49 protein-coding genes (1 of these 49 running past the window's edge) are annotated in these 57671 nt (G+C 39.8%); 18 read left to right on the forward strand and 31 right to left on the reverse strand.

Annotation, left to right across the window (positions count from 1 at the left end):
• The 4 genes from GARC_RS00830 to GARC_RS00845 all read left to right on the forward strand — a co-directional run.
• A partial coding sequence (locus GARC_RS00830) for a DUF922 domain-containing Zn-dependent protease (protein WP_052151443.1) occupies positions 1-499 on the forward strand: 499 nt, incomplete at its 5' end.
• Between the two features lie 106 nt (positions 500-605).
• Positions 606-1037, forward strand: a complete 432-nt coding sequence (locus GARC_RS00835) for an acetyltransferase (RefSeq protein ID WP_007615708.1) — start codon at positions 606-608, stop codon at positions 1035-1037.
• 99 nt (positions 1038-1136) lie between these two features.
• Complete coding sequence (locus tag GARC_RS00840; RefSeq protein WP_007615710.1) at positions 1137-1667, forward strand: P-loop NTPase family protein; 531 nt, start codon at positions 1137-1139, stop codon at positions 1665-1667.
• A 111-nt stretch (positions 1668-1778) separates the two neighbouring features.
• Entirely contained in the window at positions 1779-2096 is a 318-nt protein-coding gene (locus tag GARC_RS00845; RefSeq protein WP_007615712.1) for an antibiotic biosynthesis monooxygenase family protein, read from the forward strand.
• A 271-nt stretch (positions 2097-2367) separates the two neighbouring features.
• Here GARC_RS00845 and GARC_RS00850 read toward each other — a convergent pair whose 3' ends face one another.
• Together GARC_RS00850 and GARC_RS00855 are read right to left on the reverse strand one after the other, a co-directional pair.
• A complete protein-coding gene (locus GARC_RS00850; RefSeq protein WP_007615714.1) occupies positions 2368-4440 on the reverse strand; it encodes a TonB-dependent receptor family protein in 2073 nt (690 codons plus the stop codon).
• Positions 4441-4695: 255 nt separating this feature from the next.
• Positions 4696-5439 carry a vWA domain-containing protein gene (locus GARC_RS00855; protein ID WP_007615715.1) on the reverse strand — a complete coding sequence of 248 codons (744 nt, stop codon included), beginning with the start codon at positions 5437-5439 and terminating at the stop codon, positions 4696-4698.
• 817 nt (positions 5440-6256) lie between these two features.
• Between GARC_RS00855 and GARC_RS00860 the strand changes: the two genes are divergently transcribed.
• Genes GARC_RS00860 through GARC_RS00870 form a run of 3 tightly spaced genes read left to right on the forward strand, consistent with a single transcriptional unit; the run spans position 6257 to position 7434 of the window.
• The gene (locus GARC_RS00860; RefSeq protein ID WP_153810832.1) at positions 6257-6694 is read left to right on the forward strand and encodes a hypothetical protein; all 438 of its coding nucleotides are present in this window, start codon (positions 6257-6259) and stop codon (positions 6692-6694) included.
• 2 nt (positions 6695-6696) lie between these two features.
• On the forward strand, positions 6697-6897 hold the full coding sequence (locus GARC_RS00865; RefSeq protein WP_007615719.1) for a helix-turn-helix transcriptional regulator: 201 nt from the start codon (positions 6697-6699) through the stop codon (positions 6895-6897).
• Between the two features lie 42 nt (positions 6898-6939).
• Entirely contained in the window at positions 6940-7434 is a 495-nt protein-coding gene (locus GARC_RS00870; RefSeq protein WP_007615724.1) for a hypothetical protein, read from the forward strand.
• Between the two features lie 8 nt (positions 7435-7442).
• Here GARC_RS00870 and GARC_RS00875 read toward each other — a convergent pair whose 3' ends face one another.
• From GARC_RS00875 to modF, 4 genes are all read right to left on the reverse strand, one after another.
• Positions 7443-7946, reverse strand: a complete 504-nt coding sequence (locus tag GARC_RS00875; RefSeq protein ID WP_007615726.1) for a thioredoxin family protein — start codon at positions 7944-7946, stop codon at positions 7443-7445.
• The gene (locus tag GARC_RS00880) at positions 7946-9628 is read right to left on the reverse strand and encodes a SufS family cysteine desulfurase (RefSeq protein WP_007615727.1); all 1683 of its coding nucleotides are present in this window, start codon (positions 9626-9628) and stop codon (positions 7946-7948) included. Before GARC_RS00880 ends, GARC_RS00875 begins: the two co-directional genes overlap by 1 nt.
• A 395-nt stretch (positions 9629-10023) precedes the next feature.
• Positions 10024-10971 (reverse strand): bifunctional Delta(1)-pyrroline-2-carboxylate/Delta(1)-piperideine-2-carboxylate reductase, encoded by a 948-nt coding sequence (lhpI, locus tag GARC_RS00885; RefSeq protein WP_007615728.1) that lies wholly within the window; start codon positions 10969-10971, stop codon positions 10024-10026.
• A gap of 249 nt (positions 10972-11220) precedes the next feature.
• Positions 11221-12666 (reverse strand): molybdate ABC transporter ATP-binding protein ModF, encoded by a 1446-nt coding sequence (gene modF, locus GARC_RS00890; protein WP_007615729.1) that lies wholly within the window; start codon positions 12664-12666, stop codon positions 11221-11223.
• 350 nt (positions 12667-13016) lie between these two features.
• On the opposite strand from modF, the gene GARC_RS00895 reads away from it, so the two are divergent.
• Positions 13017-13871, forward strand: a complete 855-nt coding sequence (locus GARC_RS00895) for a prephenate dehydratase (protein WP_007615731.1) — start codon at positions 13017-13019, stop codon at positions 13869-13871.
• 24 nt (positions 13872-13895) lie between these two features.
• On the opposite strand, the gene GARC_RS00900 is transcribed toward GARC_RS00895, so the two are convergent.
• From GARC_RS00900 to GARC_RS00940, 9 genes are all read right to left on the reverse strand, one after another.
• The gene (locus GARC_RS00900; RefSeq protein WP_007615732.1) at positions 13896-14894 is read right to left on the reverse strand and encodes a D-cysteine desulfhydrase family protein; all 999 of its coding nucleotides are present in this window, start codon (positions 14892-14894) and stop codon (positions 13896-13898) included.
• A gap of 119 nt (positions 14895-15013) precedes the next feature.
• Positions 15014-16657, reverse strand: coding sequence for a methyl-accepting chemotaxis protein (locus GARC_RS00905; RefSeq protein ID WP_007615736.1), 1644 nt, complete (start codon positions 16655-16657; stop codon positions 15014-15016).
• Between the two features lie 66 nt (positions 16658-16723).
• Positions 16724-17647, reverse strand: a complete 924-nt coding sequence (nrtS, locus tag GARC_RS00910) for a nitrate/nitrite transporter NrtS (protein WP_081587474.1) — start codon at positions 17645-17647, stop codon at positions 16724-16726.
• On the reverse strand, positions 17626-18111 hold the full coding sequence (locus GARC_RS00915; RefSeq protein ID WP_007615740.1) for a hypothetical protein: 486 nt from the start codon (positions 18109-18111) through the stop codon (positions 17626-17628). The genes nrtS and GARC_RS00915 overlap by 22 nt, the downstream gene beginning before the upstream one ends.
• 344 nt (positions 18112-18455) lie before the next feature.
• Entirely contained in the window at positions 18456-19727 is a 1272-nt protein-coding gene (locus GARC_RS00920) for a diguanylate cyclase domain-containing protein (protein WP_007615742.1), read from the reverse strand.
• A gap of 303 nt (positions 19728-20030) precedes the next feature.
• Positions 20031-21011 carry a transposase gene (locus tag GARC_RS00925; protein ID WP_007615744.1) on the reverse strand — a complete coding sequence of 327 codons (981 nt, stop codon included), beginning with the start codon at positions 21009-21011 and terminating at the stop codon, positions 20031-20033.
• A gap of 278 nt (positions 21012-21289) precedes the next feature.
• Positions 21290-22117 carry an enoyl-CoA hydratase-related protein gene (locus tag GARC_RS00930; RefSeq protein WP_007615746.1) on the reverse strand — a complete coding sequence of 276 codons (828 nt, stop codon included), beginning with the start codon at positions 22115-22117 and terminating at the stop codon, positions 21290-21292.
• Between the two features lie 126 nt (positions 22118-22243).
• On the reverse strand, positions 22244-23023 hold the full coding sequence (locus tag GARC_RS00935) for an SDR family oxidoreductase (RefSeq protein WP_007615748.1): 780 nt from the start codon (positions 23021-23023) through the stop codon (positions 22244-22246).
• Between the two features lie 872 nt (positions 23024-23895).
• Positions 23896-24906, reverse strand: coding sequence for a DUF1028 domain-containing protein (locus GARC_RS00940; RefSeq protein ID WP_007615750.1), 1011 nt, complete (start codon positions 24904-24906; stop codon positions 23896-23898).
• Between the two features lie 409 nt (positions 24907-25315).
• On the opposite strand from GARC_RS00940, the gene GARC_RS00945 reads away from it, so the two are divergent.
• Positions 25316-26581 (forward strand): FG-GAP repeat protein, encoded by a 1266-nt coding sequence (locus GARC_RS00945; RefSeq protein ID WP_007615753.1) that lies wholly within the window; start codon positions 25316-25318, stop codon positions 26579-26581.
• 147 nt (positions 26582-26728) lie between these two features.
• Here the strand turns inward: GARC_RS00945 and GARC_RS00950 are convergent, their stop codons facing one another.
• From GARC_RS00950 to GARC_RS00965, 4 genes are all read right to left on the reverse strand, one after another.
• Complete coding sequence (locus GARC_RS00950; RefSeq protein WP_007615755.1) at positions 26729-27232, reverse strand: DUF7380 domain-containing protein; 504 nt, start codon at positions 27230-27232, stop codon at positions 26729-26731.
• 145 nt (positions 27233-27377) lie between these two features.
• Positions 27378-27767, reverse strand: a complete 390-nt coding sequence (locus GARC_RS00955) for a hypothetical protein (protein WP_007615757.1) — start codon at positions 27765-27767, stop codon at positions 27378-27380.
• 105 nt (positions 27768-27872) lie between these two features.
• A complete protein-coding gene (locus tag GARC_RS00960) occupies positions 27873-28223 on the reverse strand; it encodes a hypothetical protein (protein ID WP_039988333.1) in 351 nt (116 codons plus the stop codon).
• 782 nt (positions 28224-29005) lie between these two features.
• On the reverse strand, positions 29006-29662 hold the full coding sequence (locus tag GARC_RS00965) for a glutathione S-transferase (RefSeq protein ID WP_007615763.1): 657 nt from the start codon (positions 29660-29662) through the stop codon (positions 29006-29008).
• Between the two features lie 141 nt (positions 29663-29803).
• Between GARC_RS00965 and GARC_RS00970 the strand changes: the two genes are divergently transcribed.
• From GARC_RS00970 to GARC_RS00985, 4 genes are all read left to right on the forward strand, one after another.
• Complete coding sequence (locus tag GARC_RS00970; protein ID WP_007615765.1) at positions 29804-32134, forward strand: peptidase U32 family protein; 2331 nt, start codon at positions 29804-29806, stop codon at positions 32132-32134.
• Positions 32135-32384: 250 nt separating this feature from the next.
• On the forward strand, positions 32385-33203 hold the full coding sequence (locus GARC_RS00975; protein WP_007615766.1) for a Cof-type HAD-IIB family hydrolase: 819 nt from the start codon (positions 32385-32387) through the stop codon (positions 33201-33203).
• 144 nt (positions 33204-33347) lie between these two features.
• A complete protein-coding gene (locus GARC_RS00980) occupies positions 33348-34835 on the forward strand; it encodes a flavin-containing monooxygenase (RefSeq protein ID WP_007615768.1) in 1488 nt (495 codons plus the stop codon).
• A gap of 300 nt (positions 34836-35135) precedes the next feature.
• Positions 35136-36326 (forward strand): MFS transporter, encoded by a 1191-nt coding sequence (locus GARC_RS00985; protein WP_007615770.1) that lies wholly within the window; start codon positions 35136-35138, stop codon positions 36324-36326.
• Between the two features lie 81 nt (positions 36327-36407).
• On the opposite strand, the gene GARC_RS00990 is transcribed toward GARC_RS00985, so the two are convergent.
• The 9 genes from GARC_RS00990 to GARC_RS01030 form a co-directional block, all read right to left on the reverse strand.
• Complete coding sequence (locus GARC_RS00990) at positions 36408-36794, reverse strand: MmcQ/YjbR family DNA-binding protein (protein ID WP_007615772.1); 387 nt, start codon at positions 36792-36794, stop codon at positions 36408-36410.
• Positions 36795-36877: 83 nt separating this feature from the next.
• Complete coding sequence (locus tag GARC_RS00995; protein ID WP_007615774.1) at positions 36878-37411, reverse strand: response regulator transcription factor; 534 nt, start codon at positions 37409-37411, stop codon at positions 36878-36880.
• Positions 37408-38625, reverse strand: coding sequence for a sensor histidine kinase (locus tag GARC_RS01000; protein WP_039988335.1), 1218 nt, complete (start codon positions 38623-38625; stop codon positions 37408-37410). Before GARC_RS01000 ends, GARC_RS00995 begins: the two co-directional genes overlap by 4 nt.
• Positions 38626-38677: 52 nt before the next feature.
• On the reverse strand, positions 38678-39856 hold the full coding sequence (locus tag GARC_RS01005) for a hypothetical protein (protein WP_007615778.1): 1179 nt from the start codon (positions 39854-39856) through the stop codon (positions 38678-38680).
• 2 nt (positions 39857-39858) lie between these two features.
• A complete protein-coding gene (locus tag GARC_RS01010) occupies positions 39859-41022 on the reverse strand; it encodes an MbnH family di-heme enzyme (protein WP_007615780.1) in 1164 nt (387 codons plus the stop codon).
• A 49-nt stretch (positions 41023-41071) separates the two neighbouring features.
• Positions 41072-42028 (reverse strand): MbnP family copper-binding protein, encoded by a 957-nt coding sequence (locus GARC_RS01015; RefSeq protein WP_007615782.1) that lies wholly within the window; start codon positions 42026-42028, stop codon positions 41072-41074.
• Between the two features lie 30 nt (positions 42029-42058).
• Positions 42059-42538 (reverse strand): copper chaperone PCu(A)C, encoded by a 480-nt coding sequence (locus GARC_RS01020; RefSeq protein ID WP_007615783.1) that lies wholly within the window; start codon positions 42536-42538, stop codon positions 42059-42061.
• A 275-nt stretch (positions 42539-42813) separates the two neighbouring features.
• Positions 42814-43377 (reverse strand): phosphoribosyltransferase, encoded by a 564-nt coding sequence (locus GARC_RS01025; RefSeq protein WP_007615784.1) that lies wholly within the window; start codon positions 43375-43377, stop codon positions 42814-42816.
• A 78-nt stretch (positions 43378-43455) separates the two neighbouring features.
• Complete coding sequence (locus GARC_RS01030) at positions 43456-44667, reverse strand: lipoprotein-releasing ABC transporter permease subunit (RefSeq protein WP_007615785.1); 1212 nt, start codon at positions 44665-44667, stop codon at positions 43456-43458.
• Between the two features lie 128 nt (positions 44668-44795).
• On the opposite strand from GARC_RS01030, the gene GARC_RS01035 reads away from it, so the two are divergent.
• The 3 genes from GARC_RS01035 to GARC_RS01045 are packed head-to-tail and all read left to right on the forward strand — an operon-like array spanning position 44796 to position 50496.
• Positions 44796-45398, forward strand: a complete 603-nt coding sequence (locus GARC_RS01035) for a PilZ domain-containing protein (RefSeq protein WP_007615787.1) — start codon at positions 44796-44798, stop codon at positions 45396-45398.
• Positions 45399-45412: 14 nt separating this feature from the next.
• On the forward strand, positions 45413-48907 hold the full coding sequence (gene mfd, locus GARC_RS01040; RefSeq protein ID WP_007615789.1) for a transcription-repair coupling factor: 3495 nt from the start codon (positions 45413-45415) through the stop codon (positions 48905-48907).
• Positions 48907-50496 carry a CsiV family protein gene (locus tag GARC_RS01045; RefSeq protein WP_007615790.1) on the forward strand — a complete coding sequence of 530 codons (1590 nt, stop codon included), beginning with the start codon at positions 48907-48909 and terminating at the stop codon, positions 50494-50496. Before mfd ends, GARC_RS01045 begins: the two co-directional genes overlap by 1 nt.
• A gap of 62 nt (positions 50497-50558) precedes the next feature.
• On the opposite strand, the gene GARC_RS01050 is transcribed toward GARC_RS01045, so the two are convergent.
• The gene (locus GARC_RS01050; RefSeq protein ID WP_007615792.1) at positions 50559-52985 is read right to left on the reverse strand and encodes a TonB-dependent receptor plug domain-containing protein; all 2427 of its coding nucleotides are present in this window, start codon (positions 52983-52985) and stop codon (positions 50559-50561) included.
• Between the two features lie 252 nt (positions 52986-53237).
• On the opposite strand from GARC_RS01050, the gene GARC_RS01055 reads away from it, so the two are divergent.
• On the forward strand, positions 53238-54551 hold the full coding sequence (locus tag GARC_RS01055) for an aminotransferase class V-fold PLP-dependent enzyme (RefSeq protein WP_007615794.1): 1314 nt from the start codon (positions 53238-53240) through the stop codon (positions 54549-54551).
• A gap of 84 nt (positions 54552-54635) precedes the next feature.
• Here GARC_RS01055 and GARC_RS01060 read toward each other — a convergent pair whose 3' ends face one another.
• Positions 54636-56060 (reverse strand): SLC13 family permease, encoded by a 1425-nt coding sequence (locus tag GARC_RS01060; RefSeq protein ID WP_039988339.1) that lies wholly within the window; start codon positions 56058-56060, stop codon positions 54636-54638.
• Complete coding sequence (gene nagZ / locus GARC_RS01065) at positions 56044-57075, reverse strand: beta-N-acetylhexosaminidase (protein WP_007615798.1); 1032 nt, start codon at positions 57073-57075, stop codon at positions 56044-56046. Before nagZ ends, GARC_RS01060 begins: the two co-directional genes overlap by 17 nt.
• 309 nt (positions 57076-57384) lie before the next feature.
• On the opposite strand from nagZ, the gene nadK reads away from it, so the two are divergent.
• On the forward strand, positions 57385-57671 hold the beginning of the coding sequence (gene nadK / locus GARC_RS01070) for an NAD(+) kinase (protein ID WP_007615800.1). It continues 589 nt past the right edge of the window; 287 of the gene's 876 nt are visible here — the first part of the coding sequence; it begins with the start codon at positions 57385-57387; its stop codon lies beyond the right edge, outside the window.

Here is a 57671-nt window from a genome sequence, read left to right on the forward strand (position 1 = left end):
CACTGAAAATTACGATTTTTATCTTGTTCATCCTTACTCTAAAGCTGAAATACTTATCTCTTTAAATAAGACAACTCCTATATCAGAGAGCGGTGAAAAATTTCATGGATATGCAAACTCTCATGTTAAGTGGAATTTTAGATGGAAATATAATAATAAAAGTTGTTGGATTACTTCCGCAAATACGGATGTAAATACTACATATACTCTTCCTAAACTGGGTACTAACCTAGTCGATGTGAATGAAATATGGAATCAGTGGTATCCAAAATTAGTGTTACATGAAAAAGGGCATCATCAGCTAGCTCTTAAAATTGCTAAAAAAATTGAGAGTACTATTTTAGATATGTCAGCTGAAACTAAATGTTCTGCATTGGAGATAAAAGCTAATGCTATTGGACATGGATATTTATCTGAATTAGACGAACTAAATAAACAATATGATCAACGTACAAATCACGGTGAAACTCAAGGTGCAAGCCTATTCAGTTATCTATAATAATTTGTTTAACAAGCAATTTAAGTCGGAACTAAACCAGTTGGCTGTTTTCACCAACTTTATTTAGCCGCTTTAGGTGGCATTTAACTTTAAATCAGGTTTGGTAATGAATATTGAGAACGTAGAAAAAGCAGATCACCTTACGCTTCTAGCTATTTGGGAATCATCGGTAAGAGCCACCCATGATTTTTTGACAGAAGAAGATCTTCAGGCATTAAAACCGCTGATCTTAGAGCAGTATTTTGACTCTGTTGATTTAAGATGTGCCAAAAATAGTAATGGTGAAATACTGGGTTTTTGTGGTGTACATAATAACAATATTGAAATGTTATTCATTTCACCTGATGTGCGTGGTAAAGGTATTGGTACTTTGTTAGCCTCCTATGCCATCAAATCCCAAGGTGCAACCAAAGTTGATGTTAATGAACAGAATCAGCAAGCGCTAGGTTTTTACCAACATATTGGTTTTTCGGTAACTGGGCGATCTCCAGTTGATGGACAGGGCAAGCCTTATCCATTACTGCATATGTTGTTATGATAATTTAACAAGGCAAAGCGACGGCTTTTTCGTAGCCAAACTTAATAAGACTGTCACTTTAAAAAAATAATGAAACTTTTAAAAGGGATCATCAATTAAATGAAAAGGATTGCTGTATTTGGTAAACCTGGAGGTGGAAAGTCAACACTAAGCAGGGATCTTTCGGCAAGAACAGGTATCAAACATTTCCCGTTGGATTTAATCGAATACAAACACAACGGCGAGCGAGTTACACCTGAAGAATATTCAAGTAAACATGCAGATTTAATAGACACTGAAAACTGGATAGTTGAGGGGCTTGGTACATTAGGATCTTTCTGGTTGCGTATTGATGCCGCTGATACGCTGATTTACATCGACCTTCCCTATTATGTTCATTACTGGTGGATTACTAAAAGGCTATTAAAGAGCTTTTTTGTCAAACCCGAAGGATGGCCAGAAGGTAGCTCGGTTTTAAAGGGTACCCTAGCAAGCTGGAAATATCTGCGGCTATCCCCAAAGTTCTGGACTCCTGAGTTGTTCTCAAAGATTCAGCTTCGCGGTAAGGGTAAAGTTATAATTAGAATTACATCGGCTAAAGAAATAGATGATTTCATTAATAATTTTGGCGATACCGGTGTTCGCATATAACAATCAGCATCAAACATACGCTCAAACCTCCACTGGTTTTTGTGGTTTCGCTTCATAAATCACTACCGCTTGGCAGTTGCTGGGCTGAGCATTATATACCTAGGAACACATATGTCAGTTATCGCTAATACACCTAAACCTCCATATTTTGCTGTAATTTTTACATCTACAAGAACCAAAGGTGAAAATGGTTATGGAGAAATGGCAGATAGAATGGTTGAGCTAGCCGAACAACAACTAGGCTTTTTAGGTATTGAATCAGCAAGAGAAGATGTTGGAATAACTGTTTCTTACTGGGCTGATTTAGATTCAATTAGAAATTGGAAAGCGAACTCTGAACATTTAAAAGCTCATAAAAAGGGTCGTAAGTCTTGGTACAGTTCTTTTAAGGTTCGTATTTCGAAAGTAGAACGAGATTACGGCATATAACCTGTCGTTTAAGAGAAATAACAGAGCCCAAAGTAAAGAAATACAAAATTTGAAGAGCATTTACCCTAAGAATTTATATAAGTGTTTTGTTTAGGTTGCGTCACTAAGTGGTTTGAACTTGGGGATCATTTTCTGGATATTGTTACTATGGGTTTCACGATTAGACTTCATAACTGATGCTGTTAAGCATTAAGAAAACGATGTCATATTCTTCACTTTAATGACAAAAAATATCGCTTATTTTTAATGCTTAACAGCTTTCATTGCTTATTTAAAACTTGTACCTTACACCAACTTCTAGTGATCGTTCTGGACCAACATAAATACCTTGACGTAAACCAGTAATGTAACGTTTATCAGTCAGGTTTTTTACTGCACCAAATAAACGTAAATTATTAGATAAATTATATTGTGCAGTTAAATCTAGCAGCGTATAAGATGGCAATAAACCTCCCCAAATACCACCTGCAGCATCTGTTGGGATCTCTTCAATGTTACTAGCATCACCGTATTGCTCACCTCGGTGATGGACAGTTAACGCCGTGCTTAAGCTCTCTTGTTGATAGTTAAACGCCAGGTTTGCAACAATTTTTGGCGCATAAGGTAGTCGATTACCTTGATTTTCACCACTTTTAAACTCTGAAGTAGGAACCCAAGTAGCGTTACTATCTATGCTGAAACCACCGCCTAGCTTGTAACCTAACATGAACTCCATACCTAAATGTTCAGTTTTACCACCATTAGACTGCGATAAGTTTGGATCACTGTTACCAGTAACTACTTGGTTACTGAAATCCATGGCAAAAGCAGCAACTTCATAATTGACATCGCCCTGATTGCCACGAAGTCCTAATTCATAATTAGTTGAGCGTTCGCCATCTAAGTCTTGGTCCATCAGACCATCAAGTGCTACACCATTAGATGCGGGTGAAAATGCTCGATATACACCACCGTAAAACTGTGCAGATTCGCTTAGGTTATAAGTAGCACCTACACCTGGCAAAAATTCAGTATTGCTCGTTTTAGCAGTGCTATTATCATCTGTTAATATCAAACGCTTTTGTTCGTATGATTCAATTCGCAAACCCGGCGTAATAGCAAAGCGTTCGTTCAACTCAATACGAGTTTGCCCATGAGCTGCATAGCTGTCTGCAGAGTCAATTCTGTGTCGGTCATTTACACCGGTTCGATCAGAACTACGCTCTGCTCGAATACGGGTATCATTTGATTCTTCTTGCATGAAACGTAAACCGAACTCACTATTTGCTGTCATACCAAATAACTGATGATCAAGCGTTAAACGAGTTTCAATACCAACTCGGTCAAATGAGCGGTTATTACCTGATAAGGTGTCTTTATAAACCCATCGATCTGCAGAGTTCGAAGCTTCGGTATCGACGTCATAACGCCAATAATCACGAGTTACTTCACTCCAATAAACTAAAGTTTTCAATGTTGCTTGGTCGGAAAGAGCCCACTCATGATTGATATCGAAAGCAGTACGATCTGTTAGAAACTTATCATCTGCACCTGGGTTATAATCGGCACCCGCCAAATAATCGTCCATTAACAAACCGCGATAAGAAATATCAGCGTCATTTTCATAGCGTGATATTTTAATACCAACCTTTTGGTCGTTACTTAAAATAACCCCTGCCTTAGCCATGACATCAGTCATTTCGTAGCCTTTATCCATAAAACCATCACTGGTAGCATGGGTGGCCACAATGCCAGCAAAAGCATCACCGGCTTCGTTTTTCCCACCCGCTTCTAGGCTGATTTCTTGCATATTAAACGAGCCAGCTCGACCCGTAAGCATTACACCATCATCAGGTGTTTTTGTTTGATAGTTGACTACACCACCGATAGTTGACGGACCATAACGAAGTGACGATGAACCTTTCAATACTTCAACTTGTTCTATTCGTTGAACACGAGGATTAAAGTAACGATCATTACCAATAAATAAACCTGGTGCGACTGGAACACCATCTTCTAACATAAGGGATTTTGATTCACTCGCAGATAATCCACGAATACCAAAGTTTGCAACAATCGCGCTTTCTTCTTCACTTTTAGTATTGACACCTGGAATACGACGTAAAACATCTTCAGTGGATAGAGGCTGAATTTTTTCTATTTGTTGGCGATTTATGACTACAACAGAACCGGTATGCTCCAATATTACAGAGTTAGCGTTACCGAATACTTTGATAACTTCCATGGTAGGCATAATTGTTTGATCTTTACTTTCTTCAGCACTATCTTGCTGTTGAGCAACAGTATTTAGTGATAACAAGGCTAGCGTAATTGCTAGTGATAGCGATGACTTTGTTGTCCGCATTACGAATATTTCCTAAAAAGTTTAAATATTTATCTGCGGCAATTAGAGCACAAAGAATAATGCGAATCAATATCATTAAGATAGTCCTTAACAGTAATAAAATATAAGATTGGAAGAGCATTTATCCAAAAAAAATTTTAATAACAATCCTGTAAGGTCAAGTTTCTACCCAAATTAAATTTGAGCAAAAAAAAACAGCAACCCTATGATTACTGTTTTTTAATAATACAATGAACTGGTATTAGAAAACGTTAATTACGCTTTTCTTGAGTATCGTGCGGTAGCAATGCCGAACAGGCCAAGACCAAGTAGGAACAGAGTCGCTGGCTCAGGAACATCGATGGTACCTAATTCGGTACCTACTTTGATTTTTAAGACGGCCTCTACCTCAGCAAATGTAGTAGCTACAAAATCCAGACCGGTAAGATTCCAACCACAATTAGCAAAAGCACCAATGCCCAGACAATTTACCGCCGAATACCCTGCCGCAAGCGCACTCGTTGTGGCCGCTGTTGGATCTGTTCCAGTATTATGGGCGCCGTCAGTAGAAACATCGATGAGTTTCGTAAAATCTACTGCAAAGTCAGTTGCTGCAAACCCTGCCAAATACGCGTCCATATCGCTTTGTGAAAGAGCAACCCCACCTCCAATGTTAGTGGCACTATTCGGTTGACTCATGCTTGCAATACTCGCGAGTAGTGTGGCACGATCGGTTTCATCATTCAGGCGGATTGCCGTTTGCTCTAAAATTGTACCGCTTGAAAATTGTATGACATTAACTACCACACTACCGTCGGCTTTAACGACACTTGCATCGCCAAATACTGCACCATAGGCGGCAACTTGAGTAGCGAAATCGGCACTTGATATACTGCCCGAGCCGTCGATAACAATACCCAGCGCGGTTTTGATTAGTGCTGCATTTGCCAAATTGCTCCCTAACGTTAAGGGTATAGCCAACAATAAGCCGACTAGATATTTTTTTATTCTATTCTTCATGTTTTACTCCATCCGTAAGTCTTCATAAGCCAATAACAAAAATATTGGCAACAATAGTTATAGCCGTTTACTACTTCAAAATCCGCCTACTGCTCGCTGGTGTTTGAATAGCTATCCCTAATGCCTAGCAATTTTGGCACCAAAAAATATTTATGTTAATAATCAGTTAGATACAATACCGCCCTGAATTTGTAATAGGGACTAATTGTAAAAAATAATGACAACTTTTAGGCTTTGTGAAGCAGCTTACTGAAGGGTTTTCCATCAAGTTCAGCTGATTAAGCCACTAACCAGTGGAGTCAGGCCTTTGTAATCCAGTTAGATTAGTTTCCGAAATTAGAAATGTACGATTTGTAAAAATATCTGACAGTAGATGTTGCTATTCCCCTACAGATTAGGAATAAAATGAACGATTAATTACAGAGTCGACCTTGTTGAAAAATTATAAAACAACAGGACTACCAGAAATTTTATCACTCCAAGTGTCTAGATAGCTAGCTTTTGCTACTTTCTTAAAATGGGGGGAGTTTAAATACCAAATTTATGGTTGGGTCTATAAATACACCGAATTACAGAGACACCCATCACCGAATTACAGAGACACCCATAATAAAGAAATACAAAATTTGAAGCTGGGCCATTTTTCTATCTATTGTTACTATGGGTGTCTCGATTAGCCTTGGCTCTTCTAAATAAAGAAGAAAGAACCTCAAAATCCTCAAAGTTCTTATTTAATTCGCCCATTATGTAACCTTAAGGTTTCATAATGGGCGATATATGTTACATTATTCAAAATACATTTATTAAGGAAGTGGATATGAAAAATGATAGTTTTTCGATTATTTCTCGGTTTCATGTATCAAGTATGTCATTTTGCTTATTTTTGATTCTAAGCATGAGCACTGGGATCTTTTATTCAATGTTGGTAAATCAAACACCTTTCAAAACACAAACTTGGGTGCTGATAACTTCTATAATTTGTACATTATGGCTATTGTTTAATATCAAAGACTGGATCGCGTATTACAAATTATATAGAGATCAAAATCACTTAATTAATGATGAACGCTTTCAGCATCATTCAAGTAAAGCCGCAAAATTTGGATTTATTGCGCTAATGATCAGTAATTTATCTATGTTAATTATTGATCTTTTTGTATTTTCATTAGGTGTTGCTTTTACTTCTCTATTTTCATTAGTTTCCGGGGTGTCTACATATTTAATAACCCACATAATACTAGAGCTGCGGGCATAAACATGGAGTTACTAAATAAGTTAAAAATACATCGTGCAGTTCATAATTTAACTCAAGCAGAGCTCGCATTAAAAGTAGGTGTAAGTAGAAAAACAATTAATACTGTAGAAAACGGTATTTATATTCCATCAACGGTTTTAGCTTTAAAAATAGCTGAAGTATTAAATGTAACAGTCGAAGACATTTTTTCATTAAAACGGTGAACAAACCAGTCACTTTAAAAAACCAATGGATAAACATCACTTATGAAAACCATGCTGTCTAGATCATTATTTGTCGTAACATTAATTAGTTTAAGTCAGCTAAGCCTTGCTCATGATTTGCAACAACCAACACAAAAAGACAATGCTGTTACTGGCCCTATCTACAAACTATTCGATGCAATGCGTGAACATGATCAAGACAAGATTCTGGCTCAATTCACCAGCAAAGCATTATTGCAACGTATTACTACTAAAGGTGAGATTACCAATACAGATGTAAAAAAATTTGCACTCAGTATAAGTACAAATACCGCCGAATTAGATGAACATTTATTAGCCGTCATCATTAACCAACAAAATGAATTGGCCAGTGTTTGGACTCCCTTTGCTTTTTATCTTAATGATAAATTGAGTCATTGTGGTAGTAACAGCTTTCAATTGGTACAGATTAATGGTGAATGGAAAATCCATTACTTAATTGATGTCACTTACACTGGGGATTGTCAGGCTTTTGTAGATAAATATAAAATTCAATAAGCTGCAAATCATAGCGGAGGAATAGCGGCTACGACTTTTTGTAATGTGGTTAAAAAGGCTTCTGGCTCATAACTTACGGGTAACTGTACTAAATTCTCACCCTCTGCATTTAATATCAACAAAGTGGGAAAACCTGTTACTTGGTAATCTTGCATAAAACGTTCGCCTGCTGGCGAGTCATACTCAATTCTTGCGTAAACAAAATCTTGATTAATCTGGGATTTAACTTGCTCATTAGAGAACACTTGTTTGTCTAATTTACGGCAAGATGGGCACCAAATAGCGGACATGTCTGTTAGTACTAATTTATTAGAGCTTTTGGCTACTTCTAACGCTTGTTTTAAGGTACGTTGATCAAGTCCTGTTTCTTCTATGGCTTGTTGCCCTAGGTAGGTCTGAACGGTTTTGTTGCCGTAATAGCCTAATACTGACAACAGTATAATAAACCCAGCTATAACTAAGACTTTATTGAATGGGAAACTTGCTGGGTTTTGCTGCTTATTAGTTGACATCAAGCCTCCTGATTTTGTAGGTGTAATTGGCAATATTCAGTAATTTTATCGACTACAGCAGTTAATCCATTGCCTCTGGATTGGCTCAGGTGTTTTCCCAACTGTAATGTTTCTAGGTAATCAGCTAAGTTAAAAACCAATATTTGACTGGCGGTTTTACCTGACAAGGCTTCGAACAACACAGCCAATAAACCACGAACAATTTTACTGGCTGAATCACCTTCTAGTACAACTGTGTCTTGAAGCATACAACAGCGAATCCACACTTGGCTTTCACAGCCATGTACTGCTGCTGAATCCGTTTTGTATTGATCTTGCAATCTGACTAAACCTTTACCCGCTAACATCAGTTGTCTGTAGGTTTGATCCCAACTTTTTGCTTGTTTAATTGATCCTGCTATAGGAGCCAGATTGTTTTGTTTTGGTTCGAATACAGTATCATCAGCCGTAACTTGATTTACTGAGTCATCTAACAAACTAATACATTCAATTAGCGCAGTACCAAAAGTTTCAATCTCAGCACTGTTATTATAAGCCGCCAATGACACTCTAATAGTCCCATCGATACCTAGCACGTTCATCAAAGGCATAGCGCAGTGATGCCCTACTCTAACGGCAATATTGCGTTTATCTAACAACACCGCTAAATCGTACTGATCGACACCTTGCACAATAAAAGACATCACACAAATACTGTTAACCTTGTCACCCCATAACCTAACTTGTGGAATAGCAGTCAAAGTGGCAAGTAATTGCTGATACAAGTTTTGCTCTTGTGCCAACATAACCATTCTATTGTCTTGAATAAACTCACTAGCAACCGCTATACCCAAAACCCCAGCAATGTTTGGTGTACCGGCTTCAAATTTTAACGGTGGTGGTTGAAAGGTTGTGCGTTCGAAACTGACTTTTTCGATCATCTCACCACCTAGTTGATAAGGCGGTAATTGTTCAAGCAAAGCGTATTTACCATACAACACACCTATGCCAGTAGGGCCAAACATTTTATGGCCGCTAAACACATAAAAATCACAGTCTAACTGTTGCACATTGACAGCTAAATGACTGACGGCCTGGGTGCCGTCTATTAGGGTTAAAGCGCCCACTTCTTTGGCCTTAGCAATAATAGCTGCAATGGGATTGATGTTTCCTAGGGCATTAGATACATGACCTACAGCAACCAAAGCGGTAGTTGAGTCAATTAGTTGTAATGATTCATCAAGTTTTAACACACCATTAGCATCAACCGGCATCACCTTAAGTTGCAGTTCATTCGCTTGTGCGACTTGTTGCCAAGGCACAATATTAGCGTGATGCTCTAAGGCTGAGACAAAAATACTATCACCCGCTTTAAAGTGACCTTTAGCGAGTCCACTGGCCACAAGGTTAATACTTTCGGTGGCACCTTTAGTCCAGACAATTTCTTTATGGCTCTTGGCACCAATAAAGCCCTGAATAGTCTTGCGTGACTGCTCAAATTGTTCAGTAACACTAGCCGCTAGCTGGTGACTAGAGCGATGTACATTCACTGTACGCTCTTGGTAGTACTGCTGGGTAATATCGATAACCGACTGCAATTTTTGACTAGTAGCAGCACTATCCAAATACACGCGGCCTTGTGAGTTTGGACTGAAAAAATAGGGAAAATGCTGACGTAATGTATTGGATAGTTTTGATTGCATTGATTCTATAAAACAAATAAATTTCTACTGCAGATTGTTGTCAATCGACAGCAGATTAGCAAGGTATTTAAATTGGATTGGGCAAGGTATTAAAAAGCACGTTACGCTACATTATTTTAGATTGATTACTTAGCAATCAATCTAACACGTCACAATGTGCCAATTTTTTACTTCGTTTACAACATTCATTGAACTACAGAGCAAAGTTCTTAACAGTCATAGATTATTATTCATCTACAGACTCAAATACGGTTTAAGAATCTGAACCCTAGGTCGATTTAATTTTTATTCAACTAGGGTGCCGAAATTCAATCTCTGCGTTTCCAGCAACGCAAAACTTGTGTCAAAAACACGCATTATGGGGAACCTTCACCGCAGCTCGAGCTCTGTAGTATTTAGCTATTCTTTTGATAAACCAGATAAGCAGCAATTAAATCACTAACAGCAGTACCCACTGATTTAAACAAGGTTATTTCATCTGGCGATTGCCTTAGGATCTCAGGTTTTTTACACATATCGGCTAATTCCCCCACAATATCATCCGCTTTGAAAACACCTTCTGAAATGGGTATAAGTAACTCCCCGGCTTCGCTTAGAGTGTTGCTTAGACTATCAACATATACTCGAGATCTAGTGATTATGGCGCTGTCACACTCTCTAGCATCGGCCATGTGATTCCCTAAACAATCAATATGACAACCTTTGCTAACTAGGTCGCCATCAAATAATGGCGTTTTAGCACCTGTGGCACAACAGATAATATCAACATGCGGCACTTCTTGAGATACGTCGACACTAGGATAAAAACTAATGTCTGGATATAAAGAGCTAAATTCACTAATCAGTTTTTGAACTTTATCGGCATTCCTTCCCCAAATGGTTACTTTTTTCAACGCACGAACGTTAATATGTGCATGTAATAAATAAGCCGCTAAGTTACCTGTTCCAAATAACAATAGATGTTGAGAGTCTTCTCGTGACAACAGTTGGCTGGCTAAAGCCGAAATACCAGCAGTACGCCAATAAGTTATACTTGTCCCATCTACAAGGGCTAAAGGCTCACCTGTTTCACGGCGAAACAGCATGATTTTTGAATATATACCAAGCAAGTCATGCTTAGCCCTGTTGTTTGGAAAATAGGTAAACATTTTATTGCCAATCACCTCCTCATTCCATGAAGGTAATAAGGCAAATGCATCATGATTGTTGTTATCTTCAGGGTCTAGTTGCAGTACTTGCCTTTGTGGCATGTAAAACGGTTGACTAAAACGTTGTTTAAGCAGTGGGATTAATTCAGCAAAACTTAAACTGCTTTGTACTTGTTCTGTGCTAATTATCTTCATTATGCCCTCTTGTTAAAAATGCGCGATTAATTGAATAGGCTTAACAGTTGCCAATTCTACAAAAATTAAAGATCCTGCAAACTTTTTGTCACTTGCAAATAGCTAGATGACAGTTACTATCCCTCAAAAATAATGATGTATCCAATCACAGTATGATCAACAAGTGCGAATAGAAGTTTTAGCGAATAAGACCCAAACATAATGATCACTTATGAGGCAAGGATCCGTGTTTTGTAACTAAGTGATACGTCACACGTTATATTCTGTCATCGACAAATGATGTTTAATGCTAGGGATCACATCCTCTTGATGATGATTCACGTACAATAAAGTGGTACTCCCTTCGCGGGCTAACAATTCAATAAGAGCTAAGACTTTAAGGCGGTTGATATCGTCTAAGCCGTTACAAGGCTCATCTAAAATTAATAACGCTGGGTGTTTCACCATGGCTCGGGCAATCAATGCTATACGTTGATCGCCAAAGGATAATTCTTGAAAAGGTGTCGCGGCTTGAGCATCTAATCCCATCAAGGTTAACCATTGTTTCGCTAATATAACTTGATTCTTAGTCGCTTGTTGATACAAACCAATACTGTCGTAAAAACCTGATAACACCACATGTAACAACGAGCAGTTCACCCGATAATCTAAATGAAACGCATTAGACAGATACCCAATGTATTGTTTGATTTCCCATATACTTTCACCACTTCCCCGCTGATAACCAAATACAAAAATATCATTTACATAACACTGTGGATGATCGCCAGTTATCAAATTTAATAAGCAGGTTTTACCTGAACCATTTGGACCGGTTACTTGCCAATGTTGTTGCGATTGAATGGTCCAATTCAAATTGCTAAAAATAATATTATCAGCGTACCTCACCTTTGCATTGGTTAACTTCACCAGTGGTGCGTTTGCGTCTAAGGGATGAGGTGCAAAACTATCACTATCTTTATGTGGCAATACTAAATCTTGTTGCTGCATATGTTGCAACTGGTTGATATCAGTAAGTTGTTCAGCCAGATCGTCTTCTACTTGTTTCTGCCACTGAATATTACCTGACTGCATCAGTACAAGTTGCTGACAAAAACTCGGCACTTCACTTAAACGATTGAGCACTAGGACTAAGGTCGTTTTGGCAGTCATTTCTAGTAGTAGCTCATTAAAGTCAACACAAGCTTGGGTATCTAAACCATCCCAAGGCTCATCTAAAATCAATAATTCAGGTTGGCTTAACAAGGCTTTGGCCAATAATATCTTGCGGGTTTCGCCTGTAGACAATGCACGAAATGAACGCTGCAACATCCCTGAGAGCGAAAACACACTGCTCACGCGCTCCACTAAACCCTGCTCAATATCAGAAACCTTCAAACCTTCAAACAAAATCTCTTGCACTGTTGTGGGTACAGGAATGATATCGAGAATATCGGCGCAATCTTTTTGCTTTTCGGCCTCAATTAACGCTTGTTGCTGCTCAACTGACACCCAGGCAATACTCGAAGTCACTTGGCGTTGCCCTTCTACCAGCTCTCCTTCACCAACCATTAAAGCCCCAAGAGCGGATTTACCACTACCGTTAGGACCTAAGATAACCGTATGTTGTAAGGCTTGTATGTTTAAAGACTCTATATTGAGATGATAATGACCATCTAACACTAGGTGACAATTTTCTAATAACAGCAGAGACATGGAATGATGACTATTTAGGTGAAGATATAATTAACGCTATGATATCAAACCTAAAACAAAAAGTGATATAAGCAATGTTTTCTAACAACGAATAAACCTTAGGTGGAATTAAATATACCCATTTAGTTATTTCCCAAGTCACTGTTTTAGATAGTGCTGTTATGTATTACATGAAAGGATGAGTTAATAAAGACTGCTACAACAGCTTTGCCGATTAGTGAGATATATTATGCATTTAGGGTTATTTACAATAGCTAAAAATGGGATTAAATTAGTTTAATAAAAGTCATTAGCAATTTTAGTGTAAACCACTATTTATCTTCGTTTGATGGGAATGTACATTTCAAAATATGAATAAATTAGCCACACTTGGTCCCAAAGGGACCTTTTCCGAATCTGCCTCATTAAAATATATAACTGAAAACAAAACATCTCATGAAATTGAATATTTTAGTTCTATTAAACAAGTACTTAACGCTGTAGGTGATAGCAACGACCTTGCTGTTTTACCTATTGAGAATTTTTCGGAAGGTTTTGTATCTATAGTGTTAGATCATTTGATTAATAGCCGACTAACCATAGTGTCAGAAATCCTGCTACCTATTCAATTTTCCTTTATCAGTAATACTGTAGATTTAACAAAGATAGAAGAACTGTTTGTGCAGTTTGTGGCTGAAGGGCAATGTTCAGAGTTTATAGATACATTAGGCACCACTCATATCACTTCTACTCAAAGTAATATCGAATCTCTTAATAGACTTATTGATAAACCAATTAATAGTGCGGCAATCGTGCCTAGTGATTCATTTGTTCACTCAGATTACAATACAGTGGTTGAGAACGTAAATGACTACAAAAACAATCAAACTCGGTTTTTGGCTTTATCTAAAGAGCGAATAGCAGTAGATATTAATACTCATTCCAACTGGAAAACCAGCTTAGTCGTTCATGATGATCACGATAGGCCAGGCCTGTTAGCAGAGGTACTGACTTCATTTGCATCCAGAAAAGTAAATTTGACCTCCATTATTTCAAGACCAACAAAAGTTGAGTTTGGTCAATATAACTTCTTAATTGATATCCAAGGGCACTTTGCAGATCAAGCTGTCGCTGAGGCCATTGCGGAGATTAACAAAGTAGCTAAAGTAAAAAACATGGGATCTTATCCAGCAGCTAAAGTGTATTTAAAAACAGCGGCTGGTTAAGGAGCTAGAATAAAAACAAAATTATTAGGCTAAAAACGTTTCGCGGTAACCGAATAGTCCTTGGCTGCCACCAGTATGTAAAAACAGCTGATTACTATTGTGTTTAATAATACCTTTGCTACACAAATCCATGAAACCAGCCATAGCTTTCCCTGTATAAACAGGGTCTAACAATACCCCTTCAAGTTGCGCACAGCGGTTCACCGCAGTAATCATTGCAGGTGTAGGTATACCGTAACCTTCACCGTAATAATTACCATTGGTTACCACCCTACCCTGAGCTTCGTTAGGATTGATACCTAGGTAGGTTAATGTTTCTCGCAATAATCTATCAACTAATTGCTGCTGCTCTTCAGTAGAACGGCTAACTGCAATGCCAAGTACAGGTATATCGATTTTTGCGGCAATAAGACCAGCTAACAAACCCGCTTGTGTACCAGCACTGCCTGTAGCTAAAATAATTTGATCTAGCTGAATATTTTCAGCGCTTATTTGCTGTAAAATTTCATTAGCGCAGCGTACGTAACCTAAACTCCCCACTACATTTGAGCCGCCCAACGGAATAAAATAAGGCTTTCGACCTGCACTTTTTAATGAACGCATTAAAGTCTCTGCATAGGCGCTACAATCTTCACCTAAGCTTACTCTATGAATTTTCGCTCCAAGTAAACTATCGAGTAACACATTGCCATTATTGTAATAATCCGTTTTTGGGGTACCTGCTACGTCTTCTAAAACCAATTCACAACCAAAACCAAATTTGGCGGCCGCTGCTGCAGTCTGCCTGGCATGATTTGACTGATAACCACCAACAGTCACTAATGTATCAGCACCTTGGTGTTGTGCATCTGCAATCAAATACTCGAGCTTGCGGGCTTTATTGCCACCTCCAGCTAAGCCAGTGCAGTCATCCCGTTTTACATATAGATTGCAGCCTAGTTCACTGGATAATCTCGGTAACTTTTCTAGCAGTGTGGGTGAATGTGTAATAATTGCCCGCGGGATAAGATCAAAATCTTGCATATTCTTCACTTCTTTTTAAGCTTACTTTGTTACGCAACATAACAAAATCAGCCTTAGTAAAATAGAAAAAAGGCCAAAAGGCCTTTTTTTGTAGGAGCATATTTACGACGCGATAAGAACTAAACCGTTTTAAAGAAACCTACTTCTTTACTCAATTTTTCTGCGAGTTTATCCAAGGCGATGCTTGCTGCATTATTTTGCTCTAACGAATAAACCGTTTTTTTATTTATCTCATCAATTTGCGCCATAACTTCAGTTATCGTGCTAATAACATCCACTTGCTGACTCGCAGTGTCAGAAACTAATGCTGCATTTTCAAAAGAGTTATTGGCGTTTTCTTCAATCTCTTGCAACAAACTCATCGCATTTTGCGTCTTAGTTTGACCATCTTCCACTTTAGGTAAAGTATTTTGCATCACAGCTACCGCAGTTGAAGTTTCTTTCTGCACTTCTTCAATGGTAGATTGAATTTCTCTGGTCGCTTCTCCTGTACGTATGGCAAGTTGCCTTACTTCATCGGCAACTACAGCGAAACCACGCCCTGACTCACCTGCACGAGCAGCCTCAATAGCAGCATTCAAAGACAACAGATTGGTTTGGTCAGAGATACCATTAATCACATTGGTTATGCCACCAATTTGACTAGTCAACGCCTCTAATTTGCTAATTTGTTCTACCGCTTGAGCCACAGTGTTCGCCACGTTCTGCATGGCATCCACACTTAATGACATGGAGTCGATCCCATTACTTGCCCTTTCCACCATGCGCTTTGCATTCACTTTATTTTTGGCAGCGGTTTCTGCTACATCAACAATATTTATCTTAATATCATTGAGACGGGTGCGTGTACTTACCGTTAACTGATCTTGCTCCTGAGCAAGCAATATTATGTCTTCAGAGCCTTTAGTGACAATAGTTGATTGTATTTTTAAATCATGTGAAGCGGCGGCAATTTCAAGCACTGTTTGGCGCAGACGATCCTGCATTTTTGCCATTGTTGCCAACATACTCACTTTATGGGCCGTACTCAGGGTTTGCACTAAATTACCCTGGGCAATCTGAGACAGTGATTCTGCGGCAACTGAGGGTTCCGCGCCAAGAGATGATTTAATACTATTGGCAATAATATAAGCCACTAAAACTGCCAGGGCCAAAGCACTTAGCGTTAACACCAACATAATGGTTTTAAAGCTAGAAGCATAACCTAAAATATCATTGGTCGCCGCAATATTTTTCGTTTCTTGTAAATCAATAAACCCATTGATGGTATTTAGCCATTTAACAAAAAGTTGGCCACCACCATTTTTTAACAACACCAAAGCATCTTCGCTCGATTCACCCGTTTTGGTTTTAATTATGTTTTTGATCAAACGTTCGGTTTTTGTTTGTAAGTTATTGAGTTTCTCTAACAACAAGATCTCTTGACTGCTAAAATCAATTCCAGATGTCTGCATTGTTTGCATATTTTTCTGGGATGACGCGTAAAACTCAGATAGACGATTAATATCATCAATATGTATTTTAATGTTTGCTGGATTTTCGGCAGTGGCGAGATCACGAATAGCAATAGCACGATCATGGACACTGCCACGATAGTTAATCGCATTGCGCTGCTTAACAACATTAACGTTAGTCATTGTTGTTAATGTGCTACCGATCATATTAACGCGGTAAATACCCACCATAGTGAGAATTACCATAAGCAAAGTGACAACACTAAAACCAACAAGTAGACGCTTATTGATACTAAGATTATTTAACATATCTATTATCTATCCAATGTGAAATTGGACGAAGTAAGCCATCCAAAAAAATTAAGGGGGGTATATTTATTTTGTATCCTGTAGTGCCACAGCGCTCGAATACAATGACACACAAAAGGGAACGATATAAGTGAGCACAACCTTGAACCAATTTATCTCAGCATCACCTATTAACGCCTCTCCCTGGTTTATCAATGTTAGTATTGTTCCTACAAGAATACTTATAAAAACAGCGGTCTTTAGCTGTTTTTTGGTAACCACTTTGCTTGCCTTCAAAGTTTGCTCGATAGGTTTAGGTACATCGAAAAAATAGCCTTGTGCATATTGTACTCCTGCACGTTTAAGTGTTTCAGCTTGAAAGGCGTCTTCAACACCTTCACCTAAAGTTTTAGTGTTCAACATATCTAAACGTTGTCGCGTAGCTGTGATTTCTTTCTCAATCACATCGCCCAATTCTATACGTCGAATAACAGTAATGCATAACTTTACTATTGCTGGCCGAAGGACTTCAGCGGTGCTGATATCGAAAAAACCGCAACCAGTATCATCAAGTAACACCTGAATTCCCATACTTTGTAGACGTTTAACAGCCAGAGTAACCTTATCCAGATCATCTAGAGGCAGATGTTCGGTTAATTCAAATGCCAACTGGCTGTGAAACGGGCTTATGTGTGGATCTTGTAATAATGCAAATAACTCATCACTGGCCAAAACTTCTGGCCCTACATTAATTGTCAAAAACTTATCATTGGGGAGGCGCGGTAAAAACGTTAATGCCTGTCTAGCGCAAGCAAACTCTATCTCTCGAGTTAAACCAAAATGTGTCGCCGAGCCAAATAACTTATCGGCTCGCTCTACAACTGAACATTCGGGACCTCTGGTTAATACTTCGTACCCAACAATAGAATTATTTTGCAAATCTACAATCGACTGCACATAAGTTTGCAACTGCCGTTTGTCTAGTATTTCTATAAATTCTTGGCGCGTGATATCACAATAAGGGAGACTTGTTTATCAAAATTTTCTATCAGCAACGCATCGCTTATTCCTTCCTTCGCGATAGTTTCTTGGATATTATTTACGGTAAATTGATCAGGTTGTGTAACAAAGGTATAAAGTAATGAAAAATCGATTTTTCTACCACTACTCCCACCAAAATGCGCAATAAACATCTCTCTAAAATACTTTTGAGCGAGTGGTATCAACACAGTTTTTTGTTCCTGCATATCAAACATCACATCATCTACCGGCGCTGAAATAAACATAAAAAATGAATAGTCTGCATAAGTAAATTCAGAAATGTTGGTGTATCTTGAAAACAAACTTTTGATTTGAGGTTCTATCGCCGCAACAAAACTTTCCCAAGCATTATCTACCACTATGTCGCCAAGAATACTTTCCAATATATCGGTGTTATTAAGAGATGCTGCAAACACAAATTGATTTCGAGGCATGATTAGATTCCTTATTATTTATTACTCTAGGCACTCTGCCATCGATTTAAAGCAAAAAAAGGAACTATGTTTTCAGTGAAAACTTTCACTACAGTAGATTTATTTTATTCATAATCTTAAGACACGACTTCTCGCAATACGCCATTTTAGTTTAAATCAGGTTTTAATCTATTAGACTTAAGTAGCGTTTGTAGTGGTTGGTTAAGTAAACTGAAAAAGTTGTTATTTTTCCATCTGCAATCATCACTATTTCATCGCACTGAAAACAACGGCCGACTTATGGGTGATCCCGCAGGTTTAAGTAGTCATAATGACTTATTTTGAAAGAGTAGCTTTCCCCAATGTTATGGACTATCGATATAGTCCAAATGACAAGCCTGATTTCGACCGCTAAGCTTTGCTTGGTAAAGTGCTTTATCTGCAAGGCCCATCATTTTTTTCATTGTTGGATTGCTGTCACGAGTCGCTAGTGTTGAGCCAATGCTACAAGTAATGTGAATATCAGCATTTGCAGGTATAACGACATTACTGACATTTGTTAATATTAGTTGCGTAATCTTTTCTAGTTCGATATTAGTTACACCGTGTAAAATAATCGCAAACTCCTCCCCACCTATTCGAGCATGAAAGTCCTGACTATTCCTCATAGTTAGGTTAACGGCATTGACGACCGCTTTTAAGCACTCATCACCAATATTATGCCCGTAGGTGTCGTTAACACTTTTAAAGTAATCCAAATCATAAACTAATAATGCGACTGGCCAAGCGCATGTAGATTTTTTATTGAAAATTTCCTGACTAAATTCTTCAAAATATCGACGATTAGCAATTAACGTTAATGAGTCAGTGCGAGCAAGTTTATTTAATATAACCGTTCTTTCTTTAACTTTTTGTTCTAGCTCGGTGGATAAATTATTTGCTCGTTTTATGGTAATGAACATACATACCAATCCTATTACTGAAAAAGCAACAAAAATAACGTAAGCATACTGGACTGTATTTGTTAACTCTTCATCATCAGTGCTAAGAGGCATACTGATATCAACCGCTCCGCGCATATCACCTACTTGCCAATCTTTTTTTGGGCTGTCAGGATGCGAGTTATGACAATCAACACAACTTTCTTCCATAAAAATGGCTTCAGCGTGTCGAAGAACATTATTTTTTCCGATCATTTCAACGCGTTCAAATACTCGATTGTTCGAGTTCAGCTTTTGTAATGCTGCGATTTGAAAACTATCTTGTGGCCCGGCATTACTCTGCCTACTGCTAAAAGGATAGTTACTAAAAGTATGCAGTATCAACCCATTATCGGGATCTGATATTGCTACGCCTAATTCAATAGCAAATGTTGCAGGGTTTGGAATGGCATATTGTTTTCCGTGATACAGGGCCTGCACTGAGATATCGGGGTGATCACGTAAGGCCGCAACAGAATTTTGGCTATAAGAAATTCTAGCCTTATTAATCGTTAAAGCTAAAACACTTGCTGTACGAGCAGCAAGGGCTGTAGAGGCAGAATATTGCAGCTTTTTAATGGCGATAAGCGAAATGACAGCCATTAGCATAAAGAGTAAGGTAAAAGTAGTAATTGCTTTAGTGTGGGAAAATGTCATTACTTAAATAATTATAGAATCAATTACATAAAAATTAATTATACCAGCAGTAAAACACATGTTGTGACAGATCCACTACCAAAATTTATTAGATCATTCCCTTTCTTTATCAAGCCACCCATAATAAAATTTTGAGTTTAGCCGAAGTATTAAATATCGATTTTCTGCGTTCAAATGTTTGGATTGATTGGGGTATGAGACTAAAGGGAAAGTTTCAGCTTGTTTGGTGAGAACAATTGGCTTTTATCGGTATTTTAGGTACAGCGGTGCTTTATTGGCTATAAGTTGACTGCTTTATTAAGGTTATGCGCAGCGAAGTAATGTTTTTGCTTTACCCATTCCTCGAATGCGTTGATGACCTGTATGCGCTTTAAATTGGTTCATCATCATTTCTGCACCAGCTGCATAGCAAAAATGCTTTTCAAACTCTGTGGTGAGGGTGAGCCATTGGTCGTCTGATAGGCCTAACCTTTGTAAGATGGGTTGTTGTTGATGGTCTATATGCCCTGCTTTGTCATTTCTGATTATTCTGCCTGTTATATCCACTAACTCACAATAGTCTTTGAGTGAGAAAGGGATGCCTTTTGGCATATCTTGTCTGGGGTTACCGACAAAAGACATCAGTGAAGGTGTTGTGTTGAGGTCTGTTATCGATTCTAAGCGTTTTTTAATACTGGTATGCTTTGAGGCTTCTGGGGTATCCGCTATCTTGGTTCGAATAGGGTTAAGGTCAACATAGGCCATACAGGACAGTAATGCGGCGTCATCTAATAAAGCCTGTGATTTAAAACGTCCTTCCCAGAACCTGCCTGTGCAGTCATCCTCTTTATTGGCTTCTCGGGCAATATGTTCATTCAGGTTACCCATCAGCCAGCTAATGTCATGTAAGCGCTTGCGATACTCGATTATGGTGTCATCTAAGGTGAGTTGTTGACTTTGGCTTAACGTGTCACCCCTTACAAATATTTGAGTGAGTAATGTGCCTTTATGTAGACGGTGCCAGCGCTCAACCACCTCATTATCTGTCCAAGCCATCACTTGTTGTACATCCACATGTAACACCACATGCACATGGTTACTCATCACAGCATAAGCACATATATCAATTGAAAATATTGAAGATAAAAACAACAACCGCTCTTCAACCCATCCACGGCGATGTTCATAACTTTGACCTGAATAACTATCCACACCGCACAAAAAAGAACGCCGTACACAACGGGAAACACAATGATAAAATGGGGTATCCGATAAACAAATTTGACTACTACGTGGCTGGGGCATGACATCAATCCTTTGATTTATTTCCTAATCAAAGCCTAGCTTGTCTTCAAATTTAGTCAAATTTTTATGGGTGGCTTGATAAATCGTCGTCAAATTGTTATGGGTGGCTTGATAAATCTGATGGGTGGCTTGATAAATCTGTCAATTAGCGAATAAAAGCCGGGACACTCTATAGGGTACACAAACTGTAATGTTTGCTAAAAAGCGATCCGACTTTTATCGCACGGTTGACAACGGCTGACCCGCTGGTCATTTTCATCTGTCACTCGTCTAGTTATTTAGCTACCTGTAAATTTGGGCGCTCGGCGCTCAGCAAATGCCTTTATCCCCTCTTGTAAATCATTCGACTGTAAGCTCGTCATCATAGTGAACATACCGTTCAACATTAAGCTTTGTTCGTCGGTCATGTCCTCAGACTTACGCAGAATAAACTTGGTACCGCGCACTGCCATAGGTGAGTTAGCGGCGATTTCATTGGCGAGGGCCATACCAGCAGCCATAGTAGCTTCGGCTGATTCATAAACATCATTGACCAACCCAATTTTCTCCGCGCGGTCGGCTTTAATATCTTTACCCGTATAGGCTAACTCGGCAACATGACCCGCATTCAGTATCTTAGGTAGGCGTTGTAAGGTACCCACATCAGCTACCAGACCCAGTCGTGTTTCACGTACGCTAAATACAGAGCATGCACTGGCTATTCTGATATCACAGGCAGTAATCAGATCGACACCAGCCCCAAGACAAAAGCCCTGCACTACGGCTACAACGGGCACAGCACAGTCGGCTATAGCCGTTATGGCAGCCTGAAATTTTTGAGTATTGGCTAACTGTTGAATATTGGCTTCAGCTTTGGAGCGGGCCTTAGCCTTTTTATGTGCGCTTAGGCCGTCTTCAACCAGGTCGATACCAGCGCAGAAGTGTTTGCCGCGCCCTGCGAGAATTATCGCACCTATTTCGCCGTCTTCACACAGGGCGTCAAGGGCATGGGGAATGCTTGACCATAACTCTGTAGACAGTGCATTGAATTTAGCTTCTCGGTCTAACCAAACTATGCCGACCTGCCCCTGTTTTTCGATACTTAATACATTGGATGAAAAACTCATTTTAACTCCTTTATTCTTTCATTTACTTAAATTTATATTGAGCGGATACATATAGAATATGATTGTGCATAACGCTTTTAAGCATCGTTAATTTCACGTATCCCAGTACTCATTCACACGACTTGTTTATTTACCGATACCCATAATATGACGCATAAGTTTATTCATACCGCCAATCCAACGATCGTAATTACTGGTTTTATTGCGCATATATTCCAGCACTATAGGGTGAGGCAAAATCAAAAAGCTTTCCTTGCGAAGTTCTTCAACAACACATTCAGCAAGTTCTTCCGGTTCGATCATGCCATTACTCGCAGCAGCTGCAATGGCATCATTTTCAACAGCGGTCATCGGAGTTTTTACGGCCTGTGGGCAGAGCATCGACACCTTGATCCCTTCGTGTTTGTGGTGAATAGCTAACCACTCACCAAAACCAACAGCAGCATGTTTAGTAACACCATAAGCCGCACCACCAATCTGGTTAAGCAAACCAGCAGCAGATGCAGTATTTAATAAATAACCACCTCCCCTTGCGGCCATACGAGGCACTAAGTGTCGCGCAGCATAGACATGAGACATAACATTGATATCCCAAGATGCCTGCCATTCAGAATTAGAGGAATCGATGTTTTCTCCTAAAGCCACACCGGCATTGGAGCAAAATAAATCAATGGCGCCTATATTGGCTTCCGTTTCTTCAATCACCCGGGAGATATCATCTTCTTTAGCCACGTCCGCCATCATCGCAACACCATTCACCATATTGGCAGTGTCTTGAGCGTTGCTTAGATTGATATCCACAGCAATAATTTTCTTAGCACCTTGTGCATGAAAGCGAACAGCTAATGCTCGACCAATACCACTTCCAGCACCAGTGATGACAATAATCTTATCCTGTAATTCCAAAAGGTCTCTCCCCTATCATTATTTTAATTTTTTCATCTCGGACTTCTATTGAGTACCCAGTTTAAATCACTCTATCAAATGTTATTTGCAGAATAATATTGGGGAATCCAAACGTTTAGTTTTCAAAATATTAACTTATTTACAGCTGGATACCAGTGGGTGTCCTGCCCCCTCTAAACCAAATTTAAATAGATAAAAACGATGTCGTAACTAATCAAAGGTTGTTGACGCAGCAAACCATTAAAACACTTATTTCAATTTAATCAGATAGTTAGAATGAATTAATATTATTTACAATAGATGACTTGTTAATTGTTTTTCCAAAAAACCTAACCCAACAAATTAATTGATCATCACTCTAAAAAATATTCTCCACTGTGATTTCTTTCGTAAATTAATTCGATACTTTTAGGAGAGAACTCAATGTTTGAAGCATCTATTTTCTATGAAAGAAAAAATCTGTGTTATTACCGGAAAATATCTTGGTTTAGGTGCCTTTACAGCCTAAGGCTTTCTTGAAGTAGAAGCGAAAAGTGGATAATAATGGGTCGTAAAGCAGCAACTTGAAGCTTATTGAGACACCCATTGTAATAATAGGTAAAAAGCACTCTCCAACGTCAAAGTGAAATCCAATTAAATACTGTTAATAAACAAAGTATTCGTTTAGCGGTTTAAGTAAAGACTCTTGTCGTCTTGGGTTTCTTGATGGTGGGGATCTCTATAATTCAGGCACCTTGTTTGTGGACGATTTTGTAAAGTTTCCCGACACCGAGGACAGTTGTGTATTGGTTGCTGCGGGACCTCAGGTTTAAGTAGCACTTAGGGAAGCAGAGCACTTTTCTTACCCTAAACACTACTGTGTATTTATTCCCTTACCGCATAGATACGATTTTATCTATCAAAGCCTTATCATCAGGTAATAAGCCCGAAGCAGGCAGTCGTGGTACCAATTTTCTCCACGGTGGATGCATGGCAAAGGCTTTCTTAAATAGTGGCAGGCTTTCATCCACCCTACCTCTCGCCGCCAGTGTTGCCGCGTGCCAAAATACAGCTTCATGGTTTTCCGGCATCATGACTTCGGCGTCGGCATAAGCAGCCAGGGCTTTATCAACCTCTCCCGCTGTCATAAAGTCATCGCCTTGAGTCATCTTAGTATATCCACGAGACACCTTTAACAGACGACTCAATTCTTTAATGGGGTCGACACTGTCTTCAACGCGCAGGTCAACTAACCGCCCCTTCCACACTGGAGTGCCTTTTTCGCCCTCAACCACCAGCATGGCCGCTGACTGTTTACCACGAATGTCTCCCCCGGCATTCTGAGCCGCCTCCAGTGCCGCCATCATGCGCCCGGCTAAATCCTCTTTACTGGCAGAAAAGGCATCGGCCATTGCCTCACACACAGTGGCATTTTCCATTAGATTGGCCTGTACCGTAAAATTCTCTCCCAGCATATTGCAATGAGCAATAATGGCTTTGTCGCCTGTGTGTACGGCAGTGACACCATCTGCATCTATCATACCCACCTGACGGACATCCTGATGCTCATCTTTATCCAACAAAGACTGCAAAGTGTCACGAGCATTTTTCCCTGCTGCCATTGCGGCCAAACCTAAGGGCCCATAACTCACTTCGATAAAACTTTGCGTAGCAACAGCACCAACGCCTGGCTGTGCCCAAATAACATCCTTACCTACAGAAAACCAATGGGATTGAACCGCAGCACCCAACTGCCCGCTCACCGGATCCCGCGCCACTATGGAATAAGTATGAGCTGGTCGCAGGGCAATATTATCGCGCTTAAAATCTGCGGCAAAGGCAAAGGAGCTAGCGGTTGTTGCTACACCTTGCAGGATCATAGCGAGTATTATTGTTGTTCTCATGTGACGACCTTTGTAATCTAATTAGAATGATAAGTAGTAAGCATACTTATGCTCGGCCCCTGAAGCCAGAGCTGAATACTTAAAAGCAGCATAGTTCTCAACAGAGCCTTTAATGAGACACCCATTGTAATAATAGGCACAAAGCATTCTCCAACGTCAAAGTGAAATCCAATTAAATACTGTCAATAAACAAAGTATTCGTTTAACTGTTTAAATAAACACCTTCCCGTTTTTGGCTTCTTTATGATGCGGATCTCTATAATCAATTTTCTCTATAATCAACTTGTCCGATTAGATATTCGTTCTAACGCATTAAGATTTGTTAACCACTTCTTTAATGAGAGCATAATTGGATAAGTTTGTATGTCAGTTAAAGTAACGCTGCGTATCATTCATTAAGGCCAACACAATGCTTAACACATTTAATCTGCGTTCAAATCAAAAGCACTGGGCAATCCTTTTTGGGTGCCTGCTTATTTCTTTATGCTTTACGGCAAATGCACAAACCAAATTGTCACAACAAAAGCTGGTGGCCTTTGATGGTGCCGCTGAGGATTTTTTTGGTTTTAGCTTGGCTATCTCCAACGACATAGCATTAGTGGGTGCATATAAATCTGATGATGAAATTAATGGTATTGATGCAGGCTCTGCCTATGTTTTCACTCGCACAAAAAACGGTTGGCTACAGCAAGCTGAACTGACCGCAAAAGAAGGTGCCGCCGGTGACACGCTGGGAGGTAACGTAGCGCTGTTTCAAGAAACTGCCGTGCTTGGCGCCAGTCGTCATGATAAAAATGGCGAAGATTCGGGCGCCGCTTATATTTTTAAACGTACAGGTTCAATCTGGAGTGAGCATTCAATACTGCTAGCCAACGACGGGGCAAAAGGCGATGCATTCGGTCAAGCCATTGCGATATCAGACAACACAATCGTTATTGGCGCCCCCCGTGACGATGATAAGGGCAAAGACTCTGGTTCGGTTTACGTATTTACTCGCAAGGGCACAACATGGGCGCAACAAGCAAAACTGACGGCACCAGACGGCGCAGCAGGCGATGTATTTGGTATTAGTGTGGCGCTTGCCAACGATACCATTTTAATTGGAGCTGACTTGCATGATGAAAAAGCGACTAATGCCGGTGCTGTATATGTTTTCACTCGCTCTGGCACAAGCTGGCGTCAACAAGCAAAACTTGTGGCAGCGGATGCAGCAGAAACAGACTTATTTGGGGTGCGAGTCGCATTGTCTGGCGACACCGCTTTAATATCTGCTCGCAGAGATGATGACGAAATAATGGGCGTTGATGCTGGTTCAGCCTATGTATTTGTCCGCACGGGCACAACTTGGCAGCAACAGGCAAAACTGACTGCACCAGATGGTGCATCAGATGACAGGTTTGGTCGCAGCGTAGCAATCTCTGGTGACACCGCTTTGATTAGCGCTATGCATCAAGATGATAAAGGAGCCAACTCAGGCTCAGCCTACATATTTTCACGAACCGCAGGCTTATGGCGCCACCAAGCCAACTTAACCGCTGATGACGGCGCCCCCGGTGATGTATTTGGTTTCAGCGTTGCACTGTCTAACAACACAGCGCTAATCGGCGCAACGGGTAATGATGACCAAGGCAATGAATCAGGGGCAGCTTATGTATTTGAGATTGTGTCTAACTAGAAGAGCACGCTTCGCGCCATCATCCATGATGGTTTTTGTCTCGAATCCCTTCGAACCAGATACTCTTTTTCAACAGCAAAAAAAAACCTGCGGGGTCAGGTTCGCTGAAAAAAAACCTGCGGGGTCAGGTTCGCTGAAAAATAAAAGTCACTTCGGTTTGGATGAGTTAAACGCTTTAGATCTCCTATCACCGCCTTGTGGTAATGGCTTGGCTCTTCTAGATAAGGTATTAGCAACCTGTTCAATAAACGAATCATTACCTAACTCCCATGCCTTATTTGTTGCATCGCGTACTTTCAACGAACCTGACCCCGCAGGTTTAACATCTGCCAAAATTTCATCAAAAAATTGCAGTTCGCCTTCAGTAAAGTCTTCTGGAAGCGGTGACCGTCTTCCTGCTTGGAAGTCTTGAAAGTAAGGTTTGAAAGGTTCATTTAAGCTGGTAGGTGAAAGCATCATTGAGGCAGAACGACTTAATAAGTTCAGGATTTTTCTCTGTTCCTCTAACCCTGACTCTAACTTTTCCTTAGCACTCTCTTCAAGGCTTCGCATAACAGAAGAGTACCCATAATGATTTTCAGCTAGTACATCATAGCTCCAGCCGCATGCAACAAAATCATCGCGAGCATATAGTTCACTTGAATTGGTCATTAACTTATTTAATCCTTCTGCTTAAAAGATGAACCACTGCAAAATCGCATAACGCTTACAATAACGGGAAAAACTGAGCGACAGCGAGGATTTTTCCCAGTGAGCGAAGCGAACGTTGTTTATTGTTTTGTTAGATACACGTTGTTCAATTAGTTGATATTTCATAACGACGACTCTCTGACTTGCGACCTTCTGGACAAATATAATCGATAAAAACGACTAATATATTTTGTGAATGGTGAGAAACAAACCCAAAACTATTGGGATCTTTAACACTATCAACTTTAACAACGATACCTGAAATTTCATCACCATTTTCATTTAACACAAAGTTACCAGAGGCAATCGGTTTACAGCCATTGTTTATCTCCGATGGTCCTTGTAACTCGATCATTTTGGCATGTTTTTCATTTGATACTGTATAAGTAAAACCAAGTTCGCTTGAATTTTCTTTATTAAGTAGAAATGACTCTAGGGGAGGAGAAGCGATGATCTGGAATGGTAAACCTAGCATAATTAAAACTACGAATTTCATGATTACATCCAAGTGCATCTAACGCTTACAATTTGGGGCAAATTCGAGCGCAGCGAGTATTTGTCCCAGCCAGCTTGCTGGCGACAACATTGTTTTGTTATACACCTACACTCCACCCCAAAATATAAACTTTGTTGGTTTTGAATCAGACATTGAAACACTGTAGCTGCAACCAGCGCCATCTTCGTACTCTTTTTTACAGAAATATAGTAATGACCATTTGCTATTTTTATAGTCAAAAGTTAGCGAATATAAAATGTACTTTTCAATTTGAATTTTAGGGTGTTCTTTTTGGATATAATTCTCAGCGAGTATTTCTACCTCTTCTGCTGATAGATATGGAATAGAAGTTAATTTTGGAGTTAACGAACACCCAGTGACTCCTAACGCAAATATAAGACCCAACAAAAATATTTTATTCATAGTGGTGTATAACGAGGCTGTAGAATTTATCATTCTCAGCCAGTAATTTGTTAATACTAAGACAATAATTGAGCATGCCAGCTATTTCAATGACTTATCGATTTATCTGGGATATTGATTTGAGCTACTGTTCGAAAGTAATTACATGGACACACATCGTAAGAAAACAAAAAATCGGCTTTATCGAAACTCGCTTTGGTGCCTCCGACACCACTCTTGCCCTACCCTCGCATTTATGTTCGCCAATTATTTCTGAGATTTAGTAGGTCAATTTACATGGATGTAAATTGAGTCGTAGAGTGCCGGGAGCACATTACGACGACCTGCTAAATCTCAGAAATAATTGGATGAAGAACATAGTTTGGCGAGCGGCCTTTTTTGCCTACTTTTTTTGGCTGTAGCAAAAAAGTAGGTCGCACAGAAGGGATTCTGTGAGAAACCTGCCACGGAAGGCAGTAAGCGTAAGCGCATGCTTTATCTTTATAAAATACTAAGCGCACGCTTCGCGCCATTATCCCTGATGGTTTTGTCTCGAATCCCTTCAATCCAGTTACTTCTTTTCAACAGCCAAAAGAAGTAACCAAGAAATGCCGCTCGCTGCTAAAGTATTTAACCGCAAAAAATGGCTTATTCTTGGGTCGTTACGAATGTATCCCTTCAAGCTTCACTCAAATGACTTCCTTGTCATTTGCCCCAAGAATAAGCCATTTTTAGCTGAAACTTTAAAGGCGGAAAAAGCAGTGGCGGAGCCACCAAAGCAGTTATCGGCGATGCCAATACTTTTGCCCTACTCTCGACTCAGAACTCACCAACTATTAGTCCTCGGCGTTAATCCAAAACTCATGTTTACCCATAACCCTAGTAAACATCCCACTCTGCAAATAAAAATTCAACCACTCCCTCACCCGCGGATAAGGCGCTTGCAAATACCAATGCCGCTCAACCTTAGCAAACTGCCGAATAAACGGCATCAAGGCAATATCTGCCAAGCTTTCCTGATCTGACATTAGAAAAGCACTGTCGCTTAAGCGATTTTCCAACTTTTGAATAAACACCTCACAGGCCTGCCTACATTCGGTTACGTTATCTTCACGGTAGCGTGAAGCCGCCTTATAAGCGTTTAAACAAGTTTTAAATTCATCATCAAATAATCTGATCAAATCCAACATCTTAGGTAACGCGTTTTGATCAAACCCGTGCAACAAATCATCAGGGTCGTTTTTAGTCAGCGCCCACAACATCACGTCTAGACTTTCGTCAATCACCGTTGGGGGTTGTAGTGCGTTATCCAAAACTAAAATAGGTACGGTGCCTTTAGCCGAAGCCGCGAGCATGTCAGCCGGTTTTTGCTTGAGATTCACTTCTCTTAAATCAATCTGCAGCTGGGCTTTATATATGCCTATCCTCGCTCGCATGGCATAGGGGCAATTTCTTAATGAATAGAGTATGGGTAGTGGCATAAGGGCTGGCATATTTTGTATTATTCGCTATTTCTCTGGCTTATTTGGGCACTTTGTAATGAATACGTAGAATAATCTACTCTAGCGATATTCATTCGCTAAATATACGGGTAAAATCCGCGCTTTAAAATTAACAGGCCAAAACTTACCTACATGAAGCATAAAATTGAACTATTAGCCCCAGGCGGTGATGTTGATGCCATTAAAGCGGCGATTATTGCTGGTGCTGATGCGGTGTATTGCGGTTTAGATACCTTTAATGCTCGTAATCGTGCGTCTAATATTTCCTTTGATGAACTTGTAGGGGTGATCAGGCTTGCTCACCAATATGAATGCCAGATTTTTCTGACTCTGAATATTGTGATTTTAGAACGAGAATTCACCACCCTAGCTAAGTTACTAAGCAAGTTGGTCAATACCACCCTTGATGGTGTGATTGTGCAAGATATTGGTATGTTTAATCTGATTAAGCATCATTTTCCCACTTTAGATATTCATGCATCCACCCAGATGACTACCCACAATGCGGGGCAAATTGGCTTTCTTAAAAAGCTAGGGGCTTCACGGGTTAATTTCTCTAGAGAGTTAAACTTGCGAGAAATTACCGCCCTTAATGCGGTGTGTGTTGAACATGATGTGTTGTCAGAAGTGTTTGTACATGGTTCGCTCTGTGTAGCGTTTTCTGGTTTATGTTATTCAACTTCTGCTAGCGTAGGTAATTCAGGCAACCGCGGCCGTTGTAGTCAGGCGTGTAGAGAAGAATACGAAACCACAGAATCTGGGCATAATTTCCCGCTGAATATTAAAGATAACTCAGCCTTTTTTGACCTACCGGCTTTGATAGAAGCTGGTGTGCATTCATTCAAAATTGAAGGCCGCATCAAAGGTGCAAGTTATGTACATACTGTGGTGGATAGTTTTCGTAAACAGATAGATGGTTTTATGAAAACAGGTCAACTTTTGGAAGATGGTGAACGCTTGTATAAGGTGTTTAATCGGGACTTTTCGAACGCCTTTTTACGTGGTGATCTAAACCAGTCTATGTTTATCGATAATCCACGTGACAACACAAAAAACCATGCCTTAGCTAAAATCGGGGACAGCAAAACCAGTGCAGCTAAAGACAGCAATTTGATTTCAGTGGTGCAAATACAAGAAGTAGAACAGTCTCTGTATCAAGAAAAAAATGAAATTAACGATCTGGTTAGAGACAAAATTCAATATTTAAGCATTGATAAATTACCTTTAACTCTTAGTTTTGCAGGTGAAGCAGGCAGTCCGTTAACTCTAACAGTGAGCACAAACACGGCCTCTGAAGAGCAGACTTCAACAGTTAATATGCCAATAGAAGCAACCAAACATTTTGAGCTTCAATCAACCAGTTTGTTAACTCAAAGCGAACACAATGCTATAGATCAAGCCACTTTAGAGAAACGTTTCAGAACCTTAGCCACGGCTGAATATGTACTTAAAGAAATGGATATGACTCACTTATCTGCTGGCTTAAGTATCCCATTTAAAGAGCTGACATTATTAAAAAATGAAGCTGCACGTTTACTGAATGATTCAAAGCCGTTAATACCTGCAGTTGAATTACCGCCATTAGCACGGCATGCCAAAGATAGTCAAAATACTCAGGCGGAGCTGTCGATATTGATCAGTGACGAGTCGGATGCTTATTTAACCGATACCACCAGCGCTGACATTTATTTTAAATTACCTGACGCTTATAAACGTGATTGCACTAAATACATTACCTTTCTAAGCGCTAATCCTCGCTTAATCCCTTGGTTTCCAGCGGTATTAATAGGTAAAGACTATGACGTGGCGATTAATATTTTAGAGCAAGTTATGCCGCCACTAATTGTCACTAACAATACCGGCATCGCTTACCGGGCAAATCAATTAGGCATTAAATGGATTGCGGGCCCATTTTTAAACACCACTAATTCTTATGCGTTAATGGCGATGCAGGAAGAGTTTGATTGCAGCGGTGCGTTTATCTCTAATGAACTGAATAAACAACAAATGCAAAACATTGCCCGCCCTGCTAACTTTAAATTGTTCTACAGTATTTATCATCCGATTTTGTTAATGACCAGCCGCCAATGTTTCTTCCAACAAAGTGTGGGCTGTGAAAAACCGCGGATCGATAATGGTTGTATGTTGTCTTGTGATAAATCAACAAGCATTACCAATCTTAAAGGTGTGTCCTTTGCGATTGATAAACAAAAAGCGGGTTACCCTAGTATCTACAACAATGACCAGTTTCTGAATATGCAGGTTATTAATGATCTGTCTGATTTATTTGATGGTTTCATGATTGATTTAACCAATATTGGTGCCGGAAATAAGGCCTCGCCTGACAAAGTAGAATTAATTAGCCAATTCGAACAGTTATTAGCCGGTGAACAACAGGTAGAACAGCGTTTAAATAGCATGGTAACTGATTCAACAGTCAGTCAGTATCATACTGGTTTGTAACGTTCAGGCGATTATCAAAATATATCCACAAGCATTCACGTACTTGTGTGTTCTATAAAAGTTTATAAGGCTGCTTGTTTACGCAGCCTTAAAACCATCCTTTTCCGTTCACAGCGATCCCGTAGAAGAAAACACGTAAAGCTAACACACATAAACTAAATTCCCGTGCTACTCGTACTTAAATTCGTTAACATTTATCATTAATCTAGAGCTAGCTCTTAGCTCGTAATTTTGAGTTATAAAAAGTTTTATGGATCTTATTATTTTTGACTTAGATGGCACTCTATTAAATGACGCATCTGAAATATCCACTTTTACAAAAGACACACTCGCTCTGCTAAGCGAAAAAAACATTGCCTATACTTTGGCAACAGGCCGCACTATGCTTTCAGCCCAACGAATTGTAGACGGTCATGATTTTGTATTACCGCAAATTTTCAATAATGGTGTGGCAGTATGGGATCCTAACACCCAACAACTGACTCTCGAAAACCTTCTTAACAACGCTGAAATTTCAACTATTTTTGATGTTGCCCTTACACAAGGAATTACGCCTTTTGTTAATGTCATCGATAATAATCATCACTATATTTTTCATGCAGAAACACGTCACGATGTAGAAAATGAACTCATCAATAATTACTTTTCTAACACCAAAGCTAAACTATTGCCGGTCGGATCCTTACCCATTAATAGTCAGGTAACTAATATTAGTATGATTGGCACTGCTGAACCTATCCATCAGATGTGGCGAGAATTTAATTCCCATAAAAACTTAGTTGCCTATTCTGGGGCAGCTTTAGAGGGTAATAACTTTTGGTGGTTAGATGTTCATCATAGATACGCTAATAAGGGCGCTGCAGTTACCAATTTGAAAAAGCAATTGGGTGCTAGCAAGATTATTTGTTTTGGAGATGGTGACAACGATTTAAGTATGTTTGCCCTTGCAGATGAAAGTTATGCCCCACAGAATGCAAAAGTTGAAGTTCAGAACTCTGCGAGCGCCGTAATTGGGCATAATCACAAAGATGGTATTGCGCACTTTTTGAGAGAACGTTTCTCGCTCTAGTGATTAAAGCCATGGAAGTTTGTCATTTATATGTTTATTAAAATCAATCAGTAAGGTCACTATATTGGATGAAGGCATTGGGCAATAAATATGCTATTAATAGTGTCTTGCCGCAAAACATTGTCATAAAAGGAAATTGCTGAAGTGAGTATAAAAACCAATAAAGTAGATGTGCTAATTATCGGAGCTGGCATATCTGGTATAGGCGCGGCATACCATCTTCAGAAACATTGCCCCAATAAATCATACGCAATTATCGAAGCTCGAGCCGCATTAGGCGGTACTTGGGATCTATTTCGATATCCGGGGATCCGTTCTGATTCCGACATGTCTACATTCGGCTTTAACTTCAAACCTTGGCGTTCCCCAAAAGCTATTTCACCAGGCGCCGATATCAAGTCTTATATCGCTGAAGCCGCCACTGAAAATGGTATAAACGAACACATAGTATTTGAACATAAAGTCATCTCAGCCAACTGGGATAGCACTCATGCAAAATGGCATACTCAAGTACAAAACCTGCAAACAGGAGAATGCTGCCAGTATATTAGCCGTTTCTTTTTTTCTGGTGCCGGTTATTACAACTACGATGAGGGATACACTCCTGATTTTAAAGGTGTTGAAAGCTTTGAAGGTGATATTATTCACCCACAACACTGGCCGCAAGATATTGATTACACAAATAAAAATGTGATTGTAATAGGTAGCGGTGCGACTGCTATTACCCTTGTTCCGGCTTTAGCTGCTACAGCTAAACATGTGACTATGTTACAGCGCTCTCCTACCTACATTGCTTCGCTACCTGAACAAGATGTTTTTGCTAATGCTATGCGCCGCTATCTACCGGCCAAACTAGCCTACAGTCTAAGTCGCTGGAGAAAAATACTTCAGGGCATGTTTATGTATAGCATGTCTAGACGACGTCCCGAGTCAGTCAAAAAAGTGATACGGAAAGGCATAATTGATGAGCTAGGAGAAGATTACCCAGTTGATAAACACTTTAAACCTAAATATCAACCTTGGGATCAACGGGCATGTCTAGTGCCTGACGGTGATTTATTTACTGCCATAAAAAATGGTTCGGCCAGTGTGGTCACTGAAGTTATAGATACATTTACCGCTACTGGTATTAAGTTGCAATCAGGCGAAGAGCTTCACGCCGATATTATTGTGACGGCTACAGGCCTCAAATTAGATTTACTCGGTTCTTATGAGCTAAGCATTGACCACAAACCATTTAGAGTTGCCGACAGTTATTGTTATAAAGGCATGATGTTAAGTGGCTTACCTAACTTCGCTTTCTCAATGGGTTATACTAATGCCTCTTGGACTCTTAAATCAGATTTAGTGGGTCAATATGTATGCCGCTTAATTAATCATATGGACAAACATCAACATCAATACTGTCAGCCGGTATTGCCGCTTAAGGGCATTGAAGCTGTGCCTTTTATTGATTTTAATTCTGGGTACATTCTTCGGGCATTAGATAAAATCCCTAAACAGGGCCGCGAAAAGCCCTGGAGGCTTAACCAAAACTATATACTTGATCGGATTAGTTTGAGCTATTCTTCTGTGGTTGATAACTGTATTATTTTTTCTTCTATTAATCCTACTAACCCTAGTTCAAGTTAAATAACACAACAATTGTGATCCAATTACATAGTTAAACTTTATTAATAACCAATTGTTGGATATAGAATAACTTCAGATAAGTTGTGTGTATTAATAAAGACTATTGGTTTAATTGTGTTTAGTCGCTAGGATCTACACTAAATGGCATCTTGGCCATATAAAAATCAACTATGAAAATACCCCTATCAAAGCAAACATTGAGGCTTATGTGCCTAAAGTAACGAGTAAATATGAATTACGGAGTTCTCGCTACCGGATCTGTGAACAGACATCTGTACCTATGACGTATTCTCAATACCTATGAGCCACCCTCAATCTAATGCCTTAGCCAAACGCACACTTTTATTAGCGGCAGGTGCTATGGGATTTGCGCAAACAGTATTGTTCGCCATATTAGCCCCGCTCGGAAGAGAAGTGGGCCTAGTTGAGGTGCAAATTGGTGCCATTATATCTTCTTCATCCTTAACGCTGTTTCTGGTTAGTCCATTGTGGGGGCGAGCCAGTGATTTCTGGGGCAGAAGAAAGATCCTGTTAATTGGTCTATTTGGTTATTCTGTTGGCACTGTGTTGTTTGCTAGTGTGTTTCAAGCGGCTCTCTTAGGGTATCTAATTCCGATAACCGCTCTGATACTGTTAATTGTTACTCGTGTTGCCAACGCAATAGTAATGGCAGCCGTAGCGCCATCAGCAAACGCCTACATGGCTGATATAACCACTGTAGCGGATCGAATTAAAGGAATGGGCGCCATTGGTGCTGCGGGAAATATTGGCTCTATTATGGGGCCTGCCATTGGTGGATTACTCGCCAGTATTAGCTTACTTACACCACTGTATTTCTCAGTATTTTTAACATTAGCAGCGGCTGTATTAACACTCTATGCCTTGCCAGAATTACCTAAACCTAAGGTCATAAAAAAGCCAGCAAAACTTAAGTACACAGATCCAAGAATTTTTCCTCTGGTGATCGCTGGGGTATTTTTGTTTATGGGTTTTGCCATTGTGCAACAAACTATCGCGTTTCGCTTTCAAGATGTATTGGGCCTTGATGGCACCCAAACCGCCAAAATTGTTGGAATTAGCCTGATGTTTTCCGCTGCCGCCGCCCTATTTGTGCAATTGTTGGTTATACCCAGATTACATGTAAGGCCATTTGTATTACTTAGAATATCCATGCCTATTATGATGATAGCCTTTGCCATAATGGCCTTAAGCCAAACTGAAACTATGTATATAATATCAATGTGTATTCTAGGGCTAGGAATGGGACTTGCGGGGCCGGGATTTATGGCTGGTGTTTCTGTTGCTGTTTCATCAGATGAGCAAGGCGCGGTTGCTGGGGTAGCCGGTGCATGTGGGCCATTAGGCTTTACAGTTGGTCCCTTATTAGGTACTTATCTCTATTCAATAGACGGAGCCCTACCCTATTGGTTTGCCTTTGTTAGTTACTTTCTATTATTTTTCTTTACACTAAAATTTAGTGACAAAAAATAATTTTATGTCACTTCTTATTTAATGAGATTGGTATAACTGTTCTGAGATCAGTATTAAAAATCTATCAGATAATATCCATTGTTATAGATGTAACTTAATTGACTGCTGGTCTGCTTGGGGCATTTTACTCACTACCAACATATAAGAGTTATCCATCATCCGCTGAATTTCCCCTTGAGGCACTGACCCATCAAGTTTTACGGTATTCCAGTGTACTTTGCTCATATGGTAACCGGGGATAATGGATGGGAAGATATCGCGAAGCATTATCGCTTCTTGAGGATCACATTTAAGGTTCATCCAGCAAATATCATCACTTTCATTCTCACCTTTGCCCATTTTACCCACGGATAAAGTCGCGAACATTTTATGTTTAACTTTAAATACAGACACGTCTTTTCCAAAAGGAAAGGTTTCCACTGTAAAAGGTTTACTTAATAGGTATTCTCTAGCTTGTTGCCGATCCATCTACTTTCCTTAATATACATTCATATTATCAGTATAAGCATTTAAACAACTTTCTATAAGCTATTTTGGAGCCGATTACCATTTCATGCACTAGTTGGCTTTTTTAACAGTTTGCGCTGTAAGGTTCTGCGATGCATACCAAGCTGTCTAGCGGTAACCGATATATTCCCGAGATTTGATTTTAACACTTGTTGAATATGTTCCCATTCAAGTCGAGACGGAGACATAATATTTGTTTCATTATTTTTATTTTCTGGATTTTCTTTATTATCACCATCTAACATTGTCAATAAGGTTTTAGTATCAACAGGCTTAGATAAATAGTCATCGGCACCTGCTTTAATTGCTTCTACAGCCGTGGCAATACTGGCGTAGCCTGTCAGTAAAATAATTCTAGATTTGGGTAATTTCGCCCTTAATTGAGGTAAAATAATCAAGCTATTTTGGTTGCCTACTTTAAGGTCCAAAATGAGATGTGTTGGACTATGCTGTTCTGCTAAGGCTAGACCCTGCTCATTGCTAATTCCATGGATACACTTATAACCATAATGTGACAAACGCCTCAGTAATATATCTGCGAAGCTCTGCTCATCTTCAATCAATAATAAAGATTTCACGATAGCTCCACCAAGTTCATGACAACTTCAACGACTGCCCCTTCTTCAGAATGATTATATAAGCGAAATTGTGCGCCCAATCGTTCTAACGTTGCGTGGCTAAGTAACACTCCCATACCAAAACCCTGATCGCTTTGTACTATAGTAGAGCCTAATTCAAGTAAAGCTTCCTCGGATAAACCTTTACCGAAGTCACGAATAGTAATAACTAGTTGTTGCTGTTCTATTTTACTCGACATCTCAATCTTGTGGTTATTATTTTGTTTTGAAGCTTGCACCGCATTTTGTACTAAATTTAGTAAGGCTGGAAATAGTGTGGAATCGGTATACACAGCGAAAGCTTCAGAATTATCAAATTGATAACATACCTGAACATCAGCAAAATTTAGCTGTATATCTTGCTGTAAATGAAAAAACAATTGGCTTAATGGGATCTGACGTCTGCTATTTTGTTTTAACTCTTCTGACATGACTCGAAAATCCTGCAAACGTTTACTACATAAACCTATCTGTTCTTTTAATTGAGCTAAAAATAGATTGTTGTGTTGCAACTCAAGTTCTTCTGTCAATAAATTTGCCGTGGCTAATGGCGTAGCCATTTGATGAGCAAATTGAGCTGCGGATGTACCAAGAGCAACCAATTGTTCTTGGCGTAATTGCTCCTCACGCAACTGACTCACTAATCGTTCTTGCTGACGCATAGCCCGAGCAAGTGATGCCACTATTAATACCACTACCAAAGCCGACAAAACAAAAGTTAACCACATACCAACAAAATGCTGTTGCATGTCAATCATATGCATTTGCTGATGATCAAGTGTAAATAACAAAGTCGAGTACGCTGCCAGCGCCATAAAAGTCACAAACAACAACCAAGGTTTCGGCAATGTTACTGCTGCAATAGCCACAGGTAACAGCAACAAAGAAACAAACGGATTAGTCGCTCCGTTAGAAAAATACAACAACAAAGTGAGAAACAATATATCAAGTGAAACTTGCAATAAAAACTCAATAGGATGGGCGTTACGATTGCCTTTATAATAATAAAACAAGGCAATATTAATCGCTAATTCTACTCCAACAATAATTTTAAGAGTGGTATATGGCAGCGAATATTCGAACCAAAGCTCCGCCACTAAAACAACCAATAATTGCAGAGCGATAAAACCATTGCGCAACTTAATTAATTGCAATAGCTGACGGTTAGTTTGCATATGAGACAAAGACATGGGGCGTTTAGATATTTTTAAGCAAAGTTACAAACATTTATAACAGCTTATGCTGCCAAACTAAACCTAGAGACCAACGACTTCCCTGCTGTTCATGGCTATCATCTTGATACCATTCGGTACGAAATTTAAAGTCTTGATAAAAATCCCATGTCCAAGCGACCGCCAATTTTTCAGGTTCAAATCCTTGGTTATGTAAACCGCTAGATTGGATAAATAATTGCGATGTTTGCGTAAAACTATTATCCACCACTAAACGTTCGTACTTAACTTGCAGGCTATGATTGTCTAAAGACAGACCAAATTGCAGCTTATAACCATCTTGTGTTGCCACAAAAACAGCACTTTGTGTTGTGTCGACCAAGTGGGCGTCAATATCGGCGCGGATCCATTCAAATTCACCATTTAGAATAATGGGCTTAAATTTCCATTGCAGATTAGCAAACACCCCCATGGTTAAAGTATCACCGGTAAATTCCAAATCACTAGCACTAAGTTGCTCATCGCCGTGACTATGCCCTCCTTGATAACGTTGATCTGTGCGACTTTCAGCGCGACTGGACATTAACCAAGAGCCTAATTGAGCATTCAAACCGCCCTTCTTATATGGGTAATGAATATATAATGACGCAGCGCCGTCACCAGACGTCGCAGGCCAATTATCTCCATTCCATATTTCAACACCTAAAATTAGACCGTATATATTACTACTGGCTCTGCCACCGATATCTATAAAATGTCGACCAAAAAACACGTCTGCTAATAAAGGAGATTCACTAAAAGCTCCCCCTGAAGCATGAAAATTAGCTGTTGGTGTAACCTTGGTAGACATTTTGCCTAATTCAAATAATAGAGGCTGATCAAGCAACTCAGCACTCACCCCAAACCACAAGTTTTCTAACTCGACTTCGGTTGCTCCATCATGACTATGAGCCCCAACTTTAGCACTGACAAAATAACGTTCTTGTACATTTAAATGACCCAACAATTGAACATCATCTAAACTAGCTCCTTGTTCCACAGGCAAAGCTTCACCGCCCATTAATACGCCGGGTAATTGCCACACTTGATCAGTTGGGTAAGCCTCATCACTTCGAAAAGTAACAGCCGTTTTAACAACTATTGAATCAGGCTGAGCGCTAGATTGCTGATTTTCATGAGCAAAGACTACCGTCGAAAATGCACAACACAACAGGGTAACAATATGATTTTTCATTATTATTCTTCAAATGGATCAGAAAATTTAGGGTTATTGATAAATTTGTAATCGGTAAGAGATTCAAGAAAGGCTATCACTGCGTCGATTTCTTCATCTGTGGCAACAAAGGGTAGTATTAAGCCCGACTTCAAAGGACTTAAATTACCATCTCCAGCATTTGGGCCGTTTTCAATTAAGCGACCTCCTCTAGCATAATGCTCAATCACTTCTCGTAATGTCGCAATACTGCCATCATGCATATAAGGTGCGGTCAACTCTATATTACGTAAGCTTTGCGGGCGAAACATGCCGCGATCTGCCAAGTCTAACGTTAGGTCATACAAACCTTGATCTTCAGCAGGATAACTCCCCTGCCCATCGACGTTGTATAATCCGTTGTTAAAAAATGGATATTGAATAGTACCTTCTGTGGTATTTGAATCACGATAAGACACAGAAAAATTAATGCCAGTATGACAATGAAAACATTCAAATTTCTCACCGTTAAATAAACTAAATCCCCACTTTTGTTGTTCGGTTAAAGCTGTGGTATCACCCAATAAATACTGGTCATATGCGCTATCGGCGCTGATCATAGTGCGCAAAAAGCTAGCTAGAGAAAATATAACCTTATTAATGCTTGCACCTGTCTCACTGTCTGGAAAGGCTGCTGTAAACATTTTCACATAATCAGGATCACTATCAAATCGGGCAAGCACGTCATCGATATGTGGATCAGTCACCCCTAACTCAATTGGATTATCTGCTCTAATGGGTACATTTAGCTGGTCTTCTAACTCTAAAAAGCCATTGTTGCTCCAAGTAAAAGTTGAATGGTAAACCACATTAGACAAGCTTTGACTGTTCCGAGTAAGTTGGTGACCCGTAGAACCAAATGGCGTTTCCACCGCATCACTAAAGGCTAGCGCCTGAAAGTGACAAGAAGAACAAGATTGAGTTTGATTAGCAGATAAGTTTTTGTCATAGAATAAAAACCTACCCAGTGCTATTTTCTCTGCGGTTAAGGGGTTATATTCCGGCACTGCGGGAGCAGAAATATGTGCTGGCAGCTCAAGCAGATCTCTTATGGATTGCTGTTGTGAACTTTCTTCTATTGAAGTAGTTGATGATTGATTACAGCTCATCAAAATACCCAATATAAAACTTACTACAATAAACTTCATATAGTCTCTTACAAAATTCAGGGGTTAACTAAGGTCAACCCCAATTCACTTATTCAGCGGTAACGGTGGAATTATCTGTTGCGACACTTTCGCCGGTTTCAGTAGATATCCCCATATTTTCAAAGATAGGACCACAGTCTGCTTGCATGGCAACTGGAGCTGAATGACAACTTACTCCTGGCACATCAACACCTGCTGCTGTGGGAGCAAACCTTAAACCGGCTAAAACGTTCTGCATATCAATCACCACTGTATTGATAGCAGGGTTAAAATTATTTAACGCTACTTTTGGCGTATTGACGTAGTCACATTCATCTTGAGTCTCAAGGGCTAACAAACCATCACCTGTGCAACTCTTACTACCAATATGCAATAAGCCATTACCAGCGACACCATTGGTATCTTCAATGGTAAAGTTCATAAGAAAATGACGATAACCACTGGCCCATGACCAGTACATTTCATTTAAAGGAGAAGGTGCGTCTTCAACTGAAGTAGTGGCAATAACTTCTTTCATCATTGCTTGAGGCAAGCCCAAATCGAATGTAACTTTAGCCACACCGGTATCTATATAAGTACCAGAGATCAGGCTATTTGTACGCGATGTACCGGAAAGTGAATCTAAAGCACATGATCCAGTAGCATTGCTGGTCAAGTCGATTAAACCAACAAAACCTTGTTCATTTTGATACTGAAAGTCGTTTTCATCTAAGGTGGTTTCAATCTCAACATCATAAAGGTCGTAAAACTTGATGTTGCTTACATAAAAACGTAAATCACTGACGCCGACACTATAACTTTGATCATCGCCATAACCTGAATACATAGTGTCACAATCAATTTCCTCTACTCCACTCATGGCTTTAAAATTAAGACTAAAAGCACGAGGAACTAAATTTTTCACATCGTCATTGTCTCTAGAACTACTTCCTCCACAAGCACTTAATAAAGACGCAGCCAATAAGGAGGCGATAGTGAAAGGTTTAAAATTGACATTTAATTGCATGATAATTTCTCTTATAAATAGATTTAAGTGTTAGTGGTGGGAGTGATTAGATGTAGCAGCATTAGGGGTTAACCTTTCCTCAACCCAGACCTCTACTGTTATCTCACCACTGTGTTCGAAGCGTAATTCCATGGGAAATTTTTCACCTTCGACTAAAGGCGTTTTTAACCCAACTAACATGATATGGCTGCCGCCAGGTATGAGTTCGAGACTATTTTCAGCGGGGATCAACAAACCACTATGCGCTTCACGCATCTTAGCCATGTTCTGAGAATATTCGGTTTGATGTATTTGAGCCAACTCAGCAATAGTTGATGGCACCTCTACTGACAATAGAAGTTCAGCTTGATGAGTTGGATTATTGATAACTAGATAAACCGCTCCCGTTTTGACAACAGGTGCGGTTGGCCTCGCCCACGGATGATTAACTTCGATCTGGCCGGCATTAAAATCGTGAGCAAAAAGGCTAAAAGATAACAACAAAAAAGCCAAGATAAATGGCTTTAACATAAGGTCTATAAAGGCTTTCAAAATGAATTAACTCGTTTTTTTCAGCTATTATAGGGTCTTATAGTTGTGCGACAATGTGACATATTGTCGCACCTATATATTTACTCGAATCACATATTTACTCTAATCGGACTGTTGTTTCTGCGGATCTTTATCTATTTAACTTGAGCTCAGGGTAAGCCATACCTAGTTTACTCTTTTATCTTCGGACAAAAAAAAGACAGTCGCCTGTCTTTTATTGTCTTAATTTGAAACTAAACCAAAATAGTAATTGATTAATCTTGTTTTAGTAAATGCATAACATTTTTTAAATCTGTTTTGCCATTGATGATTTCGTCTGGTGTAAGACCCGATATTTCATGAGGGAATACTAACCATTCGTCACTTTCATGCACAAAATAATCAGGCACAATATCAGTTTTGTTATTTTGTGGTTTGTAATACGGACAAGCTATACGCACATCTTTTGGCATATTTGCACGAGACAAACTCTTAATTTGTTTCATCAAGGCTTGGACACTGCGGCCTGAATCAAATACGTCATCCACAATCAATAGGCTGTCTTCGGCATTGGCGTTTTCAATCAGATAATGTAAACCGTGCACTTTAATGGTTTTAGACTGTTGATCAATTCCATAATAAGAAGAGGTACGTACCGCGATATGGTCTGTTTCTACTTTTTTAAAATCGAAATATTCTTGCACAGCTATGCCTATAGGTGCGCCGCCACGCCAAATACCTATGATAAAATGTGGGCGAAAGCCACTTTCAAAAACTTGGGCTGCCACTCGAAACGAATCTTCAAGTAACTGTTGTGCAGTGATAAACGTTTTTTCCATTAGATAAACCTTAAAAATTTAGAGCGCGCTTGCCCCAAAATATAACTATTAGCCTGCTATTGTATACCGAAGCTGGCTTTATTCATATTTTAAAGCATCTGCCGGATTAACCCTGACCGCTCGATACGCAGGGTAAAGGCTAGCCAGAAAACACAAAATAAGTGAGGTAACAATAAGAAATACAACTTGTTGCCATTGTAAATCGGTGGGTACCCCCTGCCCGTCTGGGCTTAGAAATATTGGAAAATTGAATAATTTGATCACATTATTAATTTGCGTCACTAACAATACACCGGCGGCAACACCAATGACCGTGCCTTTAATGCCATTGTAAATGCCATTAAACAGGAAGATACCCATAATATTATTGCGAGTCATGCCTTGGGTTAAGAGTATAGCGATATCACCTTGTTTCTCGGTTACCACCATAACTAAAGCCGACACTATGTTAAAAGCTGCCACTGAGATGATCAGTAGCAACATTAATGACATCATGTTCTTCTCCATCTTCACAGCGTCAAATAACACACCTTGCTGGTCTCGCCAATTGGTGGAGCTATAACCTTGTGCCTCTAGAGCTTGAACGACACTTTTATAATCAAAGGCATCGGCTAAAAATAAACGTGTTTGGGCTAAGGTTGCGGTTTTACTTCTTAACAACCTAGCGGCATCATCGATATGCATAAACACAGCTTTATCGTCTAATGCTGAGCCTAAATCAAATATCCCAACAACGTGGAACACTCTTTGGCTGTAAATCCGCCCAAAAGGCCCAAAATAACTATTTTCTGAAGAGATTAAACGGGTTGGATCACCAAGCCGTAACTTCAATTTGATAGAAAGAGCGCGGCCAATGACGATCCCATATTCACCTTTATGCAAATCACTCAAACGACCAATCGCCATATTCTCAGCAATAATAGACAAATATTGCATGACCTCTGGTTGAATGCCTTGAAACATTACCCCTGTGAGCCCTGTAGCAGATTGAACTATACCTTCCGAATCTATCTGCAGTGCACTACCAATGACTCCTTCAATCTGCTTAAACCCATCAGGGCTAAATTCTGTATCAGATTTTTTTTGCACTAACACATGGGGAGTGATCCCCAAATTACGTAACTTAAGCTCGCCTTCAAAACCATTCATTACTGACAAAACGGTGATCAATGCCATCAACCCAAGGGCAATGCCTGCCACAGAGAAAAAGTTGATAAATGCAATAAAATGACTGCCTTTAGATGCTTTGGCGTAACGTAAACCAATAAAGGCTGAAAGTGGGTAAAACATAAAAATGAAACTCTTATAACAACAAAGCAGTTAAAAATTACGGTTTAACTGTTGGTATACTGATGAATGATGTTGAATAATACGTGCCTGAAGTAAATCTAACAAGCACAGCAAAACCGGGAGAGAAAATGCAAAACTTATCGCTTGAACAAAAGCATCAACAATTTGATGAATTTTTCATGATCAAGCACAATATTCCAGTCAATATGCGTTTATTAGAAGATGATTTTATTTTGCCTGATATTGATGATTTACATCACCATATGCCATACGAGTTCCAAATTGCTAGTGAAATATCAGGCATTGATACTAAAGCCTTAAGACCACTGCGCCGCTTAGGTGAACACGCGGTTGAGTTAGCTGATTTTCTCAATCATCAATCACGAAAAATTGATTTGATGATGTCTCTTATTTTGCAACAACACACAAAACATGAACAAACCTTTCAATCATTAAAATTTGGTGGAGGGGGTGTAGTACTTGAGAGTGAAAACGAATTATCAGTAGGCGCTACAATCGAGCTTAAATTATTCCTAAAAGAAGAAGCCTCAGCCATTTTTTGTTTTGCTGAAGTTATTGCTTGTAAGCCTGAAGATGATACGTACCATGTGTCCTTGATTTTTACCCGTATCCGTGAAGAAGACCAAGATTTATTGGTCAAAGCCAGTTTACATTTGCAAGCTGCTAAATTACGCAAACGCAAGAACCAAGAAAACCTTAAAAAGAACTAAAACGAAAATTATTAATGACTCACAGTATTTTTTCACCACCTTTACCGAACAATACTCTTAAAACTAAAAATGATATTCGCCATTGGGGTAATCTCCAAGGCAGCAGCACGGCTCTTGTCTTAGCCAATGCCACAAAACTAGCCACTGGTCCGATATTATTAGTTACCGCAGATACACCTAGTGCGATCAAACTTGAAAAAGAACTCGATTATTTTTTGCGGGATCAAGCTGTTGATGTGCAACTATTCCCTGATTGGGAAACCCTGCCCTACGATAACTTTTCACCTCATCAAGACATTGTTTCCCAACGTCTAGAAACACTTTATCAACTGACGCAAAACGAACGCAGAGTATTTATAGTACCCATCAATACCTTAATGATGCGTATGGCGCCAGTAGATTACATTGGTAAATATTTACTGATATTAAAGGTCAATCAAAAATTAGACATTAATGATTTTCGTTCAGGACTAGAGCGAGCTGGATATTTGCACGTAAACCAAGTCATGGGTCACAGCGAGTTTTCTATTCGTGGCAGTATCATCGACTTATTCCCCATGGGCAGTCAACATCCTTATCGCATAGATTTATTTGATGATGAAGTAGATACCATTAGGCACTTTGATCCAGAAACTCAGCGCTCCGGTGACAAAGTTGCTGAAATCAAATTATTACCTGCCAGAGAATTCCCTACAGATAAAGACGCAAGTTTGTTGTTTAGGCAGCAATATCTCAGCAAGTTCGACGCTAATAACAGCAAAGAATCGATTTATTACCAAGTAGGCAAAGGTCTGATGCCCGGTGGTATTGAATATTACTTACCTTTGTTTTTCGAAAAAACCGCTACTTTATTCGATTACCTTAATCAAGATACCACTGTTTTAATACATGGTGATTTACAGACTGCCCATGAAAATCATTGGAAAGATATTAACCATAGATATGAGCAACTGCGCTATAACCTCGCCCGTCCGTTATTACATCCTGCAGACATTTTTCTGCGTTATGAGGAATTGTTTGGCGCCTTAAAAGAGTGGCCAAGAGTACAAATACAAAACCAAGCACTGACTGAAAAAACCGGAAGCTATAACTTTGCTACTGCGCCAGTAGATGAAGTTGCATTACAACCCCAAAATAAAGTGCCATGGACATCACTCAAACAACATGTAGCAGATTGGCAGAAACAAAAAGTTAAAGTGTTGTTTAGTGCTGAATCAGCGGGTCGCCGTGAAGGTTTATTAGAAATACTCACCAAAGCCGAGATTAGGCCCAAGGTTTTTGAAAGTTTTAATGACTTTATGCAAAGTGCCGAACCTATTGGTATCACAGTAGGCGCAGCCGAGTTTAGTTTTTTACTTGATGAGCCCAAAAGCAAAATTGCTTTTATTACTGAAACCGAATTACTCGGACATAAGATCAGCCATAGGCGCAAGCGTGATAAGCGCCAAGGTACAGACGAAAACGCCATAATTCGTAATTTAGCAGAATTACAGATAGGCCAACCAGTGGTACATTTTGAACATGGCGTTGGTCGATACTTAGGCTTACAAACACTAGATGCTGGCGGTATTACCACAGAATACTTGGCCATTGAATATGCCAAACAAGCTAAGTTATATGTGCCTGTAGCCTCTTTGCATTTAATTAGCCGTTATAGCGGCGGTGATATTGACCATGCGCCTTTGCATCATTTGGGCACAGAAACTTGGGCCAAAGCCAAGAAAAAAGCAGCTGAAAAAGTCCGCGATGTGGCAGCACAGTTATTAGATGTTTACGCCAGACGCGCAGCCAAACCCGGATATGCATTCAAAATAGCATGGGATGAATACCAATCTTTTAGTGATAGTTTCCCTTTTGAAGAAACCCTAGACCAACAAAAAGCTATCAACGCAGTGATCCAAGATATGGGCTCAGCCAATGCAATGGATAGATTAGTCTGTGGTGATGTAGGTTTTGGTAAAACCGAGGTTGCTATGCGCGCCGCCTTTATCGCTGCTAATCAGGGTAAACAAGTCGCCATATTAGTGCCTACAACGTTACTTGCCAGTCAACATTTTGAAAATTTCAAAGAACGTTTTGTCAACTGCCCCTTCAGGATTGAAGTATTATCGCGTTTTGTCAGTGCCAAAGATGCAAAACAAACCATAGCGGCTATTGCTGAAGGTAAAGTGGATATAGTGGTTGGTACCCATACTTTATTGCAAGACAGTCTTAAGTTTAACGATCTAGGTTTAGTGATTATCGACGAAGAACATCGATTTGGGGTGCGCCAGAAAGAAAAGTTTAAAGCGCTACGCTCTGATGTAGATATTTTAACTTTAACCGCCACACCTATTCCAAGAACCTTGAATATGGCCTTAAGTGGTATGCGCGACTTGTCTATTATCGCCACACCTCCGGCTAAACGTTTACCGATCAAAACCTTTGTACAGCAACGTAATAAAGGATTAATACGCGAAGCCATCATGCGTGAAATATTGCGAGGTGGTCAGGTTTACTTCTTACATAACGAAGTAGACACCATTGAAAAAACGGCTCAAGAAATTGCTGAAATAGTACCTGAAGCGCGCATAGCTATAGGCCATGGTCAAATGCGTGAACGTGAACTTGAAAAAGTGATGGCTGACTTTTATCATCAGCGTTTTAACGTGTTGTTGTGTACCACTATTATCGAAACCGGTATCGATGTGCCATCAGCCAACACTATAGTGATGGACAGAGCGGATCATTTAGGTTTAGCGCAACTACATCAATTGCGTGGTCGTGTAGGTCGTTCACATCATCAGGCATACGCCTATTTACTTACGCCACATAGAAGACGATTAAGCAAAGACGCGGCGAAACGCCTAGATGCAATTTCATCCTTAGAAGAATTAGGGGCTGGTTTTGCTCTAGCTACCCATGATTTAGAAATTCGTGGTGCCGGTGAATTACTCGGAGACGGTCAATCAGGGCAGATTTCTAGTATAGGTTTTACCTTATATATGGATATGTTGGATCAAGCAGTAGAAGCCCTTAAAGAAGGTAAAGAACCCTCTTTGGAAGCCGCACTTGCAGAACAAACTGATATTGATTTACGTTTACCAGCGTTATTCCCAGAAGATTTTATTCCTGATGTGAACCTACGTTTATCTTTGTATAAAAAGTTGGCGGGCTGCAAAGATGAAAGAGCAGTCAATGAGTTGCAAATAGAACTGATAGACAGATTTGGTTTATTGCCACAAAGTGCTAAAAACTTATTAGACATGACAATGTTAAAAATAAAAGCCAAACAAATAGGCATCTCTAAAATAGAAGGTACTAATAAAGGTGGATTTGTAGAGTTCTCCCTACAAACACAAATAGACCCAGGCTTTATTATTAAATTAATTCAGTCACAACCAAGAATATACAAATTAGATGGGCCACAAAAACTTAAATTTAACGTGCCTACTGAATCCGCCAAAGATAGACTTGAACTGTTTAATAATATGCTAACCGAGTTTAGCCAACAATTAAGAGCTGCATAATGACTGACAACATGACAACTCATCCTCTAAAACAGCTGGTTAAGGGGACTTTTTCTGTAAAGCTAGCCCTTTCAGCCCTGCTTAGTATCAGTGTTTTAGCGCAGCCTGCGAACGCGGTAGAGCAAGAGTGGTGGTTTGACGTTGAAGTGATTTTATTTGAACGTAATTTAGAGGCTGCCAATATCTCTGAAAAATTCAAACAATCTCGACTTGAACAACCATCCAGCGACGTCCTTGATTTGCTTACGCCCTATATTAAACCTGATGTAAGTTACTTACGGGCTGGCCTAACCTATTGCCGTGCATCAAAACAACACGCAATAAAAACACAATATGAACATGATTTTGCGTTTCCCTTGCCAGCACCCGATACAAATATTCCACTATCAATGAACCAAAAGCAACAAATCCAAGGTTTAGCTGATAGCTCTAATAAAGTATCCGAAGAAAATTTCCAATATGAAGTAGCTACTAGCGATATATTTTCACACTCTAATGACAAAGAGTTAAATCAAACAGTAGACTCTGAGGAGGTTAATCCATCTAATCTAGAGCTAACGACAAAAACTAATTTAGCTAGACCACCGATTGAGGTCGAGTTTATAGAATGGCAAGTTCCTAGCGAGTTTCCTTGTGCCTACGCAGAACAAATTGATCCGTCTTTTGCATCAATTTCAGCATTACAAAACTCAGCTTCAAGCATCCAATCGGCAAATCATATAGAACGCGTCCCAGAGATCATTAACGGTACACTATGGCATCAAAAGCGCAGCGCATCTTTACTACCTTCGTCAAACATGAATATGAACGACCTGTACGAAAAGATTAAAAAGCAGCGTAATATCTCGCCAATACTACATATAAACTGGCGCCAACAAGTTAAATTTGGCCTAAAAAATTCACAAACAATCAGATTATTCGCTGGAAAAAACTATGCAAATCAGTTTGATGCCAATGGTTTACCTTTAATCAAAGATACCGATGATTTATTTGCTAATTTGGATCCATCATCCCATGAAGTTTATATACCAGAACAAGAATTAGCATTGTTATCCACTGAACAGCAACAAGCACTGACTCAACAAATAAATGGCACAGGATCAAAAGATGTTACTGATGACTTATTTGCGCGAATTGAGGCTGCACTAGCAGATGATTCGCCCATCAATTTTGAGCAGTCCAATTTGGAAACTGAACAACAAACAATCAAGACTGCTCCAGCCATACTCAAAGAACTCTGGCAAATAGACGGTGGAATAACGGTATATCTGCGTAAAATAGGCCGAGTGCCCTATTTACACATAGATAGTAATTTAGATTTTAGACAACCTATATTTGACCCGAAGAAAGCCCAACCAGTAGCGGACTCAGCAAATAATAGCTCTGATCAAGGTGCAATAGCTTACAACCAATTGCAACAACCTAGCTCTTTACAACCGAATTTTTTACAAAGTGCTAATTTTAATCAATTAAGGCGGGTGATCAGCAAACAAGTACATTATTTCGACCATCCCCTATTTGGCATGATTGTAAAAATTAATCGTTATCGTTGGCCAAACGAAGAAGCGCAGCCTGAAACTGATAATTAATAAGACCCAGTGCTTTTAGCTCACTGGATCTTATGCTTTACAATTATGGGAGGTTTGTTGTTTTAAAACTCAAATGCCATTTTGATATAGATGTTACGTCCATCAGTATCGTAAGGTGCATGACGTGAATAAATCAAACCACGGTTAGCCTGATAGGTCGCTTCTTCTGGATAAGAATCAAAGATATTTTCAGCACCTGCACTTATAGTAATGTCATTATTCAAATCATAAGTAGCTGAAATATCTGTAAAAACTTCAGAACCAAAATTTTGGAATACATCACCGTCACTGTTACCCGAATAATCTGTCCACGGGCCGTAGTATCTGACTCTCGCCATCAAACTGATCATATCCATAGAATAGTTTGCGGTGAAATTAGCTGTGTTTTTTGGTAATAAGTTTTCAAAGCGGTTACGGGTTGTATCATTGTCAACCAAACTACCATTGAGAACTTCGGTTTTATTATGATTAAGGGCCGATGTTAGGGATAACTTGCCACCACTCACGTCTATTGCATAACCTAAAACTAAATCAACACCAGTAGTACGGGTATTAAAATCATTTTGGAAAAAATTAACCCGAGTAATACTTTCGCCACCAACAACATTTAATCCAGCAAGCTCTGCTCGCTCCGCATCCGTTACGTTATAGGTTGCGGAAGTACTTAAGCGATTATCCACCTCGACCCGATAGAAATCCAAAGAGCTATGAAAACCGCTGTCATTACGGTAAACAACTCCAGTACTGATGTTAGTTGACTCTTCTGCTTCAAGAGGCTTAATTGAGATATCATCGCGCTTAGACATGACACTGGCGACAATGCCTTCTGGCGAAAAACGCCCTGAGGTAAATATATTTAAAGTCGTAGTGTCTAAACCTTGTGAGGTGCGTTCACTAAACAATTGTCCAGGTGTGGGTGATTTGAATCCCGTTGACAAAGTGGCACGGATTGCAAGATCCTGATTAAGTTCGTAACGGCTAGATAACTTGCCTGTTATTTTGCCATTTCCGTATTCAGAATATTTCTCGTATCTAGTGGCAAGCCCCAAAGTAAAACTTTCGCTCATGGGTAAATCAATATCCACATATACCGACTGGCTATTTTGGCTCGACTTACCCGATTGACTGGGCGAAAATCCTGGAAAACCATTTGAACCTGAGGGCAAACCAACAGTAGCACCCACTCCGATATCGTAAGAGGCTAAGTCTCCAGGTGTTATTTCATAGGTTTCTTTGCGGTATTCCAAACCAAAAGCAATGTTAGCGGCATCAAACAACAGTGACGAAGTCCATATAGTATTGAAGTCAGCGTTTATGTTGATTTCACTTTGAATTAACTCACCAATATAAAATTCAGTCGGACTAGCAGGCCCTAACGACGCATTGATACTGTCACTCATGCGATATTCAATGCTATTTTCTCCAAAACCAGCACTCATATCCCAATCTATGTCACTCGAAGTGGTTCCTTTAAGACCCAGGTTCAAAGTTTTATCTTTATCATTCTGCGTAAACTGGGGGGAGAAACCGGCAGGATAAATATCTCTTAGGTCAAAATCAGCAAATACCTCAGTCAAATTGAATGCACTGGTGCTATCTGGATTACGCCAGTTAAAATCGGTCAGACCTTCTCCCCAACCATAAGTACCAAACAAATAGGCTAAACCTAACTGAGTGTTTAACTCTGAATTAAGGGCCAAACGGAAAGTCTCTGATTGTGGTTGCCCCCAATTTTGTACTGGACTAGGCACAGTAACATCTGGGTGCTCAGCAGCGAACAGAATCGCATCGGGACGCTGACGACTGCGTGAGGTTTTTTCGGCATTTGCGTATTCAAAACTGGTTGTAACAAAGCCATCATCAGCTAATTTGAACCCGCTTTTAATGCCCGCCCTAATGTTTTCGCCATCACCTTCACTGTACTCAGAGTATTGAGCAAAACCTTTCACATCGATGCCGTCATCAAGAATAATATTTATCACTCCCGCAATAGCATCCGAGCCATATTGTGCAGATGCTCCATCACGCAAGACTTCAATACGTTTAATGGCAGACGAGGGAATTTGCGCTAAATCAGGCGCCTGAGCACCATTAGCACCTAATAAAGCAGAACGATGACGACGTTTACCGTTAACCAACACCAAAGTGTGATCAGGTGATAAACCTCGTAAAGTAGCGGGCCTGACAAATACCTGACCGTCTTCCAAAGGCAAACGTTGTACTTTATATGAAGGCACAATTTGTGCGAGCATATCCGACAAGTCTTCAGAGGCGGTACTGCTCAGTTCGCTGGCGGAAATAAGATCAATTGGTGCGCTCGAATCAAACACGGTTTTTTCTGAAGAGCGGGTACCGGTAACAATAATACTTTCCATGTTATTTTTATTTTCGCCTTGTGCCACCTCTTCGGCGAAACTCACTACTGGCACTAAAATGCCGATACCACACACAAGACACACTGCACTGGAAATCTTAGACAACGTAAACATAATAAATTTAAACCCTAGAATTAGTTAATATGAGTATTCAAGGGCGTCACAATGTCATGACTACATTACAGATAAGTGACAGATAAGTGACAGAAAAATAACACTTTTTTATTTAGATTTTATTTGACTGAATAAACCGGGAGAATAAATACTCATTAAACCAGCAAAAACTCTAAATATATTATTACTAGTCTAACTGTCACAATTGCAGGCTATATTGTTAGTCTAATTTAGACAGAATAAGTACAACAAATGGATCACCCTGAATTTTTATTAAGCCGTCGCCAATTGCTCAGTGGCGTCGCGGCCACCGCAGCAATTTCTTCTATGGGGACCTCAGCACAAAGCGCTAAAAGTGCTTTTACACTGGGAAATTCAGGTAACCAATCAGCTGACAAATTAGCCTCTGATGAAGGGTTTTGGCGGGACGTCGCGTCTAATTACAATAGTACTCAAGGAATTATCAATCTTGAACATGGCTATTGGGGAAAAATGGCCAAACCTGTACTAGAAGCCTATGACCTAGCAAATAAAAAAGTGAATACTCAAAACTCTTATTATGCTCGCAAAAACTTTCCCGAGGATATGCGTCAAGCAACCCATAAAGTGGCTCAAGCTCTTGGTGTACAAGACGGCGAAATAGTGCTCACCCGCAATGCTACTGAAGCAATTCACAACCTAATTCGCCAATATCAAGGTTTAAAACCAGGCGACGCCGTACTTCTGGCCGACAGTGACTATCCTAGCTTTAAATCCACCATGCACTGGTTACAACAAGACCAAGGTGTGGCAAGTATTGAATTACTGACCCCTTCATTTGCCGATCAAACACAGTTGTTGCAGTGTTATCTCGATGCCTTCGAGCAACATCCTAATATTAAATTGCTGCTACTCACCCATGTGAGCAATCAGCATGGTCTGGTTTTTCCCGTAAAAGCCATAGTTACCGAAGCCAACAAGCGGGGCATCGATGTTATCTGTGATTGTGCTCAATCTTGGGGATTAATAGACTATAAAATACCTGAGTTAGCAGTGAACTGGGCAGGATTTAACTTACACAAATGGATAGGCTCACCTGTAGGTGTTGGGGCACTTTATATGAAAAAAGCCACACTAGAAAAAATCGCCCCCTATCCTGGTGAGTCAGATTCTGACAACAGTCGAGCCTATACTAGGGTCCATACAGCCACTGCAAATTTTGCGGCTTTTATGACGGTGCCAGCTGCGTTAGATTTTCATCACGCAATTGGCGGCGACAATAAAGAAGCTCGCCTCAAATATCTACGTAATTTATGGTTTAGCGAGGCGCAAAACTTACCTCATATTGAGGTATTAGGTGGCAAAGACAAGATGTCGTCCACAGGAATGAGTTCCTTTAGAATGGCAGGAAAAACCAGTATTGAAGAAGCGAAAAAACTCCAGCAAACACTAGAAAACGATTTTGGTATTTTTACAGTAGTGCGTAAAGGTTTACATTCAGGAGCTTGTATCCGTATAACCCCTCAGGTATTTACCGCTGCCGATGATATTCAGAAACTCGTAGATAGTTTGAAAAAACTGGCTTAAATTTTTGCGATTTCTTACCCACTAAGAGTGATTGCAATATGATGTAAACATTAGTCATTGCTTTGTTCAGCGATAATCATGACATTAAGATAAAGTAAGGTAGCTCACAGCAGTGATGATAAACGCCAGGAAGATATTCAACATTAAACCTTCTCTGGCCATAGTTTTAATACTAAATTTATCCATACCATAAACAATGGCATTAGGTGCTGTGGCAACTGGCAACATAAAAGCGCAACTAGCACTGATAGCTGCTGGCATCATCATTAATGCAGGATCAATTCCAGCTGCTACACCTGCAGCCGCTAATATTGGCATCAATAACGTAGCGGTGGCAGTATTTGAAGTAATTTCAGTTAAGAAAGTCACAAATAAACAAATACATAATATTAGTAGCGGCACAGGTAACCCAGATAAACCCGATAACCCCTCTCCCATCAAGGCACTTAACCCCGAAGCAGAAAACGCCTTGGCGATACAGATACCGCCAGCGAATAACAATAACATCCCCCATGGAATCGAAACTGCAGTATCCCAATCAAGTAATTTGTCTGATTTAGCTTTAGTCGTCACTTCACCAAACTTATGATTATTAGCAGAGGTCAAAGCTTCAGTTTTGTTACCATTAGGTATGATAAACATCAATACCACGCCAGCCAAAGCAATACTGCTGTCACCGATACTGGGCATATTTAGCCATACCGTCCAATAGGGCCTAAACATCCAAGCTAGAGCCACCATTAAAAAGGTGATCAACACACGCTTTTCAGCCGGTTGCCAAGGACCGGATTTGGGCAATATATACTCTTGGGTGTTTTCAAGCTTGCGGGTTAACCACCAAGCAATAACTGGAATGCCAATAACAACGATAGGAACACCTGTTTTCATCCATTCTAGAAAACTTATTTCTTTGCCTTGAGTTTCGAGGTAAACACTCATAAAAATAATATTCGGTGGTGTGCCAACTGGGGTTCCCACACCACCTAAACTCGCTGCATAAGCAATGCCCAATAACATTGCAATAGTCAGCTTGGGATCTTTTACATGTTGTAATACGGCTAGTGTTATAGGCAGAAGCATTAAAGTAGTAGCCGAATTAGAGATCCACATACTTAAAATCGCGGCGGTCAACATAAAACCAAACACCAAACGTTTAGCACTTTTACCACCAGTAACATTCACTAAATAAAAAGCCAAACGACTATGTACATTGGACTTTTCCAATGCCTTAGAGAGCATAAATGCGCCCATCAACAACAAAATAACATGACTTCCCAGTGCCGATGCCGACTCTTTATGGGTCAACACCCCCGCCATAGGAAAGCCAAAAAATGGGATGAGAGACGTAACGGGTATAGGCAGGGCTTCTGTTACCCACAACATAGCAGTAAATAAAGTGATAGCCGCTGTAGCGGCTATCAAGTGAGGCTGACCTATAAGAACTAGGCCAAAATATAGAACAAGTGAGCTGAATACAGAAAGTATTATTAGCTTATTGTGAGTTTGCATAAAATTGATCTAATACTTTGTTGGCTGCTTGATATTCTGTAGTCTTTTTCAAACTAGAAAAATCTGAACCCGCTGCTTTTCTGAGGCTTTTAATTCTATCGACACTATTTATCTGTAATTCCATATCTGAAGGTAAGCCATCAATCACCTTAGTTGCACCCTTTGGATCATTACATACCAAAACCATGTCACAGCCTGCTTCTAACGCAAGCTCAGCACGTTCAACAATGTTTCCCATTTGCACGGCACCTTGCATAGACAAATCATCTGAAAACACCACACCGTTAAAATCCAGTTCTTGGCGCAAAATTTGTTTGATCCACTTTTGTGAAAAACCTGCGGGTAAATCATCCACATCAGGATAAATTACATGGGCTGGCATCACAGCATCAAGTAAGCCTTGTTGATTAATAGCTTTAAAAATAGCCATATCGAGGGCAAATATATCTTCTCTACTACGATTATCTACTGGCATGGCGATATGGGAATCTTCCAGTACATTGCCATGCCCTGGAAAATGTTTTCCTGTCGCTCGCATTCCAGCACGGTGCATCCCTTTAATAAATTCGCTGGCTAATGGAATAATTTTTTCCGGTTTCTGGTGAAAGCTACGGTCACCTATCACTGCTGATACACCATGAATATCAAGTACTGGGGCAAAACTAATATCGATATCAAAGGCTAAGAGTTCAGCTGCCATTAACCAACCAAATTGCTCACATAAATAGCCTGACTGTTGCATGTTTTCATTGTTTTGTTGGGCAATACTGCCCATTGCAGGAATTTCACTAAAACCTTCACGAAAGCGCTGAACCCTTCCCCCTTCATGGTCTGTGGCGATCACCAAATCGTTACGCGTAACACTTCTTGTATGCCTTACTAAGTCAGAAAGCTGTTTTTGATCGTAATAGTTGCGGCTAAATAAAATAAGCCCGCCAACTAAAGGATGATCGAGTATATCTATTTCTTCGTGTGTCAATTCATAGCCTGACACATCTAACATCAATGGCCCCATTAATTAGTGCCCTTCTTTTTAGCGGGTTAAAAATTTAGTGGACATACTATATGGAAAATCAAATCCTGACGTCAATCATTTATACCAATCAACATAAAATCGGCTAGAGCTTTCCCAAAGGGCCGCGCCTACGTCCATGAATCTTAAATAACACCACTATTATTAAATTCACACGTCTTGAATAAGCTCCTTTAAAACTCACTGAAGCGTAATTCTTTATGCTGATTGGTATTTATCCAAATGAAAAATATGACTTTCAAACTGTCACGTGGTTATACTCTGGCAAACCGATATTTATGATGTTTTTTAATGAAATTTAAAACCGTTGGGTTAATTGGCAAACAAGCACACCAAGGTGCAAATTTAAGTCTAAAGGCATTAATAGTCTATTTGACCAAACGTGGTTGTCGGGTATTAGTCGAAACCAAAACTGCAAAAGAATTAGATAAAAATGGTTTTGAATCTGCTGATATTAAAGAAATTGGTAAACAAGCAGATTTAGCCATAGTGGTCGGCGGTGATGGCAATATGCTTGGCGCAGCTAGAATACTGGCAGAGTTTAATGTGGCTGTGGTAGGGGTTAACCGTGGCAACTT

The sequence above is a fragment of the Paraglaciecola arctica BSs20135 genome (assembly GCF_000314995.1).
Taxonomy (GTDB): domain Bacteria; phylum Pseudomonadota; class Gammaproteobacteria; order Enterobacterales; family Alteromonadaceae; genus Paraglaciecola; species Paraglaciecola arctica.

Coding starts and splice junctions, on each gene's coding strand:
- GARC_RS00925 (WP_007615744.1), bottom strand. CDS start 21,011: ATGCCCCAGCCACGTAGTAGTCAAATTTGTTTATCGGATACCCCATTT.
- GARC_RS00880 (WP_007615727.1), bottom strand. CDS start 9,628: ATGCAATCAAAACTATCCAATACATTACGTCAGCATTTTCCCTATTTT.
- nagZ (WP_007615798.1), bottom strand. CDS start 57,075: ATGGGGCCATTGATGTTAGATGTGTCAGGCTATGAATTGACACACGAA.
- GARC_RS01055 (WP_007615794.1), top strand. CDS start 53,238: ATGGATCACCCTGAATTTTTATTAAGCCGTCGCCAATTGCTCAGTGGC.
- GARC_RS00845 (WP_007615712.1), top strand. CDS start 1,779: ATGTCAGTTATCGCTAATACACCTAAACCTCCATATTTTGCTGTAATT.
- GARC_RS01035 (WP_007615787.1), top strand. CDS start 44,796: ATGCAAAACTTATCGCTTGAACAAAAGCATCAACAATTTGATGAATTT.
- GARC_RS01045 (WP_007615790.1), top strand. CDS start 48,907: ATGACTGACAACATGACAACTCATCCTCTAAAACAGCTGGTTAAGGGG.
- GARC_RS00870 (WP_007615724.1), top strand. CDS start 6,940: ATGAAAACCATGCTGTCTAGATCATTATTTGTCGTAACATTAATTAGT.
- GARC_RS00940 (WP_007615750.1), bottom strand. CDS start 24,906: ATGAGAACAACAATAATACTCGCTATGATCCTGCAAGGTGTAGCAACA.
- GARC_RS00895 (WP_007615731.1), top strand. CDS start 13,017: ATGAATAAATTAGCCACACTTGGTCCCAAAGGGACCTTTTCCGAATCT.
- GARC_RS00985 (WP_007615770.1), top strand. CDS start 35,136: ATGAGCCACCCTCAATCTAATGCCTTAGCCAAACGCACACTTTTATTA.
- GARC_RS00850 (WP_007615714.1), bottom strand. CDS start 4,440: ATGCGGACAACAAAGTCATCGCTATCACTAGCAATTACGCTAGCCTTG.
- GARC_RS00945 (WP_007615753.1), top strand. CDS start 25,316: ATGCTTAACACATTTAATCTGCGTTCAAATCAAAAGCACTGGGCAATC.
- GARC_RS01020 (WP_007615783.1), bottom strand. CDS start 42,538: ATGTTAAAGCCATTTATCTTGGCTTTTTTGTTGTTATCTTTTAGCCTT.
- GARC_RS01025 (WP_007615784.1), bottom strand. CDS start 43,377: ATGGAAAAAACGTTTATCACTGCACAACAGTTACTTGAAGATTCGTTT.
- GARC_RS00950 (WP_007615755.1), bottom strand. CDS start 27,232: ATGACCAATTCAAGTGAACTATATGCTCGCGATGATTTTGTTGCATGC.
- GARC_RS01030 (WP_007615785.1), bottom strand. CDS start 44,667: ATGTTTTACCCACTTTCAGCCTTTATTGGTTTACGTTACGCCAAAGCA.
- GARC_RS00970 (WP_007615765.1), top strand. CDS start 29,804: ATGAAGCATAAAATTGAACTATTAGCCCCAGGCGGTGATGTTGATGCC.
- GARC_RS00840 (WP_007615710.1), top strand. CDS start 1,137: ATGAAAAGGATTGCTGTATTTGGTAAACCTGGAGGTGGAAAGTCAACA.
- GARC_RS01050 (WP_007615792.1), bottom strand. CDS start 52,985: ATGTTTACGTTGTCTAAGATTTCCAGTGCAGTGTGTCTTGTGTGTGGT.
- GARC_RS00920 (WP_007615742.1), bottom strand. CDS start 19,727: ATGACATTTTCCCACACTAAAGCAATTACTACTTTTACCTTACTCTTT.
- GARC_RS00960 (WP_039988333.1), bottom strand. CDS start 28,223: ATGATAAATTCTACAGCCTCGTTATACACCACTATGAATAAAATATTT.
- GARC_RS00875 (WP_007615726.1), bottom strand. CDS start 7,946: ATGTCAACTAATAAGCAGCAAAACCCAGCAAGTTTCCCATTCAATAAA.
- GARC_RS00975 (WP_007615766.1), top strand. CDS start 32,385: ATGGATCTTATTATTTTTGACTTAGATGGCACTCTATTAAATGACGCA.
- GARC_RS00955 (WP_007615757.1), bottom strand. CDS start 27,767: ATGAAATTCGTAGTTTTAATTATGCTAGGTTTACCATTCCAGATCATC.
- modF (WP_007615729.1), bottom strand. CDS start 12,666: ATGTCTCTGCTGTTATTAGAAAATTGTCACCTAGTGTTAGATGGTCAT.
- GARC_RS00860 (WP_153810832.1), top strand. CDS start 6,257: ATGAAAAATGATAGTTTTTCGATTATTTCTCGGTTTCATGTATCAAGT.
- GARC_RS01010 (WP_007615780.1), bottom strand. CDS start 41,022: ATGAAGTTTATTGTAGTAAGTTTTATATTGGGTATTTTGATGAGCTGT.
- GARC_RS01000 (WP_039988335.1), bottom strand. CDS start 38,625: ATGCAAACTAACCGTCAGCTATTGCAATTAATTAAGTTGCGCAATGGT.
- GARC_RS01060 (WP_039988339.1), bottom strand. CDS start 56,060: ATGCAAACTCACAATAAGCTAATAATACTTTCTGTATTCAGCTCACTT.
- GARC_RS00930 (WP_007615746.1), bottom strand. CDS start 22,117: ATGAGTTTTTCATCCAATGTATTAAGTATCGAAAAACAGGGGCAGGTC.
- GARC_RS01005 (WP_007615778.1), bottom strand. CDS start 39,856: ATGAAAAATCATATTGTTACCCTGTTGTGTTGTGCATTTTCGACGGTA.
- GARC_RS01015 (WP_007615782.1), bottom strand. CDS start 42,028: ATGCAATTAAATGTCAATTTTAAACCTTTCACTATCGCCTCCTTATTG.
- GARC_RS00855 (WP_007615715.1), bottom strand. CDS start 5,439: ATGAAGAATAGAATAAAAAAATATCTAGTCGGCTTATTGTTGGCTATA.
- GARC_RS00900 (WP_007615732.1), bottom strand. CDS start 14,894: ATGCAAGATTTTGATCTTATCCCGCGGGCAATTATTACACATTCACCC.
- GARC_RS00915 (WP_007615740.1), bottom strand. CDS start 18,111: ATGCCTCGAAATCAATTTGTGTTTGCAGCATCTCTTAATAACACCGAT.
- mfd (WP_007615789.1), top strand. CDS start 45,413: ATGACTCACAGTATTTTTTCACCACCTTTACCGAACAATACTCTTAAA.
- GARC_RS00965 (WP_007615763.1), bottom strand. CDS start 29,662: ATGCCAGCCCTTATGCCACTACCCATACTCTATTCATTAAGAAATTGC.
- GARC_RS00835 (WP_007615708.1), top strand. CDS start 606: ATGAATATTGAGAACGTAGAAAAAGCAGATCACCTTACGCTTCTAGCT.
- GARC_RS00990 (WP_007615772.1), bottom strand. CDS start 36,794: ATGGATCGGCAACAAGCTAGAGAATACCTATTAAGTAAACCTTTTACA.
- GARC_RS00905 (WP_007615736.1), bottom strand. CDS start 16,657: ATGTTAAATAATCTTAGTATCAATAAGCGTCTACTTGTTGGTTTTAGT.
- GARC_RS00865 (WP_007615719.1), top strand. CDS start 6,697: ATGGAGTTACTAAATAAGTTAAAAATACATCGTGCAGTTCATAATTTA.
- lhpI (WP_007615728.1), bottom strand. CDS start 10,971: ATGAAGATAATTAGCACAGAACAAGTACAAAGCAGTTTAAGTTTTGCT.